This is a genomic window from Metabacillus malikii, from assembly GCF_030813355.1.
GTDB lineage: Bacteria > Bacillota > Bacilli > Bacillales > Bacillaceae > Metabacillus > Metabacillus malikii.
Map to the genome: position 1 here is coordinate 230,686 of NZ_JAUSUD010000002.1, position 57,671 is coordinate 288,356.

The 57,671-nt window shown below is 34.5% G+C and carries 54 protein-coding genes and 2 riboswitches (2 of these 56 only partly in view); of the genes, 36 read left to right on the forward strand and 18 right to left on the reverse strand.

The annotated features are described in order from the left end of the window. Positions 1-726, forward strand: the 3' portion of a protein-coding gene (gene pulA, locus J2S19_RS03305) for a type I pullulanase (protein ID WP_307337170.1). The gene continues 5,889 nt to the left of window position 1, outside the view; only the last 726 of its 6,615 coding nucleotides appear in the window; its start codon lies beyond the left edge, outside the window; its stop codon occupies positions 724-726. Between the two features lie 313 nt (positions 727-1,039). On the opposite strand, the gene ku is transcribed toward pulA, so the two are convergent. Both ku and J2S19_RS03315 read right to left on the reverse strand, forming a co-directional pair. After that, positions 1,040-1,942, reverse strand: a complete 903-nt coding sequence (gene ku, locus J2S19_RS03310) for a non-homologous end joining protein Ku (RefSeq protein ID WP_307337174.1) — start codon at positions 1,940-1,942, stop codon at positions 1,040-1,042. 95 nt (positions 1,943-2,037) lie between these two features. After that, complete coding sequence (locus J2S19_RS03315) at positions 2,038-2,808, reverse strand: undecaprenyl-diphosphate phosphatase (protein ID WP_307337179.1); 771 nt, start codon at positions 2,806-2,808, stop codon at positions 2,038-2,040. A 158-nt stretch (positions 2,809-2,966) separates the two neighbouring features. Here J2S19_RS03315 and J2S19_RS03320 point away from each other — a divergent pair, with 158 nt between their 5' ends. The 4 genes from J2S19_RS03320 to J2S19_RS03335 all read left to right on the forward strand — a co-directional run bounded on the left by J2S19_RS03320 (position 2,967) and on the right by J2S19_RS03335 (position 6,895). Beyond that, a complete protein-coding gene (locus tag J2S19_RS03320) occupies positions 2,967-3,500 on the forward strand; it encodes a DedA family protein (protein WP_307337529.1) in 534 nt (177 codons plus the stop codon). A 51-nt stretch (positions 3,501-3,551) separates the two neighbouring features. Beyond that, a riboswitch (yybP-ykoY riboswitch) is annotated at positions 3,552-3,662 on the forward strand. A 98-nt stretch (positions 3,663-3,760) separates the two neighbouring features. Further along, positions 3,761-4,552, forward strand: coding sequence for a TerC family protein (locus J2S19_RS03325; protein ID WP_307337183.1), 792 nt, complete (start codon positions 3,761-3,763; stop codon positions 4,550-4,552). 469 nt (positions 4,553-5,021) lie between these two features. Further along, positions 5,022-5,768 (forward strand): RNA polymerase sigma factor SigI, encoded by a 747-nt coding sequence (sigI, locus tag J2S19_RS03330; protein WP_307337531.1) that lies wholly within the window; start codon positions 5,022-5,024, stop codon positions 5,766-5,768. Then, positions 5,765-6,895 carry an anti-sigma factor domain-containing protein gene (locus J2S19_RS03335; protein WP_307337186.1) on the forward strand — a complete coding sequence of 377 codons (1,131 nt, stop codon included), beginning with the start codon at positions 5,765-5,767 and terminating at the stop codon, positions 6,893-6,895. The genes sigI and J2S19_RS03335 overlap by 4 nt, the downstream gene beginning before the upstream one ends. Before the next feature lie 36 nt (positions 6,896-6,931). Here the strand turns inward: J2S19_RS03335 and J2S19_RS03340 are convergent, their stop codons facing one another. After that, entirely contained in the window at positions 6,932-7,132 is a 201-nt protein-coding gene (locus J2S19_RS03340) for an alpha/beta-type small acid-soluble spore protein (RefSeq protein ID WP_307337189.1), read from the reverse strand. Between the two features lie 439 nt (positions 7,133-7,571). Next, positions 7,572-8,252: a DUF1836 domain-containing protein gene (locus J2S19_RS03345; protein ID WP_307337192.1), complete on the reverse strand. Its 681-nt coding sequence runs from the start codon at positions 8,250-8,252 to the stop codon at positions 7,572-7,574. A 470-nt stretch (positions 8,253-8,722) separates the two neighbouring features. Between J2S19_RS03345 and htpX the strand changes: the two genes are divergently transcribed. From htpX to ykzE, 5 genes are all read left to right on the forward strand, one after another. Then, positions 8,723-9,601 carry a protease HtpX gene (gene htpX / locus J2S19_RS03350; RefSeq protein WP_307337195.1) on the forward strand — a complete coding sequence of 293 codons (879 nt, stop codon included), beginning with the start codon at positions 8,723-8,725 and terminating at the stop codon, positions 9,599-9,601. 317 nt (positions 9,602-9,918) lie between these two features. Further along, entirely contained in the window at positions 9,919-11,265 is a 1,347-nt protein-coding gene (locus J2S19_RS03355) for a TrkH family potassium uptake protein (protein ID WP_370875033.1), read from the forward strand. A 149-nt stretch (positions 11,266-11,414) separates the two neighbouring features. Continuing rightward, positions 11,415-13,436: a penicillin-binding transpeptidase domain-containing protein gene (locus J2S19_RS03360; RefSeq protein WP_307337199.1), complete on the forward strand. Its 2,022-nt coding sequence runs from the start codon at positions 11,415-11,417 to the stop codon at positions 13,434-13,436. Between the two features lie 554 nt (positions 13,437-13,990). Then, positions 13,991-14,143 (forward strand): protein YkzP, encoded by a 153-nt coding sequence (ykzP, locus tag J2S19_RS03365; RefSeq protein ID WP_307337203.1) that lies wholly within the window; start codon positions 13,991-13,993, stop codon positions 14,141-14,143. 5 nt (positions 14,144-14,148) lie between these two features. After that, complete coding sequence (gene ykzE / locus J2S19_RS03370; protein ID WP_307337206.1) at positions 14,149-14,325, forward strand: protein YkzE; 177 nt, start codon at positions 14,149-14,151, stop codon at positions 14,323-14,325. Positions 14,326-14,368: 43 nt separating this feature from the next. Here ykzE and J2S19_RS03375 read toward each other — a convergent pair whose 3' ends face one another. Both J2S19_RS03375 and J2S19_RS03380 read right to left on the reverse strand, forming a co-directional pair. Then, positions 14,369-16,135, reverse strand: a complete 1,767-nt coding sequence (locus J2S19_RS03375) for a B12-binding domain-containing radical SAM protein (protein ID WP_307337209.1) — start codon at positions 16,133-16,135, stop codon at positions 14,369-14,371. Positions 16,136-16,435: 300 nt separating this feature from the next. Then, a complete protein-coding gene (locus J2S19_RS03380; RefSeq protein WP_307337213.1) occupies positions 16,436-17,443 on the reverse strand; it encodes an acyltransferase family protein in 1,008 nt (335 codons plus the stop codon). Between the two features lie 497 nt (positions 17,444-17,940). On the opposite strand from J2S19_RS03380, the gene J2S19_RS03385 reads away from it, so the two are divergent. Beyond that, the gene (locus tag J2S19_RS03385; protein ID WP_370875034.1) at positions 17,941-20,127 is read left to right on the forward strand and encodes a PAS domain-containing sensor histidine kinase; all 2,187 of its coding nucleotides are present in this window, start codon (positions 17,941-17,943) and stop codon (positions 20,125-20,127) included. A 399-nt stretch (positions 20,128-20,526) separates the two neighbouring features. Here J2S19_RS03385 and J2S19_RS03390 read toward each other — a convergent pair whose 3' ends face one another. Then, entirely contained in the window at positions 20,527-20,838 is a 312-nt protein-coding gene (locus J2S19_RS03390; protein ID WP_307337216.1) for a hypothetical protein, read from the reverse strand. Between the two features lie 114 nt (positions 20,839-20,952). Next, a riboswitch (SAM riboswitch) is annotated at positions 20,953-21,088 on the reverse strand. 726 nt (positions 21,089-21,814) lie between these two features. Between J2S19_RS03390 and cbpA the strand changes: the two genes are divergently transcribed. Both cbpA and J2S19_RS03400 read left to right on the forward strand, forming a co-directional pair. Then, positions 21,815-22,459 (forward strand): cyclic di-AMP binding protein CbpA, encoded by a 645-nt coding sequence (gene cbpA, locus J2S19_RS03395; protein WP_307337219.1) that lies wholly within the window; start codon positions 21,815-21,817, stop codon positions 22,457-22,459. 105 nt (positions 22,460-22,564) lie between these two features. Beyond that, positions 22,565-22,792: an aspartyl-phosphate phosphatase Spo0E family protein gene (locus J2S19_RS03400; RefSeq protein WP_307337223.1), complete on the forward strand. Its 228-nt coding sequence runs from the start codon at positions 22,565-22,567 to the stop codon at positions 22,790-22,792. Between the two features lie 128 nt (positions 22,793-22,920). Here the strand turns inward: J2S19_RS03400 and J2S19_RS03405 are convergent, their stop codons facing one another. Then, entirely contained in the window at positions 22,921-23,652 is a 732-nt protein-coding gene (locus J2S19_RS03405) for a ZIP family metal transporter (RefSeq protein WP_307337224.1), read from the reverse strand. A 479-nt stretch (positions 23,653-24,131) separates the two neighbouring features. On the opposite strand from J2S19_RS03405, the gene J2S19_RS03410 reads away from it, so the two are divergent. Continuing rightward, a complete protein-coding gene (locus J2S19_RS03410; protein WP_307337227.1) occupies positions 24,132-24,587 on the forward strand; it encodes a MarR family winged helix-turn-helix transcriptional regulator in 456 nt (151 codons plus the stop codon). Positions 24,588-24,781: 194 nt separating this feature from the next. Here the strand turns inward: J2S19_RS03410 and motB are convergent, their stop codons facing one another. The 4 genes from motB to J2S19_RS03430 form a co-directional block, all read right to left on the reverse strand. Further along, complete coding sequence (gene motB, locus J2S19_RS03415) at positions 24,782-25,540, reverse strand: flagellar motor protein MotB (protein ID WP_307337230.1); 759 nt, start codon at positions 25,538-25,540, stop codon at positions 24,782-24,784. Next, positions 25,533-26,333 (reverse strand): flagellar motor stator protein MotA, encoded by an 801-nt coding sequence (gene motA / locus J2S19_RS03420; RefSeq protein ID WP_307337232.1) that lies wholly within the window; start codon positions 26,331-26,333, stop codon positions 25,533-25,535. Before motA ends, motB begins: the two co-directional genes overlap by 8 nt. A 254-nt stretch (positions 26,334-26,587) precedes the next feature. Next, on the reverse strand, positions 26,588-26,866 hold the full coding sequence (locus tag J2S19_RS03425) for a hypothetical protein (protein WP_307337235.1): 279 nt from the start codon (positions 26,864-26,866) through the stop codon (positions 26,588-26,590). 219 nt (positions 26,867-27,085) lie between these two features. Beyond that, positions 27,086-29,212, reverse strand: coding sequence for an ATP-dependent Clp protease ATP-binding subunit (locus tag J2S19_RS03430; protein WP_307337238.1), 2,127 nt, complete (start codon positions 29,210-29,212; stop codon positions 27,086-27,088). Between the two features lie 800 nt (positions 29,213-30,012). On the opposite strand from J2S19_RS03430, the gene J2S19_RS03435 reads away from it, so the two are divergent. The 7 genes from J2S19_RS03435 to queF all read left to right on the forward strand — a co-directional run bounded on the left by J2S19_RS03435 (position 30,013) and on the right by queF (position 36,717). Beyond that, positions 30,013-31,047 carry a YkvI family membrane protein gene (locus J2S19_RS03435; protein WP_307337241.1) on the forward strand — a complete coding sequence of 345 codons (1,035 nt, stop codon included), beginning with the start codon at positions 30,013-30,015 and terminating at the stop codon, positions 31,045-31,047. 665 nt (positions 31,048-31,712) lie between these two features. Further along, the gene (locus tag J2S19_RS03440; RefSeq protein ID WP_307337244.1) at positions 31,713-33,059 is read left to right on the forward strand and encodes a hemolysin family protein; all 1,347 of its coding nucleotides are present in this window, start codon (positions 31,713-31,715) and stop codon (positions 33,057-33,059) included. Positions 33,060-33,255: 196 nt separating this feature from the next. Beyond that, a complete protein-coding gene (locus tag J2S19_RS03445) occupies positions 33,256-33,642 on the forward strand; it encodes an SET domain-containing protein (RefSeq protein ID WP_307337540.1) in 387 nt (128 codons plus the stop codon). Between the two features lie 551 nt (positions 33,643-34,193). Next, entirely contained in the window at positions 34,194-34,859 is a 666-nt protein-coding gene (gene queC, locus J2S19_RS03450; RefSeq protein WP_307337246.1) for a 7-cyano-7-deazaguanine synthase QueC, read from the forward strand. Beyond that, complete coding sequence (queD, locus tag J2S19_RS03455) at positions 34,856-35,299, forward strand: 6-carboxytetrahydropterin synthase QueD (RefSeq protein ID WP_307337249.1); 444 nt, start codon at positions 34,856-34,858, stop codon at positions 35,297-35,299. The genes queC and queD overlap by 4 nt, the downstream gene beginning before the upstream one ends. Further along, on the forward strand, positions 35,296-36,024 hold the full coding sequence (gene queE, locus J2S19_RS03460) for a 7-carboxy-7-deazaguanine synthase QueE (RefSeq protein ID WP_307337252.1): 729 nt from the start codon (positions 35,296-35,298) through the stop codon (positions 36,022-36,024). Before queD ends, queE begins: the two co-directional genes overlap by 4 nt. A 195-nt stretch (positions 36,025-36,219) precedes the next feature. After that, complete coding sequence (gene queF / locus J2S19_RS03465) at positions 36,220-36,717, forward strand: preQ(1) synthase (protein ID WP_307337255.1); 498 nt, start codon at positions 36,220-36,222, stop codon at positions 36,715-36,717. Between the two features lie 46 nt (positions 36,718-36,763). On the opposite strand, the gene J2S19_RS03470 is transcribed toward queF, so the two are convergent. Next, positions 36,764-36,952: a YkvS family protein gene (locus J2S19_RS03470; protein ID WP_307337256.1), complete on the reverse strand. Its 189-nt coding sequence runs from the start codon at positions 36,950-36,952 to the stop codon at positions 36,764-36,766. A gap of 491 nt (positions 36,953-37,443) precedes the next feature. On the opposite strand from J2S19_RS03470, the gene J2S19_RS03475 reads away from it, so the two are divergent. Both J2S19_RS03475 and ykzS read left to right on the forward strand, forming a co-directional pair. After that, a complete protein-coding gene (locus tag J2S19_RS03475; RefSeq protein WP_307337259.1) occupies positions 37,444-38,295 on the forward strand; it encodes a patatin-like phospholipase family protein in 852 nt (283 codons plus the stop codon). Positions 38,296-38,348: 53 nt separating this feature from the next. Next, complete coding sequence (gene ykzS, locus J2S19_RS03480) at positions 38,349-38,543, forward strand: protein YkzS (RefSeq protein ID WP_307337261.1); 195 nt, start codon at positions 38,349-38,351, stop codon at positions 38,541-38,543. Positions 38,544-38,682: 139 nt separating this feature from the next. Here the strand turns inward: ykzS and J2S19_RS03485 are convergent, their stop codons facing one another. Beyond that, complete coding sequence (locus J2S19_RS03485; RefSeq protein ID WP_307337264.1) at positions 38,683-39,183, reverse strand: sigma-70 family RNA polymerase sigma factor; 501 nt, start codon at positions 39,181-39,183, stop codon at positions 38,683-38,685. Positions 39,184-39,498: 315 nt separating this feature from the next. On the opposite strand from J2S19_RS03485, the gene J2S19_RS03490 reads away from it, so the two are divergent. The 5 genes from J2S19_RS03490 to J2S19_RS03510 all read left to right on the forward strand — a co-directional run bounded on the left by J2S19_RS03490 (position 39,499) and on the right by J2S19_RS03510 (position 45,112). Continuing rightward, on the forward strand, positions 39,499-40,101 hold the full coding sequence (locus J2S19_RS03490) for a cell wall hydrolase (protein ID WP_307337267.1): 603 nt from the start codon (positions 39,499-39,501) through the stop codon (positions 40,099-40,101). 303 nt (positions 40,102-40,404) lie between these two features. Then, on the forward strand, positions 40,405-40,842 hold the full coding sequence (locus tag J2S19_RS03495; RefSeq protein ID WP_307337271.1) for a VOC family protein: 438 nt from the start codon (positions 40,405-40,407) through the stop codon (positions 40,840-40,842). Between the two features lie 148 nt (positions 40,843-40,990). Beyond that, positions 40,991-42,316: a polysaccharide biosynthesis protein gene (locus tag J2S19_RS03500; RefSeq protein ID WP_307337274.1), complete on the forward strand. Its 1,326-nt coding sequence runs from the start codon at positions 40,991-40,993 to the stop codon at positions 42,314-42,316. Positions 42,317-42,535: 219 nt separating this feature from the next. Beyond that, the gene (locus J2S19_RS03505) at positions 42,536-42,991 is read left to right on the forward strand and encodes a TlpA disulfide reductase family protein (RefSeq protein ID WP_307337277.1); all 456 of its coding nucleotides are present in this window, start codon (positions 42,536-42,538) and stop codon (positions 42,989-42,991) included. 195 nt (positions 42,992-43,186) lie between these two features. Beyond that, positions 43,187-45,112: a heavy metal translocating P-type ATPase gene (locus J2S19_RS03510; RefSeq protein ID WP_370875035.1), complete on the forward strand. Its 1,926-nt coding sequence runs from the start codon at positions 43,187-43,189 to the stop codon at positions 45,110-45,112. Positions 45,113-45,260: 148 nt separating this feature from the next. On the opposite strand, the gene J2S19_RS03515 is transcribed toward J2S19_RS03510, so the two are convergent. Beyond that, positions 45,261-45,467 (reverse strand): hypothetical protein, encoded by a 207-nt coding sequence (locus tag J2S19_RS03515; RefSeq protein WP_307337279.1) that lies wholly within the window; start codon positions 45,465-45,467, stop codon positions 45,261-45,263. Positions 45,468-45,742: 275 nt separating this feature from the next. Between J2S19_RS03515 and J2S19_RS03520 the strand changes: the two genes are divergently transcribed. Next, positions 45,743-46,849 carry a M24 family metallopeptidase gene (locus J2S19_RS03520; RefSeq protein WP_307337282.1) on the forward strand — a complete coding sequence of 369 codons (1,107 nt, stop codon included), beginning with the start codon at positions 45,743-45,745 and terminating at the stop codon, positions 46,847-46,849. Positions 46,850-47,504: 655 nt separating this feature from the next. On the opposite strand, the gene J2S19_RS03525 is transcribed toward J2S19_RS03520, so the two are convergent. Continuing rightward, positions 47,505-47,717: a hypothetical protein gene (locus J2S19_RS03525; RefSeq protein WP_307337286.1), complete on the reverse strand. Its 213-nt coding sequence runs from the start codon at positions 47,715-47,717 to the stop codon at positions 47,505-47,507. Between the two features lie 206 nt (positions 47,718-47,923). On the opposite strand from J2S19_RS03525, the gene J2S19_RS03530 reads away from it, so the two are divergent. Continuing rightward, positions 47,924-48,205, forward strand: coding sequence for a hypothetical protein (locus tag J2S19_RS03530; RefSeq protein ID WP_307337289.1), 282 nt, complete (start codon positions 47,924-47,926; stop codon positions 48,203-48,205). Between the two features lie 4 nt (positions 48,206-48,209). Here the strand turns inward: J2S19_RS03530 and J2S19_RS03535 are convergent, their stop codons facing one another. Beyond that, positions 48,210-48,623, reverse strand: coding sequence for a hypothetical protein (locus tag J2S19_RS03535; protein ID WP_307337291.1), 414 nt, complete (start codon positions 48,621-48,623; stop codon positions 48,210-48,212). 164 nt (positions 48,624-48,787) lie between these two features. On the opposite strand from J2S19_RS03535, the gene glcT reads away from it, so the two are divergent. The 4 genes from glcT to ptsP all read left to right on the forward strand — a co-directional run bounded on the left by glcT (position 48,788) and on the right by ptsP (position 54,082). Next, positions 48,788-49,627 (forward strand): glucose PTS transporter transcription antiterminator GlcT, encoded by an 840-nt coding sequence (gene glcT, locus J2S19_RS03540; RefSeq protein WP_307337294.1) that lies wholly within the window; start codon positions 48,788-48,790, stop codon positions 49,625-49,627. Positions 49,628-49,861: 234 nt separating this feature from the next. Beyond that, positions 49,862-51,961 (forward strand): glucose-specific PTS transporter subunit IIBC, encoded by a 2,100-nt coding sequence (gene ptsG, locus J2S19_RS03545; RefSeq protein ID WP_307337297.1) that lies wholly within the window; start codon positions 49,862-49,864, stop codon positions 51,959-51,961. A gap of 136 nt (positions 51,962-52,097) precedes the next feature. Then, positions 52,098-52,364: a phosphocarrier protein HPr gene (locus J2S19_RS03550; protein WP_307337300.1), complete on the forward strand. Its 267-nt coding sequence runs from the start codon at positions 52,098-52,100 to the stop codon at positions 52,362-52,364. Further along, positions 52,364-54,082 (forward strand): phosphoenolpyruvate--protein phosphotransferase, encoded by a 1,719-nt coding sequence (ptsP, locus tag J2S19_RS03555; protein WP_307337303.1) that lies wholly within the window; start codon positions 52,364-52,366, stop codon positions 54,080-54,082. Before J2S19_RS03550 ends, ptsP begins: the two co-directional genes overlap by 1 nt. Before the next feature lie 73 nt (positions 54,083-54,155). Here the strand turns inward: ptsP and J2S19_RS03560 are convergent, their stop codons facing one another. Then, a complete protein-coding gene (locus J2S19_RS03560; RefSeq protein ID WP_307337306.1) occupies positions 54,156-54,461 on the reverse strand; it encodes a hypothetical protein in 306 nt (101 codons plus the stop codon). Between the two features lie 318 nt (positions 54,462-54,779). On the opposite strand from J2S19_RS03560, the gene J2S19_RS03565 reads away from it, so the two are divergent. Both J2S19_RS03565 and J2S19_RS03570 read left to right on the forward strand, forming a co-directional pair. Continuing rightward, the gene (locus tag J2S19_RS03565; RefSeq protein ID WP_307337309.1) at positions 54,780-55,649 is read left to right on the forward strand and encodes an NAD(P)-dependent oxidoreductase; all 870 of its coding nucleotides are present in this window, start codon (positions 54,780-54,782) and stop codon (positions 55,647-55,649) included. 438 nt (positions 55,650-56,087) lie between these two features. Then, positions 56,088-57,671 carry the 5' portion of a peptidoglycan D,D-transpeptidase FtsI family protein gene (locus J2S19_RS03570; protein WP_307337545.1) on the forward strand. Its footprint extends 465 nt past the window's final position, so the window shows 1,584 of its 2,049 coding nt (coding positions 1-1,584); the start codon lies at positions 56,088-56,090; its stop codon lies beyond the right edge, outside the window.

Genomic DNA, 57,671 nt, shown 5'->3' on the forward strand with positions numbered 1-57,671 from the left:
AAAGGTACTCGTGAGAAGATAGCAGGTGGAGATGAGGATGATTACTTAATCTTTGCAAGAGAATACGAGGAAGAAAAAGTGCTTGTGGGCATAAATACAACAAGCTCACAAAAGCAAGCAACTTTTAAAGTAGAGTATCCTGCAAATACGACCGTAACAGATGTATACAATCAAAAAGAATACACTGTAAATGCTAATCAAGAAATATCTGTTAGTCTTCCAGCCAGAGAGGATGGGGGTACAGTTGTACTAGTTGAGGAGAAGGCAAGTGAGCCAGAAAAACCTGGAACTGACCCAGGGGAAGAACCACAAAATCCGGGAACTGAACCAGGAGAAGAACCACAAAATCCGGGAACTGAACCAGGAGAAGAACCACAAAATCCGGGAACTGAACCAGGAGAAGAACCACAAGAACCGGGAACTGACTCAGGGGAAGAACCACAAGATCCAGGAGCTGATTCAGGAGAAAAGCCAGAGAAACCTGGTACTAATCCTGTTCAAGAACCGAATAGTAATGATGATCATCCAAACCGAGGTACCAAACCAGATGGAAATGAAGACGTATTTGAACCAATCGTTGAAACAGATAAAGATGAGGCAAAGAAGGCTGGAGAAAAACTTCCTTTAACCGCTTCTTCAGTTTATAACTGGTTAATAATCGGAGCAATGATTTTCGTGATAGGCTTTATCGCTTTAAAATTCCAAAATGTAAAACGAAATAACTAATTTTTGTGGGTGGCTCATGAATCTATGAGTCACCTTCGTTTTTGTGTAGTGATCAGAAATACAAATATATATCTAATTCTGTAGAAAGTTGTCGAATGGTAGATTATTTTAAAAAGTCGAGAGATTTTTGCTCAAAGTTGGGAGATTTTTGTTTATAGTTGACAGATTTTCATTACAAGTTTTCAGAATGAGGGTGTGTATGCGTTTACAAAATGTGGTACTTGTCTTTTTACTCCTAAAAGACAAAAGAGGCATCCAAATTTGATAATTTGAATACCTTATTTCCGAACTGTGTGTTTGCTCTTAAGAATTGCTACGCTTTTTTACGAACTGTTTTCGTTTTCTTACCCGTACCAGTAGTTTGCGTTTGCGCCGTATTGTTAGCACCAACAGCAACCTTTGTTGTTGCTTGCTGTGGTTGCGCTTTTTCTGCAGGCTGTTTTTTCGTTTTCTCGATACTGGCTTGAAGAGCACTCATTAAATCGACAACATTTTGCCTTGGTGCTGCATTTTCTGTAGGAGTTTTTCCTTCGTTTTGATTCACTTTTCTCTCGATTAATTCTTGTAATGCAAGACGATAATCATCTTTGTATTTTTCTGGGTCAAATGTTGTTGTTAATTGCTCAATTAACATGATGGCCGTTTCGAGTTCTTTGCTACCTACCTCAACTTGCTCTGGGACACTAGGTACTTCTTTCACATTTCTAACTTCATCTGGGTAATGAACAGTTTCCATGACAATACAGTTTTCATAAACTCGTACCATAGCGAGCTGCTGTTTAGATCGGATCGTAATTTCGGCAACTCCGATTTTTCCTGACTGCTTTAAAGCTTCACGAAGTAATCCATACGCCTTTGCACCATTTTCTCCAGGTCCAATGAAATAAGAACGGCTGAAATAAATTGGGTCGATATCCTCCATTTTGACAAAGTCAATAATTTCGACGGTCTTGTCTTCATGCTCTTCTTTTAGTTCTTGAAGCTCATCATCGGTCAACACGACATATTTTCCTTTCACATATTCATAACCCTTTACAATCTCGTCCTGCTTCACTTCTTCTTCACAATTTGGACATTTTTTTTCATATTGAATAGGTGAATGGCATTTTTTATGGAGAGTTCTTAATTTGATATCTTTGTCTTCGGTTGCTGCATATAGCTTAATCGGTATATTGACTAGTCCAAAGCTAATCGAGCCTTTCCACATTGTATGCATCGATGGCTTCCCTACTTTCTTTTGTTTTAAGATTAGCTTTTGTTTGATTCAAGTCATACATGTATGGGGAAGGCCACCAAATATTCCCTAGACGACTATATGTTCTGCATCACAAGAATTATGATACCTAATATCCATACGTATACAGCGAAGATTTTTAATGATTGCTTCTTAATAAAAGAAATCATAAACCGAACTGCTAAGTATCCAAAAAATGCTGAAGCAAGTGTTGCAACAAGCATGGATGCTAAACTAATTTGCGGAACATTCCCAGTCATCACGTCTTTCAGTTGAAAAATGACCCCCCCACAAATTGCAGGTATTGATAGTAAAAAGGAAAAATAAGCAGCAGCCTCTTTGTCCATTTTCCGAATAAGAGCACCTACAATGGTCATGCCCGAACGTGAAATGGCAGGAAATATTGCCAAAGCCTGAAAGCTACCGATAAAGAAAGAGTCAAATATCGAGATGTCTTCCATCTTTTTAGCACCATTTTTTATTGTGTCTGCAAACCATAAGAATAATCCAGTTATCAAAAACTCCCATCCAATTGTGACACCAGTTTTCGAAATTTCTTCAAAAAAATCATTAAATAATAAGCCTGCTATCACAGCTGGTATTGTTCCGATAACTAGTAAAAGAGTTATTCTACTAAAAGGTTTTTTTAACATTGAAATGATAATATCTTTATAAAAAACAACTAGAGCTATAAGTGTACCAATATGTAACATTGTATCTAGGAATAACCCAGCTTCTTCCAAACCAAAAAATGCTCTTCCAAGATAGAGATGACCTGTACTGCTAATCGGAATGAATTCTGTCAAACCTTGAATTATCCCTAAAATAAATGCTTGAAGCCAATCCATATTCATATACCTCCTAAAAAACAATGGTTGTCTGTATACATGAATATGTGTAATATATTAGATTGTAGAACTTTTTGAATGAAAATAGGTGATTAAATTTGGAAGAGTTTATTTTATCGATTGTTGAAAATTTTAAAGAATTGTCATACTTTGGTATTATGCTCGCATTAACGATTGAGTTTGTACCAGCCGAAGTTGTGTTGCCACTAGCAGGCTATTGGGTATATGAAGGTGACATGACATTGTGGGGGACTGTATTAGCAGGTACTGTCGGAGGAACTTTTGGCCCTTTAACACTTTATGCTTTAGGAAGATACGGTGGCAGACCATTCATTTTGAAATACGGTAAGTATTTTTTTATTAATGAAGAAAAGCTAAATAAAGCTGATGAATTTTTTGCGAAAAATGGAGGAATGGTTGCTTTTACTGCGAGATTTCTTCCTGGTGTACGGACATTGATTTCTATTCCTTGTGGGATGGCGAAGATGAATGTTTGGAGTTTTTCTATTTATACTTTTGCAGCGATGCTACCAATCACTTTTCTATATGTTTTTTTAGGATATAAGCTTGGTGACAGATGGAAGGATGTCGGCGAATTAGCGAATACATATTTGCTTCCGATTGGTATAGGAGTCCTAGTTATCTTTATTCTTTACAAATTAATCACTAAATCTAGAAAAAGACAAAAATAAATTTGTTGACAATGATGGAAGTAACACTATATCATTAAAGTAACTTCATATTCTTCTTTCAAAGGGGAGTAGCGTTCAAGGGAAACCTTGAAAACAAAGTCGTCATTTCATGGATTTACCTCCATCGGCTTTGTTGGCATGACGAACGGTTAAATCATGCTCAGCAAGACCTTTGCCATCGTAGGCAAAGGTCTATTTTTATTTTGTCCAACTGCTTGCGATGGTCTTGAAGGATGATGACAAGCATAGGAGGAGATAAAATGGATGTAACACTTTTGCTCGAGTATGGATGGGTATTATTAGTGCTAATCGGTCTTGAGGGGATTTTAGCAGCTGATAACGCGCTGGTTATGGCTGTTATGGTTAAGCACTTACCTGAGGAAAAACGGAAAAAGGCTTTATTCTATGGATTAGCAGGAGCGGTTATACTACGTCTAGGTGCGTTATTTATTATATCGTTCTTAGTAAATGTATGGCAGCTTCAGGCTATCGGTGCAATTTATCTGCTTTATATTTCAATAAATCATCTTCTGAAAAAATTTGTATTGAAGCAATCTGAACATACGAAAAAGGTAAAAAAAGAATCAGGTTTTTGGGTGACTGTATTAAAAGTAGAGGTAGCAGATTTAGCTTTTGCGGTTGATTCTATTCTAGCTGCAGTAGCGTTAGCAGTGACACTACCAGCAACAACTTTACCTACCATTGGTGGACTTGATGGAGGACAATTTCTTGTTATCCTTGCTGGTGGTATAATCGGTGTGATTATTATGAGATTTGCCGCAACTTATTTTGTAAAGCTATTAAAAAAGAAGCCGAACTTAGAAACGGCAGCATTTATGATTGTAGGTTGGGTTGGTGTAAAACTTGCCTTATATACGTTAGCACATCCTGATATTGACTTGATTTCTAAGCACTTCATTGAGTCAGCAACATGGAAATTAATTTTCTGGATCGTATTAGCGGCTATTGCAATAGGCGGATGGTTTTTATCAAAAGAAGAACAAGAGGTCGAGGAAGTGCCTACAGAGCTTAAAAAGGTAGAAAATCAATAAATAACTTGTGATGTTTCTAAAAATTAATATGCTATAGATTTGCTGCACACTAATGATTACTGCAATCATTAATGTGCAGTTTTTTTGTCATATGGATTTATATCAAATGTGTAACAAATGTTAGGTCAAATGAATCATCTTTATCATGTGCGAAAATTTTCAATAGAACACCCTTAAGAATTTGTGTTGAAACGTAATCATGTAATTGAATAAGAAAATAACTTCGTTAATTAGATAGGGGGCATGCGCTAACAATGAGTAAACAGGCTGGAATATGAAGGTAACTAGTTAGAGTTTGTCATCGTAATTTATTTCAAAAGTTATAGGACTTTGGTATGAATTTTTGTAACAATTGTCGTTATTTCGTAGAAAATAAGAAAGATTGCTACATAATTCTTCCTTTGCACTCCCTATTGTATATAGTCTATTATAGACAAGGTAATATGGGGAAACAGAGGTGAACCTAGCGATGCTTAGCCTTATGTTTAGACTAGGTAAGAAAAAGCAAACCCTAGAAGAGACTGTACTCTCAATTCAAAATGGGGATAAAAAATTACAAAACGATTTAATTGAACAATATAAACCATTTGTTGCAAAAACGGTATCATCTGTTTGTAAACGATATATAAGTGAAAATGATGATGAATTTAGCATTGGATTAATTGCATTTAATGATGCAATTGAAAAATACTCTCCTGATAAGGGTAGTTCGTTGTTTGCTTTTGCCGAGTTAGTTATTAAGCGCAAAGTAATTGACTTTATACGAAAAGAAGCAAGAACACCATATTCTGTCCGATTAGAACTACAGGAACATGAAGAAGGAGAATTTTCACAAAGTAAAATTGAAGCTGACCTATCATTAGATGAGTATCAAAAGAAGATTGACCAGGAACATCGAAGAGAAGAAATTGCATATTTAAATCACTGTTTAGAAAACTTTTCGATTACATTCTCGGAAATAATTGAACAATCACCGAAACATTATGATGCTAGACAAAATGCAATTAAAGTTGCACTCAAGCTAGTAGAAGATGATGGTTTAAAAGCATATCTATTTACTAAAAGACAGTTACCTGTAAAACAATTAGAAGAAAAAGTACAAGTAAGCCGAAAGACAATTGAAAGAAATAGAAAATACATCATAGCCATGGCTATCATTCTCTCAGGAGATTTCGTCTATTTAAAAGATTATATAAAAGGGGTGCTCCATCCATGAAAAAAGGGGTCGTCGTAGAATGTAATGATGACTTTGTAACGCTGCTCACCCCAGATGGGCAATTTTTAAAGACCCAAAATAAACAGGGTCAATATGAACTAGGGGAAGAAATTAGCTTCCTTCCTTATTTAGAGGAAAGTGAAGAGGCTGCCACAACATACCCTGATACAAGACTTGGGAAGTTTTTTAATATTAGAAAGAGAAAATCCAATATTCGATTTGGGATATTATCTATTGCAGTTATTGTATTTATTTTTACACTTTTACCATTTTTTCAAGAACAAAAAATTTATGCCTATATGTCAATCGATATAAACCCAAGTTTTGAAGTTGGTATTGATAGTGAGCTTCGGGTTATTTCCCTGGATCCATTAAATAATGAAGCTGAGCAGTTAGTTGAAAAACTTCCAGAATGGGAAGAAAAACATTTTCAATTCATTATCGATGCTATTGTTAAACAGTCAAAGAAGAATGGTTATGTAGAGCCCGAGAAAGAAATATTAATAACCACTGTCATGAATGAGGAAGATGAAAATGTGGAAAAAAAGCTTGAAGCCAATATCGATGAAATTCAAGATTCGTATAAAGCAGAAAAGCTGAATGTTCAAGCAATTGAAGCTGATCGTAAGACAAGGGAAAAAGCCCAAAAACAGGGAATATCGATGGGGAAATATATTAAATTAAAAGAAAAAGAACCTTTAAAAGAAGATACGAGTATAAAAAAACAGTTTAATCATAATGGCAATGAGCCTGAAAAGGATACAAAACAACAGTCGCATTCTGCAAATTATATAAGCCCAACAGAGCCTACCGACAAAAACGATATGAATAAAAAAGAAATGGATGCAACTGAAACAAAAAGGAAATTAAATGAAGCAAAAAATAAGGCGAAACAAAATGCGATGGCACAACAACATAAAATGAATAAGCAAGATAAGCACCAACAGAAACAACAACAAAAGCAAAAAAAGGAACAAGAGAAACAACGTGAAAAACAAAATAAACGTGAGAAACGCGAAAATCAAGTGAGTAATAATAAGACAGTAAACAAGGCTTATCAAAAGGATAAGCCTAATGATGTTGAACACAATAAAGGAAAACCTGATCGTAATAGTAATAAGAACTAAAAAAGCTGACCACAATCAGCTTTTTTAGTTTGGAAATTATTTACCTTGTTGTCCATTCAATTGTGATTGTGCTTGTGCAACAAGTCTCTTTGTAATTTCGCCACCTACTGAACCATTAGCACGTGAAACAGTGTCAGACCCTAATTGTACACCAAATTCTGAAGCAATTTCATATTTAATTTGATCCAGAGCTTCTTCGATCCCCGGTACAAGTAATTTATTACTACTTCTTGACATCTACAACACCCCTTAATCTTTATAAAGCTGACTGTTTATTTGAAGTAAAGTAGCTCAGCCTTAATGATAATTTTTCAAAATAAGCGATTATTTATACTGGTAATGATTAGTTAACATAATAATAGTATAGGTAAAGGCCCGTTTGTAAAAGATTATTGCTTTTAACACAAACTAAAACAGGGTTGGTTGAAAAGAAGTATGGTACTCCTGATGACCGTGGGAAAGTTAGACGTGGCGGGCTTTTACGTCGAAGAGCACGAAAACTGGAGGCTCCCATCGGATTTCTTGCCAAATCGATGAATGACTTAATGTGTACGACTTGAATTTTGCTAGTTCATGCCATCCAGGCTCACCCAACCCGAGGAAAGTGAATACTGCAAGAGGAAACCAACCTATAGCGTCATTTTATGTAAAAGCAACAATGTATACGAAAAGACTACTAAAAACATTCATTTAAATACTTATAGGCGCGTGACTGAATATGTGAAACGATAACTGATAAAACGGTCAATACTAATACATTTCGAATCGGCTCCCACTGGGTAACAGTTAAGTCCGAGAATCTTTCAGCATATTTCTCTACTTTATTAATGATGGATGTTTCTAGTGTTAGAATGGATATAGTATCGTTTCCCTCTAAAGTCTCTAAGACATGTGCATATAATTCATAAAAAGTAATCGGGCTGATTAAATCATCGCTACGATCAGATAAAGTATTGAATACAACAGTTAATAGTTGTCTTATTTTTTCAAAATCAAAGACTGACTTTAAGTCTTTTACAATTAATAGCATTGCAGTTTGTTCAATTGAATACTTTTTACCTAACTCCGGAGGGCCAATTAATTCTTTTACATCCCTCTTAATCCAATTCTGTATAGATGTAGATTTAAGGGAAGTAAGCTCACATAAATTAGCTAAGGAAACAATTTCATTCGTAGATAAGCCAAACTCTTGTGTCTGTTTCTTTTTTACCTTTGCAAGAATTTGTAAAACTCTCTCATCGTTATGATGATTCTCATCTAATAAGTTTTTAAAAATAATAAATGGATTGTGCTCTGATTCACCTTTTAATGCATATAATAAATGACTCATTTCGATCCTAGTTAATTGAAATGACATATTTCTATTACACCTCAGTTTCTTTTTCATTACTAATATATAGCGAGTTGCCAACTTTTTAAAGGAGCTTTTATACTGAACTTTGTAGAAATTGCATAACTAGGTCAGTCAAGATTTACAACCGCTGTAAAGTTTAAAAATCTTACATATTAGGTTATTTTACCATTGAATGACGTGTGGAGATAAACCGAAATTGGCTCCATAGTGAGGAGGTTCATCACCAAAACTCCTCACTTTTATTTAAGTACTCGTGCTGTACCCCAACACTAGGCAACAGCTATGAGAAAGCAACAATGTTAACAAAGATACTTAAAGTTAAACAGTTATCGTTTAGAAAAAAGTTTTTAATCAAGTATCATGATTCCTAATTGTAATAGAATATAAAAAAACATTGCTTTTTCTTGTAAAGCTTTTTATAATTTTTATTATAGTATAAGTTCATATGAACTTAAAATATTTTGGAGGTAATAATGGCGAAACGAATATTTCTTTTCCTTTTATCTAATATTCTTGTATTGACTACAATTGGGATTATTTTATCCTTATTAAATGTATCACCTTATCAATCATTAGATGGTAGTCTAAATTTAGTTAACTTACTAATTTTTAGTGCAGTAGTTGGTTTTACTGGCTCGTTTGTTTCACTTGCCATATCTCGATGGATGGCAAAAATGATGATGGGAGTTAAAATATTAAAACCATCTGATAGTTTATCTCAAGTTGAAAGAGAATTAGTTGAAAGGGTCCATCGATTATCAAGAGCAGCAGGCTTATCTGTTATGCCTGAAGTAGGAATTTACCAGTCACCAGAGGTTAATGCATTTGCAACAGGACCATCGAAACGACGCTCACTTGTCGCTGTATCAACAGGTTTACTTCAAGAGATGGATGATGATGCTATTGAAGGTGTCGTTGCTCATGAAGTAGCCCATATCGCAAATGGTGATATGGTGACAATGACATTATTACAAGGGATTGTTAATACATTCGTCGTGTTTTTTGCGAGAATTGCAGCTTGGATCGCAACAAGATTTGTACGTGAGGATATCGCGCCTATTGTACATTTTATTGCAGTAATTCTATTCCAAATTGTGTTTTCTATATTAGGTAGCCTAGTTGTATTCGCATTCTCACGCTACCGTGAATACCACGCAGACCGCGGTGGTGCAGACTTAGCCGGTAAAGATAAAATGATTCATGCACTTGAATCGTTAAAACACTATACCAATCGTGTGAGAGAAGAACAAACATCATTAGCTACTTTAAAGATAAACAGTAAAAAAGGAATGTCGTTATTCTCCACTCATCCAGATTTAGATGAACGTATTAAGCGATTGTATGCAAAATAATTTTGGGATGATGATTACAATGTGTGAGCACATTAGTAATTATCATCCTTTTTTATTCGAACCTATTATCGAGTGATTTACCTTCATAATAACAATGTTGTTTGAAATGGCTGTTTTCGTGAACATTGTTGTATTTTTCTTGATTTTCTCGTAATCAGCTCCCAACAAACTCTTTAAAAGGTTAGTGCAAAGCCACAATCTTTTAGAAAAGAGCATTAAAGAGAATAAACTTAAAAAAACACCTTTAATTTTGTCTGTTTTTTCTTTAAGATAGAGGGCGTGGAAAGTTCATAGACAATAGATTGGAATGAATCAAAATGAATAAATGGAAACTTCGTTTACAAACATTAACACCTGTACAGTTAATTGTTTCGTATTACTTCATTGCAGTAACAGTCTCAGTCATTTTGTTAAGCTTACCTGTCGCATATAAACCTGGAGTAGAATGGACGTTTATCGACAGGTTGTTTACAGCAGTAAGTGCAGTAAGCGTAACTGGCCTAACGACAGTACAAACGGCAGAGACGTTTAGCATACCTGGAATCTTTATTTTGGCGTTTATCCTTCAATTTGGAGGAATAGGCATTATGACGCTCGGTACGTTTGTTTGGCTAATCATGGGAAAAAAAATTGGCTTGAAGGAACGTCAACTTATTATGACTGACCAAAACCAGACTAACTTGTCGGGTACAGTTAACTTAATAAAACAAATTATTGTCCTAATACTATTAATAGAATGTTTAGGAGGGTTAATTTTAAGCCTTTACTTCTTAAATTATTACGATACTTGGCAGGAGGCTTTTCTTAACGGTTTTTTTACATCTGTTAGTGCAACTACAAATGGCGGTTTTGATATAACAGGTCAATCTTTAATACCGTTTAAAGATGATTACTTTGTTCAATTTATTGTCATGATTTTAATTGTTCTAGGAGCGATAGGGTTTCCTGTACTCATTGAGGTAAAGGATTTTTTATTTAATAAACATAAACGATTCCGTTTCACATTGTTTACAAAGATAACATCAATCACATTCTTTTTATTAGTTATCGTAGGAACAATATTAATTGCATGTCTGGAGATAGGAAAACATTATAAAGGGATGTCTTGGCATGAAACGCTATTTTATTCTTTATTTCAATCAACCGCAACAAGAAGTGGGGGTCTAGCTACACTTGATGTCAGTCTGTATTCAGAAACGACGCTCCTCATTATGTGCGCATTAATGTTTATCGGGGCCTCGCCGAGCTCTGTTGGTGGAGGGATTCGTACTACAACATTTGCCTTAAATCTTTTATTTCTATTTCATTTCGCTCGAGGAAATAAATCAATTAAAATCTTTAAGCGCGAATTACATGAAGAAGATTTAATGAAATCGGTTGTTGTAACAATGATGGCGGTGCTTATCTGTTTCTTTTCGGTTGTTATACTAACAATTACAGAACCGTTTACGTTTACTGAAATTTTATTTGAAGTTTGTTCTGCATTCGGTACAACTGGCCTATCGATGGGGATAACTCCTGACTTAAGTGTGATTGGAAAAATTGTGATAATGATTCTAATGTTTATCGGAAGAATTGGAATCTTAACATTCCTTTTCTTAATTGGCACAAAGGAACGGAAAGATAACTTCCACTTTCCTAAAGAGAGAGTCATTATTGGTTAATTAAAAAGGTTGACTCGAAAAATCTGACCCCCTCAAGCAAATTTTTAATCGAACAAGGTTTTGACTTTGAGGGGACAGACATTATTTAACTTAAACTTTATAGGAATGTGTTATAATTTTCATGGTACAAAATGTAAGGAGGGAGTAAAGTGAAAAAGTATCTATTTGGTCTTATAATTGTTATCTCTATCATTATTCTTAGTGCCTGTTCTAACAAACCAACCGCTTCAGAAAGATTTAGTGAATACATAGAATTATGGAATGATCAAAAATATGATGAGATGTATGAATTGTTATCATCAAATACGAAGGAATCAATTACGAAAGAGGATTTTATTGGTCGTTATCAAGCTATATATGATGGTATTTCTGCGAAAAACGTAAAAATAACATTTAAAAAGCCTGCAGAGGAAAAGGACCAAGATGATTTAAAAGAAGTTATCTACACGTTTTCTTTATCAATGGAAACTGTTGCTGGTGAAGTGAATTTTGAAGAGGAAACACAACTTGTCAAGGAAAATAGAGATGATGAGGAAAATTGGTATATCACATGGGAACCCTCAATGATTTTTCCACAACTTGAGGAAGACCAAGAAGTGAAGGTATCAAGTATACCGGCAATAAGGGGACAAATATTTGACCAAAATAATAAAGGGTTAGCAATAAATGGAACGGCATACGAAATTGGGATAGTACCACAAGATTTACCGGAGGATCGTGACGAGACATTAACTGAATTATCAAAACTACTTAATCTTAGTGTAGAGGAAATAGAAGGGGAATTATCTAGGTCATGGGTCAAGCCGGATTTATTTGTTCCTATTAAAAGAATTGACCCGACAAACATAGAATTGTATGAAAAAGTAATGGCACTACCTTCGATTCAGAAAAAGGATGTTGATGCTAGAGTTTATCCACTTGGCGAGGCAGCAGCACATTTAACAGGTTATATTGGAAGCATAACTGCAGAACAGCTAGAGGAACTAAAGGATAAAGGCTATCATACAAATTCATTGGTCGGAAAAGCGGGCCTTGAACAAGTATATGAAGAGAGATTAAAGGGCAAGGATGGCTATACGATTTATGTGGATGGCTCAAACGAAGTTATTGCACAAAAGGATCCAGTGAACGGTGAAGATATCAAAATAACAATAAATAGTGATATCCAAAAAGCGCTCTATGACCAGATTAACGGTGATGCTGGTACAGCTGTTGCGCTCCATCCAAAAACTGGTGAAACATTAGCAATGGTAAGCAGTCCATCATATAATCCTAATGATTTTATACTAGGTATGTCATCTGAAAAATACAATGATTTAGCAAATAATCCTCAAAGGCCGCTGATGGCAAGGTTTAATAAAACTTTCTCACCAGGATCATCGCTAAAACCACTAACAGCAGCGATAGGGTTGGAAACAGCCACAATATCTGCTGAAGATGTAAAAGTAATAAAAGGTAAAACATGGAAAAAAGATGATAGTTGGGGTAATTATTCAATCACTCGTGTTTCTGAAAGTGTTGAGAATGTCAATCTTCAAAATGCGCTGCTTTATTCAGACAATATCTATTTCGCTATGCTCGCCCTAGATATAGGTAATCAAAAGTTTCCAGACGGGTTAAAATCGTTTGGATTTGAGGAGGAAATTGATTTCCCATTTCCGATAAGCAAGTCGACTATTTCGAGTGAAGCATTAACAAACGAACAACTGTTGGCGGATTCTGGATATGGACAAGGACAAATACAAATGAGTCCATTCCATTTAGCAGCAACGTATACAACTTTTATTAATGAAGGGAACATGGTGAAACCTTTCTTAGAGTATACATCGGAGCAGAAAGACACACCAATCTGGAAAGAAAACATTATAGCTACAGAGCATGTTAACACAATTCTAGGAGATTTAGAACAAGTCGTTCACAACCCGAATGGAACAGGTTACGAACCAGTTGTTAAGGGGATACAATTAGCTGGTAAAACTGGTACGGCTGAACTAAAACAATCGAAAAGTGATGAGTCAGGCACGGAAAATGGGTGGTTTGTAGCCGTAAATACGAATGACCCATCCCTTTTAATCGCGATGATGGTTGAAGATGTAAAGGGTAGAGGTGGTAGTCATCATGTCGTTCCAAAAGTAAAACAAGTGTTTAAAACATTTACAGGAACTGAATAAATTTAAAGATGAGTGACTAAAAAGGGTAATTCCTCCAAAAGTTTGTATGTTGTGGTGGGGGAATACTTTTTTGTCATTCTTTTTTATGTGCATTGTATTTTTAAATTCTTTGTGATAGCATTTTCTCTCTTTAACGGTTAAATAGGCACATGTATTATCCTAAAGAACCGAATTTCCGTCTACAGCGGTAAAAAAGGATCCTTCTATATTACCGTAGATAGCATTTTCAGTCAGCACCGGTTCATTAAACTCAATCTATTTCTCCATAAAACTGAATTTCCGTTTACAGCGGTAAAAAGGACACTTCTATTTAACCTTAGTTAGCATTTTCAGTCACCATCGGTTAAATAAACTCAATGTATTTCCCCATAAAACTGAATTTCCGTTTACAGTGGTAAAAAAGACCCTTCTATATTACCGTAGATAGCATTTTCAGTCAGCACCGGTTAAATAAAATCGATGTATTTCCGACTTCCTAAACCTACCTCGAATTAATGGGTATTCAAATGGGGAAATTAATTTTGTATCAAATGAAAAAGTTAGGGGGACACCAGATGAAAAGAAAAGCAGCTAGAAACCAAGCGATTAAACATAATTTCACACCAACTGAAAGTCTTCCTGAAAGTGAAGCATATGAAATTAATGATGACCAAGACCCAATGAAGGGTGCTAATCGTAACTCTAAAAAAGGAAAGCAAGGGAAGTAATGACAATGGCGAAAAAAAATAAGAAAAGTAAAGAGATGCAAAATCATAAAAAACCAATGCCAAAGGAAATATTACAGGAAGAATTTGGACAGGAAATGGGCGATGTAAATGCAGCCCAAATTTATGATGTGTTAGAATCTAACAAATCTAAACAGAAACAAGAAAAGAAGAAACGTAAGTAACATAATATAAATAACATAAAAAAGAGGGTGATCCTTCACCCTCTTAACCCACTTTATTTTTTACATCTTTTGTAAGTGCTGTGAAAACAGAAGTTTCTGCCTTTATCTGATTATAGTATACAAGGATAATTGAATCCTCCTCAATCATTTGGCCCGAGTCTAAATAATGACCCACTTGGAATGGTATTTTTTCTATTACAGTATGTTTAAATAAGTCTTTCTCGGTAAGTCCCAACTTGGCAAAATCCTTACCTAAAATCAATGGATTTTGTAAAAGTGTATGATAGACCGTACTGCGTTCTTCTTTTGATAGTGAGTCATCCCACCAAGGCTTTCGTGGTTTATATTTTTGATTGCGTAAATAATCATATTTCATAAAGCCACTAACAACACGTAAATCATCATTTCGTTCTTCTTGTAAAAACTCGTAAAGATGTTTATATAGGTCTTCGAGCTGATGCCCGATTCTTGTCCAACCTTTCTCATCCCAATATGTCCCAAAGTCTTGGAAAAAGTCAAACGGTGTTGCAAAAACATGTGAAACTAAATATTCAATTGTTGCATCCATGCGATGGTCATTCCAGTATTTTTCGAGAACATCTTCTACTTGTTTAATTTTTATCATATCCTCAAAGGAAAGTACGTCATTTTTTAATATTTCGTATGGTGAATGATCCATAAATACGTAACCATGATCTTCAGCACGTAAACGAAGTCCGGTCCCTCTTAGCATTTTTAGAAATCCTAATTGAAGTTCTTCGGGACGTAACTCGAAGACGTCATTAAACGTTTTCTTAAATGAGTGATAATCCTCCTCAGGTAATCCGGCAATTAAGTCCAGATGCTGGTCAATCTTGTTTCCTTCTTTTACCATCGTTACCGTTCTCGTTAGTTTGCTAAAATTTTGTCTCCGCATCACGAGCTCATTTGTCGTATCATTCGTTGATTGAACGCCAATCTCAAAACGGAATAGCCCTTTAGGTGCATGATCATTTAAAAATTGGATGACTTCAGGCCGCATAATATCTGCAGTAATTTCAAATTGAAAAACGACACCTGGTTTATGCTCGTCTATGAGGAATTGAAACATCTCCATCGCATAGCTACGACTAATATTAAACGTTCGATCCACAAATTTTATCGTTTTTGCGCCATTTTCCATTAAATATCGGATATCATCTTTAATTTTTTCACGGTCAAAATAGCGTACGCCGACTTCAATAGACGAAAGGCAAAATTGACAGCTAAATGGGCAGCCGCGACTCGTTTCAATATAGGTAACTCGTTTAGAAAGATGTGGAATATCTTCCTCAAACCGAAATGGGGAAGGCAAAGTTTTTAAATCAAGCTTATTCTGTTGCAAATTAATTTTAATACGGTCGTTTTCACGGTACGCGATACCAGCAATGTCACGAAAATTATTCTCTCCGTGTAACTCATCTAGCAATTGTTTAAATGATTGCTCGCCTTCACCGATAATGATAAAATCTACCTCTGGAATTTTTTCCATCCATTCCTTTGTATCATAAGTAACCTCTGGCCCCCCTAAAACAATTTGGATCGAAGGGTTTATTTTTTTTAGCATTTTAATTACTTTAATCGTTTCTTCAATGTTCCATATATAACAGCTAAAGCCGATGATTTCGGGTTTTTTTGTATATAAATCTGTTACGATATTCATTGATGGGTCCTTAATTGTATACTCTGCAAGCTCTATCATATATTCTGGAGCTGCATAAGCCTTTAAATATCGAATTGAAAGGCTTGTATGAATGTATTTAGCATTTAATGTTGATAAAACTGTTTTCATGTCTTGTACACCACTTCTAATAGATTTTTGTCAGACTTAAAGTTGTAATCAATTATTTATTTTACCATATTTCATTACGTATCGTCTTTTCAATAGTATAGATGTTTTAACGAGTGTTAAAACTGGTTTTAGTTATTTCTTGTGATACCAACTATTAATAGTACTCATTGTTTAATTTTAGGCTGATACCCACTCCTAATATCCCACTTCGTTAGGTTCATGTATGGGAAAGTCATTTTGAAGACAAATAATGAAAAGGGCCTATCTAAAGAAATATATTCTTGGATAGACCCTTTTACTTTATGATTTTGAAACACTTTTCAAATAGTGATGAATAGTTGACGTTCGAAGCTCAATGAGTGGCTGTGTAAGGGCCTTAACTACTGTAGTAGAAAGAATGGCCGTCATAAAAATAGATAAGATTATTAATAATGTCATGCTTTGATAATCTTTCATAAAGTCTAGCCATTCACTATTTCGTAAATATTGAATGATAAAGCCATGTAATAAATAGACATAGAATGTTCTCGTACCCCATTCAGTGAAGAAACGATATGATTTTGGTATGAGAGATAAAAAGCTTAATGATGTAATGAGCGTTATACTATAAAATCCTAAACGTATGATTGAACTCATAATCGTAACATGACCGAAGTGCGAATATGGTTTCGAACCAAAAAGCCACTCATATTGAAAATCTATATAAAAATAAGAGATAAATGTTATGACAAATAGTGAGATAGCCAGGCCTTTCATTTTAGGTTTTTGTAACGCTTGAAAATGATCACGAGATAAATAATAGCCGATTAAAAAAATTGGAAAAAATACAAAGGTTCTCGATAGACTTAAATAGTTACTAATTACCTCGAAGTAACCAGCTATTAGTCCAATTGCAAACGCAAGAGATATTGCCCATACGGGATGCAATTTGGTGAAGAAGAATAATAAAATATTCCAACAAAATAAACTGACTAAAAACCATAATGACCAATGCGGGTCGAAAGGATTTAATAGAAGTGTTTGCTGATCTCGAATGATATAGTAATAGACTGAGTAGATACCTTGAAAAATTAAATAAGGTAAAATCAACTTCTTCGAAATTTTTTCCAAGTACCCTTTTTTTCTAAACCCTTTTGCAAAATAGCCTGAAATTAATATGAAGGCTGGCATATGAAAAGTGTAGACAAATTTATATACATTCATTATAAAATCATTGTCATCGATATAGGATCGAATCAAATGTCCAAAGACAACTAAAAGAATTAAAAAAAACTTTGCATTATCAAAATAACTATCACGATTTTTCATGGTCTCACCTTTCTCGTAGAAGTAATAAAATCAGAAAGATAGTATGGATATACCTTTTTACTGTTGTTACTAAACATTATTCGGATAAAATTATTTATTTGTAAGGGACGACACTTAAATGTAACAAGCTTGTAAGTTTTGTTATTAGGCTGTTTTTGCAATTATTGTTGCTTTAATAATTAGTTGGTTTTACGGGTTGGTCTTTTCTTGTAGTACTCGCTTTTTGCGGGCTCTCACCTTTCCCTCACATCTTTCGCAGAATTCTCTCATTTACGATCCAACCTACCCTTGATAAAGTTTGCTTAAATCAACAATTGAAAAGATCCTATTATTAAAATTTGTAGATGTGTCGTAAGTTTTGCATGACACTAGGACTTTCGTAGTGAATTTCGATACAATGACGTATTTTTCGAAACAATTTGTAGATTGGTGAAGGACAATGACTAGTCTTGAGAGAATATGAGAGAGAGCATATTAGGTTAGTAGGGGTGAAAGGTTTGAAGGAAACGATGGAGGAAAACGAAATCGTACCGTTAAAAGATAAAATCGCATTATTAGAAGAAGAGAATAAATTCTTAAAATCAAAATTAATGCAACATGAATATATCATTGAAGATGCACTTGATGCTGTTGCTATATTCGACCAAAAGTTTAATTTTATTGAAGTAAATTCTGCTGCATGTAAAATGTTTCAATTAACGAAATCAGATTTATGTAATCGCAACTTAATTGATTTTCTGTCTTTAAAACCGGAAAATGATCTTCAACTTGTCCTAACAGAAGAGCCAAATCAAAAGACGTATCGTAAAGAATTTGTGATCCAATTAGACAATGGGCAAGTAAAGTATATGGAAATGTCACTACGACGTCATGTAGTTAAGGAATATAATCTTGCAATGATAAAAGATATTTCATTTCGAAAGATGCTTGAAAGGGAACGGTCGATTAATGAGCAGCTTTTTAAAGATTTATTTCATCGTGCAGTTGATGGTATCGTTATTTTCGACCAGCATGGTCTATTTATTGATGCGAATGAATCGTTTTGTGTAAGCTTTGAAATCGACAAATCACGATTAAATACATATGTCCTTGGTGATTTTGTAGAATGCCAAGAAAAACATAAGCTTGAAAAACTATGGACTGCCTTGAGTATGCATGGAAATGCGACAGGTGAATTGCCGGTTCAATTGAAAAATGGCTCAAAGAAAATATTCGAATTTACGACAACCTCAAATATTCTGAACGGATTTTACATGGCGATTATGAGAGATATTACCGAAAAACGTTCGATGGAAATAAAACTATTTAAAAGTGAAGAAAGATTTCGAGAAGTATTTGAAAATGCAATTGATGCCATTGTCATTTGGGGAAAAGATGGACAAATTTTAAAGGCAAATCAGGCTGCTAGTAGAACGTTTGAGCTTTCTGAGGAAGAATTAGTAAATCAAAATATATTAGACTTTATCGACCGGAAGTCAGATATCTACAAAATAGTAAAAACCGAATATATGAAAACAGGAGCAATAAGGGCAGAACTTTTGTTTCATATGCCAAATGGTCAAAATAAAGAACTTGAATTCACTTCAAAAATGGACATATTAGATGGACAACATTTGACAATCTTTCGCAATGTGAGTGAGAGAAAACGCATGGAGAAAGTACTTAGAGAAAGTGAGCAAAGGTTTAGAAAAGTATTTAATGGGGCTATGGATGGAATCGTTTTATTTAATAATGAGTACGAAATTATTGATGCAAATCCAACAGCTCAACAAATCTTTCATATTGAATCGAGTAATTTAGCAACGTTTAATCTCTATGATTTACTGCATGCACAGTGTCGGGAGAATGGGAGTACAGAAGCTAAAAATGACCGTGATATTCAAGAAATTACTTACACATTCCAAAATAATGAAGAAAAAATACTTGAATTTACAGTGAAAAATAATATCAATGAAAATATGAATTTGGCCATTTTTCGAGATGTGACCGAAAAAAGGGAATTAGAAGAACAACTTAGAAAATCCGATACACTAAATGTAGTTGGGGAGCTAGCAGCTGGAATTGCACATGAAATACGTAATCCAATGACATCTTTAAAAGGTTTTATTCAATTACTAGAAGACAGTATTAAGACAGATTATTCAATGTATTTTAATGTCATTACTTCTGAATTAAGCAGAATTGAATCAATCATTACAGAATTTTTAATTCTCGCCCGTCCGCAAGCAATTGAATATTTAAAAATTGATATTAGTAAAGTGATGAGTGATACAATTGATTTACTAAGTGCACAAGCTATTTTAGTAAATGTACAAATTGAACTACAAGTCGAACAAAGCTTACCGTTAATTTTCTGTGAGCCAAATCAATTAAAACAAGTATTCATAAACGTATTAAAAAATGCAATCGAAGTCATGCCTAATGGTGGTAAAGTAAACGTTCATATATACCAAAAGGATGCTGAATATGTGACAGTTTCAATTAAGGATAGGGGGACAGGTATATCAGAGGATAAAATAAAAAGACTTGGACAGCCTTTCTATACGACTAAGGAAAGAGGTACAGGCTTAGGGTTGATGGTGAGCTATAAAATAATTGAAGAGCATAGAGGCATAGTTGAAGTTGAAAGTGAAGAAGGTGTAGGAACGACCTTCCATATATCGCTACCGATATATCAACAATAGTCTAATAAAGATTTCGAATAGGGTAGCAGTACTTTATTTGACGTACATCTATGTGTCAAATTTATATTATTTGAAAAATTGTAAAATCAGCTATTAGTTAAGACACAGCTAATGCCTTGTCACATACTTGACTTAACTACATATAATTTGAGTAAGGAAAGAAAGTTGAGTCTGGTAAAGAAGGGGGCAAGCATATATGTGCGTTAAAAAAAGACCGAAAAAACTTTATTTTTATACTTCCTTATTTTCCAAGCTTCAGATTATTTCTGAAAAGGAAAAGCAAAGTATACTTGAAAAATGGAAGTGAAGATTATGGATTGAGGGTAATTCGTTAGGTATGGTTCTAAAGCCTCCTGAGTTACCCTCGTTATTATTTTGTACGGAAAACACTCATATAGATTAAACGAAGTGCAGTATTGGAGTATTCTCAATCACAGTAATACCTTGTACTTCATCATAGTAGAATATTTTTGGAAATTGCTCGAAAAAGAATTGAGCACTTTTCTTATGGTCTTTATTGTATGTTTGTTGAACTATGATTGAAGTATCAGAAATAGTATCATTGAGTTTAAAGACGATATGTATGTTGTTTTCTTCAATTTTCACACAGCTTAATTGACAATTTTCCTCAAAAAATTGTAGCCGTCTCGCTAATGTAATGACTTCAGTTTCTGTTAGTCTTGAATAGTTTTGTTTTCTTTTTGTAGTCATTATAACCCTCCAAAATGAATATGTTAGCTGCATAATATTGACGATAAATGATAAAGATAAAGTAATAAAAAGCCTCTTTCGATTTGAAAGAGGCTTGAAGTCGTCGCTTCTAACCTCTCATCTTTCAGAAAGAAAATCTTCTGATGGAATTAGCACCGTGCTCATTAAACTGTGAGTCCGTACGGAACACAATATAGTCGGTTGCTGCGGCATCATCGGGCCAAGTCCCTCTGCCAACTCTTGATAAGAGATAATAATTATAAAATTAATTAGTTATGTATTTTTTTAATAGATTACTTGTTTAGCATAATACCAATGAATCGAGTAAACTGTCAATATCAAGTGTAAAACTTTTTTAGTATGATACCTCCATTCCAACGTTCCTCAAATCATTTATACTCTCTAGACACAATAGAATATAACCCAATATATCCTGAACATTTCTGGCCTTTCGTAGGTTGAAACTGTTAATTAGATTAGGCTCTTTTCTAAAATAAAAGAATTGTGGCTTTTTGCACTAACCTTTTTTAAGGGTTTGTTGTAGCATAAGTGCGAGACTCCTGCCGGATACGTGGGAGAGGTGATACCCTGCAGGCATTTACGCCGAGGAAATCGAAAAGCGTAGGCGGCTTGCCCATCGACGTACAAACTAGAGACGGGCATCGACTAAGACCAAAGGAATCACGATGAGCCGTATGGGGAATCGATGATTAGTTATCATAGGGAGATGACCTGAAGTTTGCTTGTTCGTGCCGTTTGGAGCTATGAAGCTCACCACCCACCCGCTACCCGTGATTACTGCAAGAGGAGACAAACCCTAAACTACAACTCAGTTAAAAGCAACACTGTTTACGAAATCAGCCTAAGATTATTGTACTCATATCAATACTTAAAAATAAGCTCTATAAATACGATACATGAATCGTTCGTTTCTTCCATACCCTAACAATATTGTATTAGATAGGAGGATATCAGGATGAAAGTTAGATACCACTTTGTGAAGAAGAAGGACGTTAAATACTGTGACAGTCAATTTACTGTTAAACAGGCATATGATTTTTTAAATACAACCGGCTATCGCTCGGTGCCAGTACTTGAAAACGATGGCACAAAATTTATTGGACTAATTTATAAAGTACACCTCCTTGAACACTATTTTGAAAATAAGGGACAAGACAATGATTCGATAAAACCACTTATCACCAATCATGATGCGTTTATATATGAAAATGATTCATTTTTTAAAACGTTTATTAGTATCAGACGTTTACCATTTTTAGCAGTACTAAATGATAAGCAGGAATTTTCCGGGATTATTACACATGCAAATGTAATGGATGTCCTTGAAGACTCATTTGGAATGAGGACAGGAGGATACGTTTTAACAATCGGAACAAAGGAGCATAAAGGTGCCTTGAAAGATTTGGTAACAGCAGTGAAGGATGTGAATATTGAAGGTTTATTAACACTAGACAACGGGGATAAATATTTAAGGAGAATTATCCTTAATATATCTAGTGATGTTACAGAAAGTAAATTGGCGCAGATTGTTGAAAAATTAGAAAGTAGGGAATTTAGGGTCGCTGCTATTGAAAAAATTGATCACTTAGTAAAAGAGTGAAATGTTTTGTTTCTGATTATTGGGGAAAACATTAATTAACAAGCAGTGATGGATTTTTTGGAAGTTGCAATTATTCTCTATGATCGATTGAGAGGAGGAAACCCGATGAAAAACGAGCGATTAAGTAGTAAGCTTTTCGAGTTAATCCAGGTCAAGAGACAAGAAATGATTGAAACAGCTAGAAAGGAAGGTCTAACAAGCCAAATAACAGTAAAAGTAAGTCAAGACTTAGATTATTTATTAAATATATACGAAAAACTTTTAAAAGAAGAAGAATGTAAGGATGGACTTTATGATTTTTTTCTTAAAAGATGGACAACCTGCTACGGTTAATAATTTTACTATTTTCCCTCTAGGATAATGTCCATCACTAGAGGGAGAAGTTATTGCAAATTTCTCACTAGAATTGACTAAAGACAACTAATAGATGAAAACAATCATGTTTATTTAAACAGCCTTTATTAAAAACTGTTGATTAAAATAACCATAAACAAAATACCGATAATAAAGGAATAAGTAGCATTCCTTTCATTACCGTCACCATGGCTTTCAGGTATAAGTTCTTTATAAATGATAAACAACATCGCTCCAGCTGCGAACGCTAATCCGTAAGGTACTAAAAATTCAATAAAGCTTGTTAAATAAAATCCGAGTAATGAAGCAACGATTTCTACGGCACCAGTAGCAGTTGCAATAATAAAAGCTTTCCATTTACTAATGCTTTGATTGATGAGAAAAAGTGCAACTAAAAAACCTTCTGGTGCATTTTGGAGTCCTATTGCAAAGGCAATTAAATTACCTGTATCACTTATCGTTGATGCATAACTTACACCAACTGATAAACCTTCAGGAATGTTATGCAATGTAATTGCTGCAATAATTAACAACGCTTTCTCATCGAATTTAATACCGCTTTTAGAATGCTCTAAATCTATATGTGGAATCGCCTTTTCGAGTGTCGTTAAAATAAGCACACCTAAAAATAAACCGATAGATACTTCAACAATCCCTCCGTATTTTAAAGATTCTGGTATTAGACCTAACATGGCAGCAGTCATCATAATACCAGCTGTAAAAGCAAGTAATATATCCCTCCACCTATGGGTGATGGAACCTTGAAGGAAAAGAATAGGAAGGGCTCCTAAACCTGTTGATAATGCCGATAAAATACTCCCTATTAAAACTTCAGACATGTAATATGGCTCCTTTTTAAATAAAAAATAAGCTTAGAAAAAAACTAGGTGCTATTATAGTATATCTGAATGAACAAAATTGTACTATGTCCATTCATTATGGGGACAGTCCCCCGTCACTTTAATGTGATAAAGTGTAGTGTGTCGGTGTAGTGTTCAATGCACACCTCACAATGCGATAGCTAAAAGGACTAGATTTGACAATATCTAAAACGATAACTTTATAATGGTGAATATTCACATAAATAATCCTAAATAAAGGTTAGGTAAAATCATGTAAGAAACAATGTAGTTATAAATAGGATAAACTAATTATATGATAGTAAACGCCCATTCTAGAAGTATTGTTTCAGATGAAAACATTGTGTAAAATATTAGCAGTAGGTGTATCTCACTTGACGAATATACATCGATCTACTATTATATATTGTATTAAAATTATTTTGAATTCAAGATATTTCTTCAAAGGGCTGAGTGAAATGGAAAAAGAGAAACATATAGAAGAATCATTGAAATTGTTTATCGTCTTATCAAGGGCACATCGTGCAGTATCAGATGTGGTTAATAAACATATTTCTACGTTTAAGCTGAATCCGACAGAATTTGCTGTATTGGAGTTACTATACCATAAGGGTGACCAACCCCTCCAACAAATTGGTGAAAAAATATTGCTTGCTAGTGGTAGTATTACGTACGTAGTAGACAAGCTTGAGCAAAAGGGGTTACTAGCAAGACGAGCATGTCCAAAAGACCGTAGAGTGACACATGCTCAAATAACTGAGCAAGGCAAAGCGTTAATTGAGGAAATCTTCCCACCGCATGGGGAACGTATCAACGAGATTGTTGGCATATTATCAGATGATGAAAAAAAAGAAGCAATACACTTACTTAAAAAAATTGGATATCATGCTAGTGATCTCTTAGAAAAAAAGTAAGAACGTGAATGAGTGTAAACAACCGTGACGGAACCTGAGTAACAACAGACAGTTAGTTGAACACCTCACACTAAACAAAGTTAAAGTTGAGCATAGGGACAACATAAGTAAGTAACGATTAAACGCACAAGGTTTATACATTAAAAACAATATAAAAAACTCTTCCATTAACACATTCATGGAAGAGTTTTTTGTTACTTCAGTTCATTAGGTAGAATTAATACCTCTACACGTCGATTTTTTTGTCTGCCTTCTTTTGAGTCATTAGAAGCGACTGGTTTAAATTCACCATATCCTTTAGCACTAAAGGCTTTTGCATCTAGTGAACCATTTTCTGATAAGATTTTCATAAAGTTAACTGCACGCATGACACTAAGATGCCAGTTGGAGTCATAAGATGAATTATTGATTGGAATATTGTCCGTATGACCGCTAACGATAATATTCCGAGGTGGTTTCATTACAAGTAATTCTGACATTTCTCTTGCAAGTTGTTTATCCTTCTCACGTATTTCAGCACTACCTGAGTCAAAAAAGATATCATTTAAGATTGTTACGAGCAAACCTTCATCAGTTAACGTTGTTTTTAATTCAGATCCGAGATTATTAGCAACGATATAGTCATTAATTTTTTCTTGAATTTGTTCTAATTTTTCTTGTTCCATTTTTCTTTGTTCTTCTTCTTTTTCTTCATTGGACTTTTCCTTCTGTACATCAAGCTGTTCCATTTCTCCACTAGGTGTTGGACTAGGGAATTCTAGTACGCCTGTTCCACCGGTAAAGCTTTGATTAAATGCTTGAGCAATCGCTTGGAATTTTTGTGCATCAACATTACTTGCCGCAAATAACACAATAAATAATGCAAGGAGAAGTGTTAAAATATCTGCATAAGGAACTAACCATGATTCATCCATGTGCTCCTCATGGTGTTGTTTCTTCTTCTTTCTAGCCATTTACATTCTCTCCTTCAGTAACGGAAGATTCTATTTTCATTCGTTCACTGACAGGAAGATATGTTGCTAGTTTTTGTTCAATTGCTTTCGGTGCTTGTCCTTCTAATACTGATAAGACACCTTCAATCATTACTTCTTTTACTTTCACTTCTTGCTTTGATTTACGTTTTAACTTATTTGCAAATGGATGCCATATAACATAGCCTGTAAAAATCCCCATCATTGTCGCGATAAATGCTGCAGCAATGGCCTCACCTAAGGCAGCAGTATCATCCATATGTGATAGTGCTGCAATTAATCCAACTACTGCACCCAAAACTCCAAGTGTTGGAGCATACGTTCCAGCCTGTGAGAAAATAGTCGCGTTAGCTTGGTGTCGTTCTTCCATTGCTTCAATCTCTTCACTCATGACGTCACGAATGAAATCAGCATTTTGGCCATCTACAGCCATAAGTAAACCGTTCTTTAAAAAAGGATCATCGATGTCTGTAAGTTTTGCTTCAAGTGCTAACAAGCCTTCCTTACGTGCAACTTGTGCCCAATCTGAGAAAAGTGGGATGAGCTCCTGAATCGTAGGGATTTTTTTATCTTTAAATAAAATCCCGAAAAGCTTCGGTACCTTTTTTATCTCATTTGTAGGGAAGGCAATTGTTACAGCTGCAATTGTCCCGAGTATAATGATGAGTAGGGCTGGTGCGTTAAGAAGGTTCGAAGGATGCACACCTTTTAATGTCATACCAACTCCAACTGCAATAATTGCAAGTATTAATCCTATTACTGACGTTTTATCCATATAAATCACCATATTTCTTATATATTTTCTTATTTCTTATATCGGAATGATTTTTAATTTGTTAAGAGGTTTAGGTGAAGTTCTTTGTAATTTTATCTGTTTACATTTACGGTTTCGGAAAATATTGTTTGGGGAAGGTGTGACATTTTTGGAAAGGTGTGCCTATACGGATATCAACTATATTACCAACAAGTGGTAGTGTTCTAATAGATCTAAAAGTAAAAAAGGCCTCTTATGATTTAGAGACCTTCATGCTAAAATGTATAGCTGATAAATGATGACACTGATAAATAATACAGTGGGAGAAGTAAAACAATCAAATTGCCTAAGAAAAAAAATCGCGAGTAATAGGTGCTCGTATTTTCGTAAGCGATTGAAGCAAGTAGAGCTGCAAATAAACTTGTCCCATAAAATAAAATGATACCAAATATTGCACCTAAACGTTCCTGATAAAAAATAAATCCTAATGAAGAACCGTTGAATATAAGAAACACGAAAGAAATAGCTAACAGCATTTTTTGGTATTTTATCATGACATACACCTCAATACATGTATATGAGTCAGATAAAATACAATGACAAAAAGCTACACCTAACGTTGTTGTGTCGTTGATGTTTTCAGAAAAAAAGAGGAAGACTCAACGTGTCTCCCCAAAAAACAAGTTCCATAAATATAATGCAAACAAACATTATATTTTGTTTGTTGGTTCTGAAGTTTTAAGTCATCCTCGGGCGTATTTCTATTTAGTAAATCAATTATTCTTCACAATGATTTCGTTATTTTCGACATCTATAATAATAGAGTCAATCTGTTCATTGTCTAACAGTAAATCAGTGATTTTATCTTCAACGTGCTCTTGAATTACTCGACGAAGCGGTCTGGCCCCATATTCTGGATGGTAGCCTAATTGAGTTAACTTTTCTTTCGCTATATCTGTCACTGATAAGTCAATCATTTGTTCATGAAGAGTACTTGCTAATTCAGCTAACATCAATGTAACAATTTTTAATAATGCCTCATTATTTAAGGTTGTGAATTCAATAATATTATCAAAACGGTTCAAAAACTCTGGTTTAAAGAAAGAACCTAATGATTGAAGTAATTCACTTTCTCTAACAGCTGTATTTTCATCTGTATTGAAGCCGACTTTTATCGTTTTTTCGCTAACCCCTGCATTACTTGTCATAATAATGACGGTGTCCTTAAAGCTGACAGTTCGACCTTGGCTATCTGTTAGTCGACCATCTTCAAGGATTTGTAAAAACATATGTTGTACATCTGGATGAGCTTTTTCTATTTCATCTAATAAAATGATGCTATAAGGATTTCGGCGAACCTTTTCGGTCAATTGACCGGCTTCATCGTGTCCAACATAGCCTGGTGGAGAACCAATAATTTTTGATACTGTATGTTTCTCCATATATTCACTCATATCTAAGCGAATCATCGCCTCTTTAGATCCGAATAGTTCCTCTGCGAGTGTTTTCGTTAATTCGGTTTTCCCGACCCCGGTAGGACCGACAAACAAGAATGAGCCAATCGGTCTTGTTTTTGGTTTTAACCCTGCTCGACTTCTTCTTATCGCTTTTGCAACCTTTTGAACTGCATCATGTTGACCGATAACTTTTTGTGAAAGGTTCCGGACTAAATGCTTCATCTTTATTTGTTCATTTTCTTGAAGCTTACCAACAGGTATTCCCGTTTTTCTTTCAATAATTTCTTGGATATCTTCAACAGTTACTTCAAGTTTATCAATTTTATCCTCATGTTGTAATTGGGACTCTAAGTGACTTTCTTCATCTCTTAGTTTGGCAGCTAGTTCGTAGTCCTCAGCTTCAGTAGCCTTTTGTTTTTGTTTTACGATGTTTGCAAGGCGGTTTTGAAGCTCTTTTTCATTATAAAGAGGAAGAGATAGGTTCTTCTTTGCCCCAGCTTCATCCAATAAATCAATCGCTTTATCCGGTAGGAAGCGATCTTGAATGTATCGTTGCGATAATTTTACACAAGCTTCTATCGCTTCATCTGTATATCGTACATGATGATACGTCTCATATTTATCTTGAATACCTTTAATAATGTTAATTGCTTGTTCGGTGTCAGGTTCTAAAACCGTGACGGGTTGGAAGCGACGTTCAAGTGCAGCATCCTTTTCGATTGAACGGTATTCTTTTAATGTCGTTGCCCCGATTACTTGAAGTTCTCCTCTTGCTAGGGCAGGCTTTAAAATATTCCCTGCATCCATAGATCCTTCTGCAGATCCGGCTCCAACTAGCTGATGAATTTCATCAATGAATAGGATGATATTTTTTTTCTGTTGTAGTTCTTGAATAACTTGTTTCATACGTTCCTCAAATTGTCCTCTAATACCTGTGCTTGCGACGAGTGATGCAACATCTAAAAGATATACTTCCTTATTCTTTAGTTTTGCAGGAACAGTACCATTCGCAATCATTAATGCTAAACCTTCAACAATCGCAGTTTTTCCGACACCTGGTTCACCAATTAATACCGGATTGTTCTTATTTCTGCGATTTAAAATTTCAATCACTCGTTTTACTTCCTTATCGCGTCCAATAACAGGGTCAATAAGTCCTGCACGAGAAGCATTGGTTATATTTCGCCCAAGCTCGTCTAGAATTCCACCACCATTACGTAGTTGCTCTTTCTGATTAAGAGCTGATGGTTGTTGCTGTTGTGATATTCCTTTAAATAGGTCCTCAAAAGGAAAAGAGGAATATGGGCTAGAGATATTATTAGGTAATGATTGTTTTGTTTTCATATAGCAATCATTGCATAACTTCATTTGCTTATGTTGGTTATTAAATTGAATGTTAAAATAAACAGATGCTTGATTAGATTGACATTTTTCACACATCATACTTATACATTCCTTTCATTTTTTTAGTTGTGTTACTACAACATTAACAATCATGTGACATGGAGCATTGTTAATGTTTGGAAACGACTCTATGTCAATTAATGAATGAAAAGTTTGAGAAACTTTGACTAAATGTCTAAATAGGAGGAGATGTCTGTTTGACCATCTCTGACTATAGTATAGTTTGACCTTTTTTGACTTTCAAGTAATACGATTTGAAAATTAAAATGTAATATTTCCCATAATTTTATAACCTATTACGAGTTATTTGCTGTTTTGCAATGAGGAATGGTTAATTACTCATGCCAAAGATATGCTTTTTTCGTATACACTGTTGCTTTTTACTGAGTAATCGTTTAGGGGGGGGTTCTCTATACAGTACACAGCAACAGCGGGGTGGGTGGAAAGCTTATCTAGCTCCTCAGCGTAAACGCCTACTCACGTCTCAACTCTCCCACACATCCGCAGAAGTCTCGCAATCAGCTCCAACAAACCCTTAAAATAGTTCGTACAAAAACCACAATCTTTTAGAAGTGAGCCTAATGATAAAACTAACGATAATGTTTTATATTGAATGTATAAGCTTTATTGACCATAGTTATTTTTTGCATAAAGAATTTTCTGCTGGAGAGTTTTTCTTATAAAAGATTATAGAGTGAGAGCCCTAGGGAAAGTTCTTAATAAGTAATATTGCTTCAACCTCCTATGAAAAATGAATTTCAAGTCATAAGTGGGGCGCATGTTCTTCATTCTTGTACATATAATGAAACAAGCTTTCTTACTTGTGAGGTGTTCAAATAATGAAACAATCATGGCTCTCGTCTTTTCAAGTTGCTGCTGTTTATGTAGGGACAGTTGTTGGAGCAGGCTTTGCAACTGGAAGGGAGATAGTGGAGTTTTTCACTAAGTACGGTATTTTTGGTTTTGCAGGTATTTTGGTAGTTGGGTTATTATTTATCACAATCGGAACAAAAATGCTCATTATTTCAAATAGATTGAAAGCGAAATCTTATCAAGATCTAATGACGTTTTTATTTGGGAGAAAAATCGGACGACTTATTAATTTTTTTATGTTGCTTATTTTATTTGGATTAACGTCAATTATGCTTTCTGGTGCGGGAGCGATCTTTAAAGAACAATTAGGGTTATCAGTCAGAATTGGTGTCATTATCACAATCTTATTGACGATAGGTGTAATGGTATTTGGGATTAAAGGGTTATATAGTGTCAATAGTTTAGTCGTTCCAATGTTGATTTTATTTAGTGTGATATTGGCTGTAGAGTCATTTTCAAAAGAGACGCTCTATCATATGACGGAGGAAGCTTCCATGTCGTTTAAGTGGGTTTTGTCTGCTGTTTCTTATGCCGCTTTTAATTTAACGATGGCTTCAGCAGTGCTTGTTCCGCTTGCAAGTGAAATAAATGATGAAAAAGTATTGAAAAGAGGCGGCATAATTGGTGGTGCAATATTGACACTAATTCTCATAAGTAGTCATATCGCATTATCGAGCTTACCAAATTTGACAGCCTATGATATTCCAATGGCAGAAGTAATGAAAACAACCCTTTACTCGATATATTTTATTTACATAGCGGTCATCTATGGTGAAGTATTTACATCGGTTATTGGCAATTTATATGGATTAGAAAAACAGATACTATCATTTGTAACCATTCCGAGGATGGTTATTATATGTTGTATTTTATGTATCGCTGCTTTCATAAGTAAAATTGGTTACAGCCAACTGATTACTTCGCTCTACCCAATATTCGGTTATGTTTGCTTAGGAATGTTAGTATTATTAATCTTTAAGAAAGTACCAAATCATTCATGATTCAGCAGGGATTTTTAAAAGAGAAACGACAAACTTTTAATCAACATTTTCATGATGTATTTCTAATAGGTGGCTATGTTTCAGATTAATGTTAAAAGAACAACATTTTTATATCGTACTAAAACTGATCATTTAATATTTCCATACTATTTTCAACTGGGGGACAAGGATTTTTTGCTCCCCCTTCCTCATTGATTTATTTGCCCTCAAAAAATTTTCCACAGTGATTGTATGATTATCAATTCTTATCAGTTCTACTGAAATCAACCGAAGAGAAAAATATTAAAACATCAATTTTTATGGGCACAGTCTAAAGAAAAGAGTCTTATTTCTGAATTGTAGACGAGAAATACGCATTTAAGGTCATAAAAAGCGATTTTTCATTAAAAAGGGTATTTTTAATCGTGTTATCACATAATTATTTAAGAAATCGAGTAAGTGTAACGTTTGACGGTAATCTTTCTTTCATATTATGATTGTCATAATACTATCTGTGGGGTGATAATATGGGGCAGAGTTAAAATTTAATAGACTAGTAGCATCCCTTATTGTACTCCAAGCGGACGCTCAATTTTATATAATTAAATAATCAAATATGTTTATGAATTGATTTAACTCTCAGGAGGTGACTCCTTTTCCGTTAATGACGGAGAAAGGAAGCTTATTTGGACATAGTAAATTTGTTGCTTGTTGCAATTTTAATCGCTCTTACGGGTTTTTTCGTTGCTTCTGAATTTGCGATTGTTAAGATTAGAAGCTCTCGTATTGACCAATTAATTGCAGAAGGAAACAAAAAGGCAAGCGCGGCGAAGAACGTCATTAATAATCTTGATGAATATTTGTCTGCCTGTCAGCTAGGGATTACAATTACAGCACTAGGACTAGGTTGGCTTGGTGAACCGACTATTGAACATTTATTATCACCATTATTTGATAAAATGAATGTTTCAGGTTCTATCGCGACAATTTTATCATTTGTAATTGCTTTTTCAACAATAACGTTTCTACACGTTGTTGTCGGAGAATTAGCACCAAAAACAGTAGCTATTCAAAAAGCAGAAGCTATTAGTATTTGGGTGTCAAAGCCATTGATGGCCTTCTATCGTATTATGTACCCGTTTATCTGGGCTTTAAACGGATCTGCACGATTTATTACAGGAATTTTTGGATTTAAGCCTGTTTCTGAACATGAGTTGGCACATAGTGAAGAAGAACTTAGAATTATACTATCTGAAAGCTATAAAAGTGGCGAGATAAATCAATCTGAATTTAAATATGTAAATAAAATCTTTGAATTTGATAATCGAATTGCGAAAGAAATAATGGTTCCGCGGACAGAAATTGTTTCATTATCGATTGATGCCCCGATTCAAGAGCAATTGGAAATTATCAAAGATGAAAAGTATACACGATATCCTATCGTAGATGGTGATAAAGACCATATTGTAGGAATCGTAAATATAAAAGAAATTTTTACTGACTTAATCCATTTTGACTCTCAGCAGCCATTTTCGATAAAACAATATATTAGGCCTATAATCCAAGTGATTGAATCCATCCCTATTCATGAATTATTAGTGAAAATGCAAAAGGAACGAATCCATATGGCAGTGCTAATTGATGAATATGGAGGAACTGCAGGACTTGTTACAGTCGAAGATATACTAGAAGAAATCGTCGGTGAAATTCGTGATGAATTTGACGCAGATGAAGTTCCACTCATCCAAAAAGTGAACGATTCTAAATATATTGTAGATGGGAAAGTGCTCGTAACAGAAATTAATGATCTTTTTAAGTTATCAATTGATGACACTGATGTAGACACGATAGGTGGATGGGTATTAACAGAGCAATATGATATTAAAACAGGTGATTGTGTTGAATTCGGACCCCTCACCTTTAAAGTAACTAAAATGGATAATCATCATATTAAATATTTAGAAATAACAAAGACACAAATTGAAGCAATTCCAAATCCAGCCTTATTAGAAAAGAAAATTGCAACATCATAGTTAACTTATTAGAACTTACAAATCTGTAAGTTCTTTTTCTATGGAGTTATGCCATTTTGCATTTGTCCGGTTTTAACTCATCACGTTTTATAGATATAAATACAGATAATATGGAAAATAATAAAAATGTTGCTTTCAAATGAATTAACCGTCACAATAAAGTACATAAACAAATTTTAATCTGTAGGTGATGATAATTATTGAAGTAAAAACGTCTCCAGTTAGTGATGGAGAATTTAATCGTGGTGTATTTGCAACAGTTGATATAAAAAAAGGAGTGCTTTTCCATGAAGCTCCTGTTATTCCTTACCCAAATGAAGATCATGAGCATATAAAAAATACGATTCTTGATGATTATGCTTTTGAATACGGTATTAATCACACGGCAATTGTATTAGGTTACGGTGCGCTTTTTAATCATTCGTACAAACCTAATGCTACTTACGATATTAACTTCGAGAAACATGTGTTTGAATTCTACGCATATAAGGATATTCAAGCAGGTGAAGAGATTTTAATTAATTATAATGGTGAAGTGGATGACGATGAACCGTTATGGTTTAACAAACAAGAAGAGAAGTAACCATGTTATTTTGGTAAGAAAGTACAAAGGATTTACCTTGTTGTAGTGTTCAGATTCATGCTCTAGCTCCTCGAGGTCATATGCTATGCCATAACTGAATGGAAGACAGTGAATGTCTCTATTCAGTTGCGTCCTATACTTTTGGGGCTGTTATAGGCGCTTATACTTTTCTTAAAAACTTTCTCATTGCAAATCAAATTGTTTCATGATATATTTTTTTAGTTGAAATTTCATGATTCTTTAATGATGTAATATTATTCGAATAATTGAGTAGGACTAAACATATTGTATATAAGTAACTAATTTAATAAAAAATCCATTATTTTTGTAATTTAATGGGAGAGGTTATAGCAAAACCCTCTATAAAAAACTAATATTAAAACAAGTAGTTTTATAGAGAAGATGTAGTTGCTAGCACCTCGGAATGTCGTTTCCGGGTGCTTTTTATTTTTTTCTTATAAAAAAAACAGGTTCCAGACTGAAATAACATCATATACTGGGTAATTTTGTCTCAATCTGTATTTCAAGAGAGTTTTCTGGAGGAGATAGTTTTGTTAAAAGATGAAAAAGCGATCGTTGTATTTAGTGGTGGACAGGATAGTACAACATGCTTATTTTGGGCATTAAAGCAGTTTAAAGAAGTAGTAGCTGTGACATTTGATTACAACCAAAGACATAGCTTAGAAATAGACGTAGCAAAATCAATTGCAAATGAAATAGGTGTAGATCATCATATATTAGATATGTCATTACTCAATCAACTTGCACCAAATGCGTTAACTAGGACAGATATCGACATTGAACATTCGGATGGAGAATTGCCATCTACATTCGTCCCAGGCAGAAACTTGGTTTTCTTAACGTTTGCGACGATTTTAGGATATCAAATTGGTGCAAGGCATATTGTAACAGGGGTATGTGAAACGGACTTTAGCGGTTATCCAGATTGCCGTGATGAATTCGTAAAATCATGTAACGTAACACTAAATTTAGCATTAGATAAACCTATTGTCCTTCATACTCCTTTAATGTGGATTAATAAAGAGGAAACTTGGAAAATGGCCGATGAACTGGGTGTGTTAGATTTTGTCAGAGAGAAAACGTTAACTTGTTATAACGGCATTATTGCAGAAGGTTGTGGCGAGTGTCCAGCTTGTCTTTTAAGACAAAAAGGACTCGATAATTATCTTTTAAGTAAAGGTGTTGAAAATATATGATTCAACAAATATATCCGCAAGTTCAACATAATTATGTTTTTGAACTTAATAAGGACATGCACATCGCTGCTGCGCATTTCATTCCACATGAGGATGCAGGGAAATGTCAACAAGTTCATGGACATACTTATTTTGTTAACATAACAATTGCTGGTGATGAATTAGATGAGTCAGGGTTTTTAGTGAATTTTGCTAGTATTAAAAAGCTTATTCATAAACGGTTTGACCACACACTTCTAAATGATCACCATGATTTGTTTTCTTCAACAGATTCAAATTATTTTCCTACATCAGAAGGGGTAGCAAAGGTGATTTGGGAAATTGTTCAAGGAGAGCTTGATAAAAAAATGAACAAGCCTAATTGTGTACAAGTATTTGTAAGAGAAACTCCGACAAGCTATGTTGTGTACAGACCTAAACATAAGGAAGGTGCACAATGAAAAAGGTACCCGTTTTAGAAATCTTTGGGCCTACCATCCAAGGTGAAGGGATGGTAATCGGTCAAAAAACAATGTTTGTACGGACGGCTGGTTGTGATTATTCTTGTAGTTGGTGTGATTCTGCCTTTACATGGGATGGATCAGCTAAGCAAGATATAAAACAGCTCACCGCTGAGGAAATATGGACAGAGCTAGTAGAGTTAGGTGAAGACCGCTTTTCACACGTCACGATTTCCGGAGGTAACCCTGCACTTCTAGCAAACTTACAAGAATTCGTGACGTTATTAAAAAATAAGGGGAAAAAGATAGCAATAGAGACACAAGGGAGTAAATATCAAGAATGGTTAAAGGAAATAGATGACCTAACAATTTCTCCAAAGCCTCCAAGTTCAGGAATGATTACAGATTTTGAAAAACTTGATGATATTATTAACAAAGTAACAGAAGCGAATGTTAATGAAAAGGTTAGTTTGAAAGTTGTAGTCTTTAATGATGAAGATATTTCTTACGCAAGAAAGGTTCATCAGCGATATCCAACGTTACCGTTTTATTTACAAGTTGGTAATGAAGACATCAACGAATCAAATAATGAAAAGCTTATCCAAACACTCTTAGAAAAATATGAATCGCTAATTGAGAAGGTCATTGATGATCGTGAATTAAATGATGTTCGTGTACTTCCTCAACTTCATACGTTAGTTTGGGGCAATAAACGTGGAGTGTAGTATTTTTCTTTTTATTCGATATGCTGGAAGCTCAAATTAAGAGTGTTTATTACACTTCTTAGATTGATGAGTAGACAAATGTTAAGGTCATACAAAAAATGTTTAACCACTAAGAATTCAAGAGGAAATGAATAATATCAATGCTATCCAACAACTTTGTTTATAAAAACAGTATTAAGAAAAGAGGATTTAAAAATGACAGGAAGAAAACAAGAAGAATTGAAAGATATCTCATTATTGGGTAATCAAGGGGTAGATTATTTATTTGAATATGCTCCACAAATATTAGAAACTTTTGATAATAAACATCCAAATCGTGACTATTTTGTAAAATTTAATTGCCCAGAATTTACGTCACTTTGCCCTATTACAGGTCAACCGGATTTTGCAACAATTTATATTAGCTATATTCCAGATGTGAAAATGGTAGAAAGTAAATCGTTAAAATTATATTTATTTAGTTTCCGTAATCATGGTGATTTTCATGAAGATTGTATGAACATCATCATGAATGATTTAATCGAGCTTATGGATCCACGTTACATTGAGGTTTGGGGTAAATTTACGCCTCGTGGTGGAATTTCAATTGACCCGTATACAAACTACGGAAAACCAGGGACAAAATATGAGGAAATTGCTAATTATCGCTTAATGAACCATGATTTATACCCTGAGAAAGTAGATAATCGGTAATTAAATATATAATAAAAAGCGCGAGTATATCGCGCTTTTTATTATATTAAGAGAAAGAGTCTTTTATAATTTTATAGTTTTTATGGTTAACAACGGTACGACGGTCAATTTCAAGTTCACTGAAATTTTCCATGTATGTTAAGTCAACAATAACAGAATTTTCATTAACTTTCTCTACAACACCAGTCAATCCTTCTTTGAATTCAATTATACTTCCAACTTTAGCGATTTTCATTGCCTCGCTCCTTTACATATTCTTAAGACGATTAGAATTCATAGCTCGTAACACTACTAATCGGTTAAGGATTTGTTGGCGCTCTCATCCATATAATAAAGCATTCTAATCTTCTATTAGAACTATTTAACACTATTTCTACGATGAAGTAAAGCATTTTCAAACAATTAAAATGGAAACACTTACAAAAATGTAGGAGGAGTATAAAGTATAAATCGGAAAAACTTCATGAATGGACGAGCAAAGTAAGCCGTTGTTCGTTTCGTTTCATGGTATATTATTATAAGACTTTAACCATGTAATTGTTAGTTCTTGTTTAGTGAGACAGGTGTCGTAAATTAGTTATACTATGCAAAGAGACTACAACCACACTTATTTAGTGTTTATGTATTATAAGTTAATGAATGATGTACTTTTTTGCTAATATTTTAAAATAATGGTCACATCAATAAACTGAAATAAACTAGTAAGTTAAGGGAGAGCATTTAATAATGATGTATGAATCAGGATTAATACTAGAAGGCGGTGGTATGAGGGGAATTTATACTGCTGGTGTTTTAGAATATTTTATGGAACAAAACTTTTATGCACCGTATGTCATTGGCGTCTCGGCAGGTGCGTGTTTTGGTGCCTCATATTTATCAAGGCAAAAGGGACGAAATCGTCAGGTTAACATAGGTTATGTAAAGGACCCTAAGTATCTTTCTTTTCGAAACTATGTAAAGCATCGTCAACTTTTGGGGATGGATTTTATCTTTGACGAGTTGCCCAATAAGCTAGTACCATACGACTTTCAGGCATTTAACGAAAGTAAGGAAGAGTTTGTAATCGTCACAACAGATTGTCATACAGGTAAACCGATTTATTTTAGTAAGAAGGATTATGATGCAGACCTGTTAACTGTATTACGAGCTTCTAGCTCTTTGCCTTTTATTGCACCAGTCATTGAATTTAAAGGGAATCATTTACTTGACGGTGGAATTGTAGATTCTATACCTCTAAAAAAAGCACAACGAGATGGTGTTAAAAAGAATATTGTCATTCTTACGAGAGACCGTTTGTATCGAAAAAAGAAATCAAATATGAAATGGTTACTAGAGCGTACATATAAAGGATATCCGGAACTTGTTAACGCAATCTTATCTAGATATGAAATGTATAATGAGACATTAGATTATATAGACGAGTTAGAGAATAATGGAGAAATTTTTGTTATTCGTCCTAGCGAACCAGTAAATGTTAGCCGAATTGAGAAGAACCAGCAAAAGCTAGAACAATTATATAAGCTCGGTATGGATGATGCGCGGCTGCAATTTACGCGCTTAAAACAATGGCTTGAATAGACATTCTGGAAAAAGAAATGTAAACTTTTAGAGTAATCTTGGGAGGGATGATGATGGACGAGCAATTGATTCATGACATATTAGAAAAGCTAAAAACCGGTGAATTAAATGAATATCATGTCGAAAAGGAACAATTTTTAGATTTTCGCAAAATACTTGTCGCAAGAGATGATTTTAAACACTTTCGAGGTATTGCAAAACAAGGTGGGAGTATTCTTTTTCGCTATTTAGAAGAGCCAAGAAGTTAAGAAAATGCTTCAAGGCTCTCTTTTTTTCGATGGTACTATATTAGTAATTTGGAGCTGCATGCCTTTTTTGATGAAGATTTCGGATAAAGACGTACTAATTTATTGTGTAAGTGTACACGCTGAGATAAAATCCATCACGTTACGATAATAACCTTTTGTTATATCCTCTTAATTTGTTTAGTGTATCTCTACGCCATGATTTTACTGCAGAAATCGATACTCCTTCTTCGTTAGCTATCTCACTCGGTGATTTTCCGTATAAATAATAAGCTTCAAACCATTTCTTTTGATTAGTCGATAGAAGCAAAGAGACTTGCTCAATGATAGACTTTGAGATGATATTAGCGAAATCTTCATGATAATAAGTTTCCTCTACATAATTGAAATCATCTAGTGGTAAAGATTTTTCAATGTTTTTTCGTTCCTTCGTAAGTGCTGATTTAATTCGTCCTAAGATAAAAGCATATGCATATGATTGAAATTTACCTTTTCTTTCATCGAATCGCTGTGAAGCTTCCCATAATGCAATTCGGCCAATTTGGCGAAATTCCTCTTTGTTTTTGTAAATAGATAATTTACTTAGGATATGGTTTATCATCGGCATGTATTTTTCGTATAAGTCGTTAAAATCTTCCTTCATGAATGAATCCTTACTAAGAATGCATTCTTATATATTCCGCGGTACTAAAAAGATAACAGGCCCCTATATGAGGTGAAAAATGCAAAAAACGCTTTGGAAAGTTAGATTTTCTATAGTGAAACATGCATTTTCACTATAGAAAGTAATTATATGATTAGATGGAAATGTAAGAAATTAACTATATTATATTGATTGAAAATTTAGAAGATATGAATGGAAGTTATACCAATTTTTGAGGGGTGTAATGCATGTATAATCCTGTTAGGCTTGTACATGTAGCAAAAACAGCTAGGAAATCTTAGGAGGTTTTAATTGATGAATAAATTAATCTTAAAACTTGTTGCTGTTTCAACATTAGTTTTATCGTTTATGACGATGTCTGTGTTACCTACAAAAACTAGTGCTGCAACAACACATCAAGTTCAATCAGGAGAAACATTCTGGTTAATTGGTAAACAACACGGTGTACCGGCAGAAAAGTTAATGGAAATGAATAAAAAGGCAACACCTTTATTATATGTTGGTGAAAGATTAACGATCCCAAATTCAATTACACCCGCAGAAAAGGATTTATTAGCACGTCTAGTTCATGCAGAAGCAAAGGGTGAACCATATGCAGGTAAGGTAGCTGTTGCAACAGTTGTGTTAAACCGAGTAGATAGTAAGCTTTTCCCTAATAATGTGAAAGATGTTATTTATCAAAAGGATCAAGGTTATTATGCATTCACACCTGTTCAAAACGGGACAATTAATCAAAAAGCTGATGCATTAGCAAAGGAAGCAGTTCAAGAAGCATTAGCATATCGAGGTATGGGTAACGGTTCATTATACTTCTACAATCCAAAAACAGCTAAAAGTACATGGATTACTTCACGTGAAACGACAGTGACAATTGGAAATCATCGTTTTGCAAAATAACCTAAAAATGAGAGTGGTTCAATTTAATTTGAACCACTCTTTTGTTATTTTCTATATTAATAAGATGATAAAATGGGTTTTTATAACAAACAATGCTCTGAAAAACGATAGAAGGCCGGTTATTAAATTCCTTTGGTTATATATATGATAGATTCTATTCTTTTACTACCTAAATGAACAATGGAATCCATGGATGCATTACATTGATTAACCTCTATGCATGGGAGAGTTAAGGAGATGTTTAGCAGGAAAATACTGTATGTCAGGAGAATTATATAATGAAAATCTCTAGAGGTGATTAAATTGAATAGTTTAACTGGAAAAGGAAAACTAGGGAAAACAATTCAAGTACGACTTGTTTCTGATTTTCAAGCTGCAAAAAGATACTACCAAGAAGTATTTGGCTGTCAAGTGGATGGTTGGGGTCATGTTGAGAGGGATGAAATGATTTTTATTTTACAACAAGCTAATTCTCCAGCAGATGTACAACCTAATACAAGATCAAAGAAAAGAAACGACTATCCGACCGAATGGGAAGGGCCAGACTTTGGATGGGATTCGTTTATACATGTTGAATGGACTGATTTTGATTTGTTAGTTAATGAATTTCAAAACAATGGAGCCATTGTTGCAGTAGAACCGTTTACAGGTTCTCATGGAGAATACGAATTTAAAAATGTCATCTTTCATGACCTTGATAAATATTCAATCGTTCTAGGGGCAATGCGTAAAAGTATATGATCGAGCAGTTTTTTTCTTAACTGTATAGAAGTATATGTGAAAAGATATCAATTCCAGTATTTATGGAATTGATTTTTTTATACTATTTAAAGGTCTTGTCTCATAAAGTTAAATTATGTACGAGTTTATAAATAAGGGGACATACATCATGAATTCATTTATTAAAGGGACATTATTACTTGTGATAGCAGCCTTTTTTGGGGAATGCCTGGAATTTTTCGTGAATATGATTTTGGCTAGAGAGCTTGGCGAAGAAGGAATGGGAATGTATATGACCATACTTCCAATCATTTTTTTAATCGTCATCATTGCAAGTCTTGAATTACCTATATCAATCTCAAAATTTATAGCTGAGAAAGGAAGAGAAACTCATTACCATATGCTGAAGCATACGGTAAGAATTACAATAGTATTTACGATAGGGTTTCTATTCATTGCTGCTTTAATACTTCCATTCTTACCAATTTTTCAAAACTACCATCCGAACGTAAAGTGGTTAGTATTAATCCTCGTCCCCATTGTATCATTTTCTTCGATTGCTAGAGGTTATTTTATGGGTGTACAACATATGGGGAAAATTGCATTTACTAACTTTGCTAAAAAGGTAGTTCAATTGGTATTGTTATTTTGGGTCTATCAAACATTTCAATTTGATATTCAAATGGCATTACTTATTGCACTTGCAACGTTAGTAGTTAGTGAACTTCTTGTATGTGCCTATTTAGTAGCAGCATATTCGATACATTATCACCTATTAGGAAAGGAGCCAAAACAAAAGGTTAATCGTAAAGACTTAAGAAAAGCCCTATTTTCTGTCTCTATTCCTACTACAGGTTTGCGGCTCTTTCATTCGCTTACACATGCGATTCAACCATTTCTTGTTAAAGTGGCTTTAATTAGCGCTGGGTTTACTAGTGTAATGGCTACTGAACATTATGGCATGCTTGCAGGAGTCGCAATGTCAATCGGCTTTTTTCCAGCTTTCATCGGACATTCATTAATGGTAATGCTTATCCCGAATGTCTCAGAAGCATTTGCAGAAAGAGACGCCTATCGGTTAATAAAGCTACTAAGGCAAGCATTAATGATTACAGCTATATATGGAACAATTTCAATGGTTGTGATGTATATCTTTGCAGAACCGTTGACACATTTGTTTTTCGACTCATCCTCTGCTGCAATTTATTTAAAGCTATTATGGCCGTATTTTCTATTTCACTTTTTCATCATCCCAATGCAAGCTTACTTAATAGGTCTAGGACTTGTAAAAGATGCATTATTTCATAATATATGGTCACATGTCATTTCCTTTGCACTCATGTATTTGTTAGGTTCGATGAAAATGTTAAATATGGAAGGAATCATTATAGGGATGAACACAGGGGCCGTACTTCTCATGCTCATGCACTATGTCACGATATGTAATAAGCTTGGAATAAGTGTTTACTTTATGGTGAGAAGAGTCACTTATTAGAATCAATATTATAATCTCAATTGGGTAAAAACTTAAAGGAGCGAAATGCTCTTTTTTTTTGCATTCTTTTGTAAATATATAATAGTAAATTGTTTAAAGTTTTGATTACTTACCTGAACTGTAAGTATGTATCTATATTTTTTACAAAAGCTATTAGTAATAAATATCGTACAGGAGGTAATTGAAATTAGAAGTCTAATCATATTGGTTGTCATAGTCATGTTACAGTTTTCGGTCATATCAACTGCAGAGGGTTCAGGTTTACAAAAGGCAACAGATTTTACAACAGAAACATTTACAGGACAGACGATTACATTATCAGATTATGAAGGTGAGATTATCGTTCTAAACTTTTGGACAACTTGGTGTCAGTATTGTCAAGAGGAGATGGAGGAACTCATTAGGTTTGCAGGTGCTAAAGAGCCGAATGTCCATATCATTGCGATAAACGTAACTTCAGAGGAATCGAGTGAAAATGCAGTCAAACATTTCGTAAATCAAATAAAGCTGCCATTTCAGATAGGTCTTGATAAAAATGGAGCAATTGCTCAGAAGTATCAAGTGATTGGAATTCCTACGACTTTTATTATTAACAAACGTGGTGAGATTAGTAAAAAAATTTTTGGACCTATTCATGCAGACTTGCTTTTCAATGAGATTGAAAGAATAAATTAATATCTAGTTGAGAATGAGTATCTCTATTATTAATAATAATTATTAATTAGTAATTATTTTATTGTAATAGCGACAGATTCTGTTATAATAATGCTATACCAATAAATATAGGGTTTCTCGTCATTAATGAATAGAAATAAACAAGCGGTACATTGATGATGATGAATCTTATTCTCAATTAGAGGAGTGAGAGCTTTGGAACTTAACACGATAGAAAATAATTGTCAGCAAAATGTAACGGACAAAAGTGCACTTCCTAAAAAATGGAGTGAACATATAGAACTTATTAATGCACTCCTTGCAGGTTTATTTATTGTATTTGCATGGATTCTCAAGGGACATTATGAACAATTTGCAATTCCATTATTTATACTCGCATTTGTAATAGGTGGCTATGCAAAGGCAAAAGAAGGCATAGAGGAAACAATTGCTGAAAAGACGCTTAATGTTGAGTTGTTAATGATTTTTGCAGCATTAGGAGCAGCAATTATCGGATATTGGACTGAAGGAGCTATTTTAATTTTTATCTTCGCTATAAGTGGTGCACTTGAAACATATACGATGAATAAAAGTCAGCGTGAAATATCGGCACTGATGAGTCTACAGCCAGAAGAAGCATTATTGCTAGAGGATGGCAGGGAACGACGTGTCCATGTTTCATCATTAAATGTAGGTGAAACGATTTTAGTGAAGCCTGGTGAACGAATTCCAACAGATGGCATAATTAAGACAGGAAAAACGAATATTGACCAGTCAGCAATTACAGGTGAATCAATGCCGGTTGAAAAAAATATCAATGATGAAGTATTTGCAGGAACAGTAAATGGTAACGGTTCCGTTACAGTTAAAGTAACCAAGAAGAGTACGGAAACTATGTTTCATAAAATTTTAGAGCTTGTTCAATCTGCGCAATCAGAAAAATCACCTTCACAACAATTTATTGAAAAATTTGAAGGAACTTATGTCAAGGCTGTGTTAATTACAGTAGCGATTATGATGTTTCTTCCCCACTATGTTCTCGGCTGGGGCTGGAATGAAACTATCTATCGTGCTCTCGTCTTAATGGTTGTAGCATCTCCATGTGCGCTCGTTGCATCGATAATGCCAGCTACTCTTGCTGCAATATCGAATGGTGCGAAAAATGGACTTTTGTTTAAAGGTGGGGTGCATTTAGAACAATTGAGTAAAACAAATGTGGTTGTTTTTGATAAAACTGGTACGCTAACAAAAGGTGAACCAACTGTAACAGACATAGTAGTGTCTGAACAGGTGGATAAAGATACCTTTTATAACGTAGTACTTGCGATTGAAAAACAATCAAACCATCCTTTAGCAAAAGCAATTGTTACAAAACTTCAACAAGGCACACATTCACGTAATAATGAATTAGTTGTCGTTGATGAAAAATCTGGATATGGAGTCTCTGCAGTTATTAACGGTGAGGAATGGCGAATTGGAAAAGCGGATTTTGTAGGTCGCGAGCAGGCGCTAGCATATCATAATAAATTAAGTGGAAAATTAGCTATCGAAGGTAAATCAGTTGTATTTGTTATGAGGAAGGGCGAGGTTGTAGGTCTACTCGCTTTAAAGGACGTTGTCCGCAATGAGGCTAAGCAAGCCATCGAGGCTTTACAAGCTGCTGGGATAAAAACAGTGATGCTTACAGGGGATAGTAAAGAAACAGCAGCTGCAATAGCTAATGAGTTAAAGCTAGATGTCTATAGAGGAGAATGCCTACCGGCTGATAAAGTGAGTGAAATAAAAGCATTAAAAGAAAAATATGGAATTGTCACAATGATTGGTGACGGAATTAATGATGCCCCTGCCTTAGCTATTTCAGATGTTGGGGTTGCAATGGGGGAAGGAACCGATGTTGCCCTTGAAACAGCAGATATCATTTTAATGAAAAATGAATTATCAAAATTAACAAAAGCAGTCAAATTATCAAACAAGATGAATCGAATTGTGAAACAAAATATTGTGTTTTCAATGTCAGTTATTGCTATCTTAATTTGCACTAATTTTATTCAAGTTTTAGATCTTCCATTGGGCGTTATCGGTCATGAAGGAAGTACTATACTAGTCATCTTAAATGGGCTTCGTCTTTTAAGTGGGAAGTGAATAAGTGAAGAGGGGTGACTCATAAGGGGCCTGACTTATCCAAAACACCGTAATATCGAATATTTCACATCGTTTATTCGACTTCCATTGTTAGGAGAGAAGAATTAGCTCTTTATTATAGGTCATCCTCTTCCATTTGAGGTAAGCCTTAAATTTCAGTATATGTCGCTGACTCGTCTTTGTCAGGTCTTTTCGTAATAATGATATAGGCTGTCATGATACAGCAAAAACCAATCGCCCAACCGATAACAGTACTATAATAATAAAGCTCAATTAATAGCATTCCGACAATAGGCGCAACTGCTGCAAGTGTGCACAATATGGGAATAATATGTTGTTTGATTTTTTGAATCACAAAAAAACAACTCCTTCTAAACTTAACAGAAAGGTGAAAAAAATAAACGTAAGATTATGTAAAAGGTTATATTTATAGTAAACAGTATACAGGAAAAATGTGAATGAAAGTACCATTGGAATATTAAATACATGTTACAAATGACCTTATAAATTGTAAATATATCGGAATGGATAGTTTGTATATTATTATACTATTTGGTTGACCTTATACATATCATGCCTGAGTGTCTATGTTATGATGATATGTAAAAAGTATGTTAGGTTGTGAAATTCATGGAGAAGCGTCAACATAAATTAACCACATGGCAAAGTGAAAACAATATTGATATGTGTTTTATACAGTCAAAAGAAAATATTTTTTATTTATCTAATGTATACTCAGACCCCCATGAAAGATTAACAGGGTTATTCTTTTTTAAAAATACTGAACCAATTTTCATATGTCCCAAAATGGAAGTTGAACAAGTGAAGGATGCAGGTTGGGAAAATGAAATAATTGGTTATGGCGATGAACAAAACCCGTGGGAGCTCATTCAAAAACACATTGCAACTAATCAAAAGGTAGATAAAATTGAGAAAATTGCAATTGAAAAAGAAGTTACTACATATAGCAGATACGAAAGCCTGCTGCAAATATCTTCCGCTCATTGTGAAATTGTTGAAGTTGACCAATTAATGAATGAACTTAGAGTAATTAAGGATGAGCACGAAATATATATAATGCAGCATGCTGCTGAACTAGCGGACTATGGTGTAGAAGTTGGAATTTCCTGCTTACGTGAAGGTATTACGGAAATGGAAGTATTAGCGAAAATAGAATATGAATTAAAGAAAAAGGGAATCCGTGAAATGTCATTTTCCACGATGGTTTTATTTGGTGAAAATTCCGGACAACCACACGGTAACCCAGGTTTAAGAAAGCTAAAAAAAGGTGATTTTGTCCTTTTTGACCTTGGTGTAATAGTAGATGGTTATTGTTCAGATATTACCCGGACAGTTGTCTATAAATCGTATACTGAAAAGCAAAAAGAGATTTATGACATTGTGCTTAAGGCACAGATGGCAGCATTATCAAATAGTCAACCTGGAACTAGAATTGGTGATTTAGATATAATAGCTAGACAAATAATTACTGAAGCAGGTTTTGGTAACTATTATCCACATCGTTTAGGACATGGGCTTGGAATCAATGTACATGAATTCCCTTCAATGAATGAAAACAATAATCATACGCTTAAAAAGGGTATGGTTTATACGATTGAACCTGGAGTTTATTTACCTGATATTGGAGGAGTGAGAATAGAAGATGATGTTCTTATAACGGATGAAGGATATAGAACATTAACTCAGTTTACAAAGGAATTTACCGTCATATCTTAACTGATATCTCCTATGAGGTGGACCACTAATAAAACGTGTTCTTTATTGACTAGTTTTCCTACTCAATAAATCGCTATATATTCACATTAAGATTTGATAAGGCTGACATCAATTTTACGATGTCAGCCTTTGTGTGTTTAGGTTAGTGGAACAGTTATCAAATCGAAGTCACTCTTCGTTCCAATAACTGATATCTCCAACTATGTAAAATGAGGTATACTTGTTATTTGAAATTGTGCTCCTGATAGCTATCTCTCGACGCATATGATATAAGCCCTGCCTCTCTTATATCGTTACGGCTCCTTGGCCGCTCCACATTTTTTTGCGTCACGTTAGGATATTCATCTTTTCGTAGCGCGCTACTTATGTATTACCCTTTTTTCAATCAGTGAAACCTGTGGACAACTAATGTTATTTTAGAATAAGAAACTCAGAAATGAATAATATGTATGTCTATTTTTTTGTTATTATAGTAGATTTTTTTCATGATGTGTTTTTCGTTAGTCTCAGTACGAGGACAACGTGGGGAGGAGGTGTGATGGTCACCTCCGTATAGTTCATCATCGATACTGAACAAGACCAATCATGATTCCTATAAAACAGACAGATTACCCTCAAATCAAGGAATGAGATTATCGACGACACAATTTAATATTTATGCAATTTTGCTAAATAGACGACGTGCTGAAAGAATTTGTTCTAATGTGAAACTTCTAATTTGATGACGTTTGAAACAGTAAGCAATAACCTGTTTATTTACAAATTGTTTAACTAAAATTTTTCTTTGAGAAATCACTCCTTTTTTTGATAAATAAATAATTTCTATCGGTTTCTGCTCATCTAAACTGAATTGTACAAATTGTCTCATAAGTACACCTCGATAATGTTTGTATAATCTATGAAGGTTGGGAAATGAAATTATATATAAATTATATATACTTATTATATACGAATATACGTTCGCTATTCAAGGGAAAAACGAACATATATTCGTTATATATTTTGTAACTGTTAGCAATAATTTCTATATATTTCTCATAGAATGTAAGAAAGTATAGGAGGGAGATTTTAAATATGACTGAGATGGATAAAGTTCGACTCATTCAAGGGATAGTAAATGAAATCATTCAACTATCTGTCGAGGATCGAAAAAATAAGCCTATAAATGAACAGGAGAAAGCGATTGAATTACTAGCAAGAGCATTATATGATTTTACTGTTTTGCAGCAATCCCCACATGTATCACATAATGAAGCACTTAAAGGAACGGTTGCGAAAGTGAAGATTGCTTATAATACAATTGAAAGGATTAAGAGTACGAATATTATTATGACAAGAATACCTAATGAGTCATAAAAACCTAGAGATTCAATTCCTTCATAAGTTTTGAGAATGTATAATCTGTGTCAAAGAAAACCGGTGAATTTTCATCATTATAAATAATGATACGATTCTGCTTTGTGGATGGATTATAGACAACAATAACCTCACTTACGATATCATTCATCCATTGATTCTTCACTTTAAGTGACTCCATAAGTGGAATTTTTATTAAATATCCGTTGTTAGGTAGTGGATTTGCTTGAATAGTAATACCTGTAATTGAATGGATGCCACATTCAACCTCTTGATCGGTATTTTTTGATGATTCTATTGTCTTTATCAGTTCATTTGATTCAATATCCAGTACTTTAACAGATGTAGAAGCTGTTAAAGGCTGTTGTGGAATCAAAAAAAATATTAAAATGAAAAAATTGATGATTTTAACTTTCATTGTTTATCACCTCGGAAATAGTATTCCCTAACTTTATTAAAGATAATTTTGTAATTCTTAGGAGGTTAAGTCGTAAGTTCTACAAAATGCGACAAATTCATTGACGACTTTCCATAACTCTTGTAAGATATGAAAGATTGGCATGGAAAGGAGTTGAGGATTTCATGAACGACACCTTCATCATTAAGAAAGCACTTAATAACAATGTGTTAATTGTAAAACACCCATCATATGGAGAAGTGGTTTTAATCGGTAAAGGTATCGGATTTGGTAAAAAACATGGCGATATCGTTGAAGAGGATAATTACGAAAAAATGTTTGTTTTAACAAATAGAAAAGAACAAGAGCAGTATAAAATGTTATTAACGACAATAGATGAAGACATACTCGATATACTTCAGGGTGAAATCCAATATATTTCCGAACGGGTAAACAGGCCGCTTAATGAACATATTCATATTGCTTTAACAGATCATATTACGTTTGCATTAAAGCGTTTGCAACAAGGGATGGATATTAAGAATCCTTTTTTATTAGAAACAAAATCTCTCTATCCATTCGAATATCAATTAGGTTCTGAGGTTATCGAACGAATAAATAAAAAACTAAATGTAAAGTTACCTGAAGGAGAAATAGGTTTTATTGCCCTTCATATTCACAGTTCATTATCAAACCGGTCGCTTTCAGAAGTAAATCAATACTCACAGTTAATAAGTCAATTAACAGAATTAATTGAGGATTCCTTAAAGGTGAAAATTGATCGTGAAAGTGTAAATTACCTTAGGCTTATTAGGCATTTGCGCTATACGATTGAGAGGGTAAATTCTGGAGAAACAGTAGAAGAACCAGAAAAATTATCTTATCTGTTGAAAAAGGAATACCCTCTGTGCTACAATACTTCATGGAAAATGATTAAAGTCATGCAACAAGTTTTAAAGAAACCTGTCTATGAAGCAGAAGCAGTCTATTTAACAATGCACTTATACCGTTTAACAAATAAATAAATGTAACCACTATCTTCACGTGTTACTGATTCGATCAGGCATGAGTGAACAAGCTGTGTTTTATATTGCTAATTTGGGGAAGTATACCTTATAGCAGGAAAACTAGCTTTTGTTCACCCATGCCTTTTTTGTTTGTACTAATGGTGGCATGGTAATCGTTTATGAAAACCATTCCAATTAGCATGCGTGACCAGGTTTCTATTAGTTGCCAAAAATAAAAGGAGGGATTTAATCATGTTTAAAAGTGCTTTTGGTGTTTTGCAAAAAGTAGGACGAGCACTTATGTTACCAGTAGCGCTACTTCCTGCTGCAGGTTTATTGCTAGCATTAGGGAATGCTTTGCAAAACGAAACACTTACAAATTTAGCACCATTTTTAACGAGCGATTGGGTTATATTACTATCAACAGTAATGGAGAATGCCGGTCAAATCGTTTTTGATAACTTACCTGTCTTATTTGCGATAGGTGTTGCAATAGGATTAGCAAATGGTGATGGGGTAGCAGGTATTGCAGCATTAATCGGTTATCTAATCATGAATGTAACGATGAGCAGTATCTTAAAAGGGTTAGGAACATTCCCAGAGGAAGGACTAGAGCAATTTGTTGCCGCAGATCCGGCTTATGGCTATGTTCTGGGAATACCGACATTAGTGACCGGGGTTTTTGGAGGAATCATTGTCGGTATATTAGCCGCTTCGATGTATAATAAATTTTTCACAATTGAACTTCCGCAATATTTAGGATTCTTTGCAGGTAAACGTTTTGTTCCAATTATTACTGCTGCACTAGCAGTCGTTCTTGGTGTTCTCATGTATTTCATATGGCCACCAATCCAAAGTGGTTTAAATGCATTTTCAACTAACTTGCTTGATGCAAATCGAACGTTAGCAGCATTTATATTCGGTGTGATCGAACGTTCTTTAATACCGTTCGGCTTACATCATATCTTCTATTCACCATTCTGGTTTGAATTTGGTTCTTATACTAATGCAGCTGGTGATATCGTTCGTGGTGACCAGGCAATCTTTATGTCACAAGTTAAAGATGGAGTCGATAATTTAACAGCGGGTACATTTATGACTGGTAAATATCCATTTATGATGTTCGGTTTACCTGCTGCAGCATTAGCGATTTACCATGAAGCAAAACCTGAAAACAAAAAAATTGTTGCAGGATTAATGGGTTCTGCTGCTTTAACATCATTTTTAACAGGGATTACTGAACCACTTGAATTTTCATTCTTATTCGTAGCACCTGTATTATTTGGAATTCACGCGATTTTCGCTGGTCTATCATTTATGACGATGCATCTATTAGACGTAAAAATTGGGATGACGTTCTCAGGTGGGTTAATTGACTTCTTATTATTTGGAGTATTAAACTCACAAACAAATTGGTGGCTTGTCATACCAGTCGGTTTAGTGCTTGCCGTTATCTATTACTTTGGTTTCCGTTTTGCAATTCGAAAGTGGAATTTAATGACACCAGGTCGTGAAGATGAAAGTGTTGAAACGTCAGACGATAATAGCTCACAAACAACTAGTGCTGGCGAATTACCGGTTCAAATTCTCGAGTCACTAGGTGGTCAAGAAAATATTAAACATCTTGATGCATGTATTACGCGTCTACGTGTTACTGTAAATGATGCGAAAAATGTAGATAAAAATCGTCTTAAAAAACTTGGTGCATCAGGAGTGCTTGAAGTTGGGAATAATATTCAAGCAATCTTCGGTCCTAAGTCAGATAACTTGAAAACACAAATTCAGGACGTTATAGCAGGTAAAAAGCCAAGAGTAACAAAAACACATTCACAACAACAAGAAGTTCAAGAGCAAGTTGAAGAAATTGTTCCTGATGGGTTGCAAAATGAAGTCGTAAATGAAACGATTGTCGCTCCATTAACAGGTGAAATCAAACCTATTACAGAAGTGCCGGACCAAGTATTCTCTGGAAAAATGATGGGCGATGGATTTGCGATTTTACCTACAAATGGAACTGTTGTATCACCTGTTAACGGGAAAATATTAAATGTGTTCCCAACAAAACATGCGATCGGTATTCAATCTGATGGTGGAAAAGAAATTTTAATCCACTTTGGTATCGATACTGTGAATTTAAAAGGTGAAGGCTTTACGACGTTCGTTGCTGAAGGGGATATTATCGAACAAGGACAAAAATTACTTGAAGTCGATATTGAGTATGTAAAAGAACATGCGCCTTCAATTATGACACCAATTGTCTTCACGAATTTAAAAGAAGGTCAATCAGTTAAACTACAAGCTTCAGGTAGTGTCTCTGCTAACGATGAAAATATCATCAAAATTGAAAATTAAATGACATTTGCGCCTTGGCTTATACAAGGCGCAAGAAATAAATTGGTTTCTCATTTGTTGCTTGTCATATGATTCAAGCGACTGTTAAAATAAATATCTATATAAAATGACTGATTTTAAAGGAGAATGATTAAAAATGGCAGAAAAAACATTTAAAGTAACAGCAAGTACAGGAATTCATGCACGTCCAGCAACAGTATTGGTGCAAACGGCTAGTAAATTTGATGCAGATGTAAACTTAGAATATAACGGTAAAACTGTTAACTTAAAATCAATTATGGGTGTTATGTCACTTGGAATTCCTCAAGGAGCTGAAATTAAAATCATTACAGCTGGTTCAGATGAGAATGATGCGCTAGCAGCAATTGGAGATACATTGACAAAAGAAGGGCTTGGCGAATAATGACGAATAACCTAAAAGGGATCGGAGCTTCAGCTGGTATCGCAATTGCAAAAGCATACCGTTTAGAAGAGCCTGAGCTTACGGTTGAAAAACGTGAAATTTCTGATAAAGAAGCAGAAAAACAACGATTTGAGCAAGCAATTGCAAAATCAAAATCAGAGTTAGAGAAAATTAAGGAACACGCTGACCGCGAGTTAGGTGCAGATAAAGCGGAAATATTTGCGGCACATTTACTCGTCCTAAGTGATCCTGAATTGCTAAATCCAGTAACAGATAAAATCAATACTGAGTCAGTTAATGCTGAATTTGCGATGAAAGAAACAGCAGACATGTTCGTTTCCATGTTCGAATCTATGGATAATGAATATATGAAAGAACGTGCTGCTGATATACGCGACGTTACAAAGCGTGTTATTGCACATTTGTTAGGTGTGCAAATACCAAATCCTAGTCTTATTTCAGAGGAAGTCATCATTATTGCTGAAGATTTAACACCTTCTGATACAGCTCAGTTAAACCGTCAATATGTGAAAGGATTTACTACTAATATTGGTGGACGTACATCACATTCAGCGATTATGGCGCGTTCGATGGAAATTCCAGCTGTAGTTGGAACGAAACAAGCAACGACTAGCATTGAAAATGATACAATCGTTATTGTTGATGGACTTGATGGCGATGTCATTATTAATCCATCTTCAGAAGTCATTTCACAATACGAAGAGAAAAAGGCCAAATATGAGCAGCAAAAAGCAGAATGGGCAAAACTTGTCAATGAACCAACTGTGACTAAAGACGGTCAACATGTTGAATTAGCTGCAAATATTGGTACACCTAACGATGTGAAAGGTGTTCTCGAAAATGGCGGAGAAGCTGTTGGCTTATACCGTACTGAATTTTTATACATGGGCCGTGACCAACTGCCAACAGAAGAGGAACAATTCGATGCATACAAAGCAGTTCTAGAACGAATGGAAGGTAAACCAGTCGTTGTCAGAACACTTGACATCGGTGGAGACAAAGAACTACCGTATTTACATCTTCCGAAAGAAATGAATCCATTCTTAGGCTTTAGAGCGATTCGTTTATGTTTAGAGGAACAAGATATATTCCGTACACAATTACGTGCATTATTGCGTGCGAGCACATACGGTAACTTACGCATCATGTTCCCAATGATTGCAACAGTTACTGAGTTTAGAGAAGCAAAAGCAATTCTTTTAGAAGAAAAAGAAAAATTAGTTGCAAATGGTGTACAAGTCTCAGACGCGATCGAAATTGGTATCATGGTTGAAATTCCGTCGACTGCTGTTATGGCGGACCAATTCGCGAAAGAAGTTGATTTCTTTAGTATTGGGACAAATGATTTAATCCAATATACAATGGCAGCTGATCGCATGAACGAACGTGTTTCATATTTATATCAACCATACAACCCAGCAATTTTACGACTAGTATCAATGGTTATTGATGCAGCACATAAAGAAGGGAAATGGGCTGGTATGTGTGGAGAGATGGCAGGCGACCCAATAGCTATTCCATTGTTATTAGGACTAGGGCTTGATGAGTTCTCAATGAGTGCTACATCAATCTTACCTGCTCGTACTCAAATCAAAGGGCTTTCGAAAGCAGAAGCACAAAGCTTTAAAGAAAAAGTTCTTGCAATGACGACAACTGAAGAAGTTGTAGCATTTGTAAAGGAAACATATCAAGTATAATGAAAAAAAGACAGGTCTTCAGCCTGTCTTTTTCTTGTTCTTTTTTATATATGGTTTTATTCAAGTTGTATTGTTATACAACTTGCTTGTCCTGCAGATATAAAACGTTAATTATATTTTCAATTGGTAAGGAATCAATTGTCATATCAACCATCGTGAATCTGTCGTTTACAATTCGAATAAAATCCTTTAATGAGAGTTTATCTGTATCTAATTCGAGTTCAGTTTCATAAGGGGTTAGCTGCTTAACAATTTTTATCCCATGTACATCATGCCAATAATTTGGTATTTCGGATCGTATAAATACGATTTTTTTTGCACATAGCAAACCATCAATGTGTCTTCCTAGCAAGGCTGTAGCTGGTAAAAAACCAATCATCGCAATTGGACTTATTAGTCTGCCAAAATCATTTAATTCAATGACATAATTATGGAAGAAATAACGTTGAACGTGGCTTTAATAATCATTCATCAAAAGTACCCTCATGTACATGGTTAAGCGTAAATGAAACTATACCAAAGCAAAATGGAAAGGCTACACCTTTTGCTAGCAAAAATACCCCTTGTATGAGTAAGAACAAAACATCCATAATTGCAATGAAATAACGTCCTATAGTCAAATATAATAAAAGACTTATAATTAATACAATTTATAGTTTAGAATATGTTAAAGGATAATTATTAAGGAGGATAAAATATGAAACAACATATCGGATTTATTGGACTAGGAGTCATGGGTCAAAGTATGGCCAAGAATCTTATTAACTCAGGATATTCTTTGCATATTTACACACGGACGAAAGAGAAAGCGGCGAACCTAATGCAACTAGGTGCTGTATGGCACGATTCTGTGGAAGACGTGGTGAAACATAGTGAAATCATTATTACGATGATAGGCTATCCAAAAGATGTCGAAGAAGTTTATTTAGGTGAAAAAGGGATTATAAATTCAGCACATCCAGACACTGTATTAATAGATATGACGACATCACAACCGGCACTTGCAAAGAAAATTTATGACGATGCGAAGCAGAAAAAATTATATGCACTAGATGCCCCTGTTTCAGGTGGCGATATTGGAGCAAGGGAAGCTAGATTAGCAATTATGGTCGGTGGTGATATCGAAGTATATCAAAAAAGCCTACCGATCTTTGAGGTGCTCGGAGAAAATATTGTTTATCAAGGTGAAGCAGGTTCAGGACAGCATACGAAAATGTGTAATCAAATAGCGATAGCTTCTGGAATGATTGGTGTTTGTGAAGCCATTTCATACGCAGAAAAGTCGGGATTGGATCCTGCAAATGTACTAAAAAGTATTTCCTCAGGAGCGGCCGGAAGTTGGTCGCTAAGCAATCTTGCACCACGGATGCTAAAGGAAGATTTTGAACCAGGTTTTTTTGTTAAGCACTTCCTAAAAGATATGGGAATTGCATTAGATGAAGCGAATGACATGGAGATGATGACGCCTGGTTTAAAGCTTGCTTATGAGCTTTATAACCAATTAGCACAATACGGTGAAGAAAATAGTGGGACGCAAGCACTTATTAAATTATGGAGAGATAAATAAATGACATAGAGCTAATTTAAGGCTCTTTCGGATACTTGAGAAAGGTGAGATGTAAGTTAATATCACTCGGCCACCCACCTTAAGGAAAACAAGTGCTGTAACAGGGAACCAATTTATAATGGTAGCCATGTAACAAGTAATAACCTCTAAATAGTAAAAATATAGGAAAAATTTAAAAATGTGTAACAAATTGCAAAATATTCCGTTTATAATTATAGAAGAGTATGACTCAATAGGGTCTACCCCCTCAAACAAACACCATTGTTTGATAGTAGTGTTCGTGGGGTCTGACCCTATTGTTTGTCTGTTCGAAATGTTATGAAGTACTATGCCGATACCTCATAACTTATAATCGTTAAATGGAGGATTATGTAATTGAAAGTTCAAGAGACTACCCAAAGTTATACAAAGAAATTAAAAAAGTCTAGATATATCCGTATGAATATTTTTTTCTTTATCGTATTCATATTATTTGTAGCGCTTGTCGTTAGATTAGGGATTGTGCAAATTGTTCAAGGAGAAGAATTTGCTGAAGTGGTTTCCAGAACAGACACAGATTACGCAAGGTTACCAGCACCTCGCGGAAAAATGTTTGACCGGTATCAAAGAGTTGTTGTTGATAATATTAGAGTACCTGCTATTACATATACAGTCGATAAAACGACAAAAGCAAGTGATAAAATTGCTACTGCCAAGAAGCTCTCAAAATATATTCAATATGATCAGAAATTTTTAGAAAGCGAGCTAAAACCAATTGATTTAAAAGATTATTGGCTTGCTGCAAATCCAAAAAAAGCAATAAAGCTCTTAAATAAAGATGAACTAAAGCTGAAAGGCAATGAAACATATCGAATCCAAATAGACCGTGTACCGGAAGAAGAGACTAATAAAATAGCAGCAAATTATGAGCAATTGGAATTAGCTTATTTATATAAACGATTTTCTTCTGGCTACCAATATGAACCACAAGTTGTTAAATCAAAAAATGTAACAGGTGAAGAATTAGCATCGAACTTAACAGATGAAGAACTGTCCACCGTCTCGGAACGCCTTGAGGAATTACCAGGTGTTGATGTCATAACCGATTGGGGCCGAGAGTACCCATATGAGCAATTACAAAATCTATTTGGCGGTTTGACTTCACCTGAACAAGGCATTTTACAGGAGCGAGAAGAATTCTACTTATCTAGAGATTATTCTCGGAATGAACGAGTAGGGAAAAGTTACTTAGAATATGAATATGAAGATTATTTAAACCCCAGGAAAGCAAAAGTAAAATATACATCTGATAAAAGTGGTAATGTTGTTTCTACAGAAGTTGTCGATGAAGGACGTAGAGGATATGATTTAAAGCTATCCTTCGATATAGAGTTACAAAAGGAAGTCGATAAAATTGTCGAAGAAGAATTGCGGAATGCAAGAAGTCTTGGCGCAAATTATTTAATGGACCGAGCATTTGTAGTGATAATGGAACCGTACAATGGTGATGTCTTAGCGATGAGTGGTAAATTGGTTAATGAAAAGGGAGAAATCAACGATTATTCGTATGGAGCCTTTACAACCCAGTATGAAATCGGCTCAACGATTAAAGGAGCAACAGTACTTGCTGGTTTTCAAAACGAAATTCCGCACTCTCAAACGTACTATGATGCTCCAATAAAATTTAAGGGTACACCGTGGAAAAAGTCATATATGCAGATGAATAATACAGGTGTATTAAAAGCTTTACAAAAGTCATCGAATGTATATATGTTTTATGTAGCGATGGATATAGCAGGAATACGATATGTCAAAGATGGTCCTTTTTCTGCAACAAAGGAAGATTTTCAAAAACTTCGCAATTATTTTGCGCAATTCGGCTTAGGCGTACCGACCGGTATTGACTTACCAAATGAGTCACCTGGTTTAGTTGTTGAAGAGCCTGATAGTGTGGGGAAATTACTTGATATTGTCATTGGACAATATGATACGTATACTCCTTTGCAAATGGCTCAATACGTATCTGCGATCGCCAATGGTGGA

Bases quoted from the DNA above. Each gene is read 5' to 3' on its own strand.
- J2S19_RS03410 (WP_307337227.1), top strand. From the start codon at position 24,132: ATGGAAAAAGAGAAACATATAGAAGAATCATTGAAATTGTTTATCGTC.
- J2S19_RS03335 (WP_307337186.1), top strand. From the start codon at position 5,765: ATGAAAAAAGGGGTCGTCGTAGAATGTAATGATGACTTTGTAACGCTG.
- J2S19_RS03520 (WP_307337282.1), top strand. From the start codon at position 45,743: ATGGAGAAGCGTCAACATAAATTAACCACATGGCAAAGTGAAAACAAT.
- J2S19_RS03315 (WP_307337179.1), bottom strand. From the start codon at position 2,808: ATGGATTGGCTTCAAGCATTTATTTTAGGGATAATTCAAGGTTTGACA.
- J2S19_RS03320 (WP_307337529.1), top strand. From the start codon at position 2,967: ATGCTCGCATTAACGATTGAGTTTGTACCAGCCGAAGTTGTGTTGCCA.
- J2S19_RS03500 (WP_307337274.1), top strand. From the start codon at position 40,991: ATGAATTCATTTATTAAAGGGACATTATTACTTGTGATAGCAGCCTTT.
- ykzE (WP_307337206.1), top strand. From the start codon at position 14,149: ATGGCGAAAAAAAATAAGAAAAGTAAAGAGATGCAAAATCATAAAAAA.
- J2S19_RS03475 (WP_307337259.1), top strand. From the start codon at position 37,444: ATGATGTATGAATCAGGATTAATACTAGAAGGCGGTGGTATGAGGGGA.
- J2S19_RS03345 (WP_307337192.1), bottom strand. From the start codon at position 8,252: ATGTCATTTCAATTAACTAGGATCGAAATGAGTCATTTATTATATGCA.
- htpX (WP_307337195.1), top strand. From the start codon at position 8,723: ATGGCGAAACGAATATTTCTTTTCCTTTTATCTAATATTCTTGTATTG.
- motB (WP_307337230.1), bottom strand. From the start codon at position 25,540: ATGGCTAGAAAGAAGAAGAAACAACACCATGAGGAGCACATGGATGAA.
- J2S19_RS03550 (WP_307337300.1), top strand. From the start codon at position 52,098: ATGGCAGAAAAAACATTTAAAGTAACAGCAAGTACAGGAATTCATGCA.
- J2S19_RS03430 (WP_307337238.1), bottom strand. From the start codon at position 29,212: ATGATGTGTGAAAAATGTCAATCTAATCAAGCATCTGTTTATTTTAAC.
- J2S19_RS03435 (WP_307337241.1), top strand. From the start codon at position 30,013: ATGAAACAATCATGGCTCTCGTCTTTTCAAGTTGCTGCTGTTTATGTA.
- J2S19_RS03525 (WP_307337286.1), bottom strand. From the start codon at position 47,717: ATGAGACAATTTGTACAATTCAGTTTAGATGAGCAGAAACCGATAGAA.
- J2S19_RS03530 (WP_307337289.1), top strand. From the start codon at position 47,924: ATGACTGAGATGGATAAAGTTCGACTCATTCAAGGGATAGTAAATGAA.
- glcT (WP_307337294.1), top strand. From the start codon at position 48,788: ATGAACGACACCTTCATCATTAAGAAAGCACTTAATAACAATGTGTTA.
- J2S19_RS03405 (WP_307337224.1), bottom strand. From the start codon at position 23,652: ATGTCTGAAGTTTTAATAGGGAGTATTTTATCGGCATTATCAACAGGT.
- J2S19_RS03400 (WP_307337223.1), top strand. From the start codon at position 22,565: ATGAAAAACGAGCGATTAAGTAGTAAGCTTTTCGAGTTAATCCAGGTC.
- J2S19_RS03490 (WP_307337267.1), top strand. From the start codon at position 39,499: ATGAATAAATTAATCTTAAAACTTGTTGCTGTTTCAACATTAGTTTTA.
- J2S19_RS03560 (WP_307337306.1), bottom strand. From the start codon at position 54,461: ATGATTGGTTTTTTACCAGCTACAGCCTTGCTAGGAAGACACATTGAT.
- J2S19_RS03390 (WP_307337216.1), bottom strand. From the start codon at position 20,838: ATGACTACAAAAAGAAAACAAAACTATTCAAGACTAACAGAAACTGAA.
- J2S19_RS03470 (WP_307337256.1), bottom strand. From the start codon at position 36,952: ATGAAAATCGCTAAAGTTGGAAGTATAATTGAATTCAAAGAAGGATTG.
- ykzP (WP_307337203.1), top strand. From the start codon at position 13,991: ATGAAAAGAAAAGCAGCTAGAAACCAAGCGATTAAACATAATTTCACA.
- J2S19_RS03340 (WP_307337189.1), bottom strand. From the start codon at position 7,132: ATGTCAAGAAGTAGTAATAAATTACTTGTACCGGGGATCGAAGAAGCT.
- ptsP (WP_307337303.1), top strand. From the start codon at position 52,364: ATGACGAATAACCTAAAAGGGATCGGAGCTTCAGCTGGTATCGCAATT.
- J2S19_RS03565 (WP_307337309.1), top strand. From the start codon at position 54,780: ATGAAACAACATATCGGATTTATTGGACTAGGAGTCATGGGTCAAAGT.
- queE (WP_307337252.1), top strand. From the start codon at position 35,296: ATGAAAAAGGTACCCGTTTTAGAAATCTTTGGGCCTACCATCCAAGGT.
- queD (WP_307337249.1), top strand. From the start codon at position 34,856: ATGATTCAACAAATATATCCGCAAGTTCAACATAATTATGTTTTTGAA.
- ykzS (WP_307337261.1), top strand. From the start codon at position 38,349: ATGGACGAGCAATTGATTCATGACATATTAGAAAAGCTAAAAACCGGT.
- ptsG (WP_307337297.1), top strand. From the start codon at position 49,862: ATGTTTAAAAGTGCTTTTGGTGTTTTGCAAAAAGTAGGACGAGCACTT.
- motA (WP_307337232.1), bottom strand. From the start codon at position 26,333: ATGGATAAAACGTCAGTAATAGGATTAATACTTGCAATTATTGCAGTT.
- J2S19_RS03355 (WP_370875033.1), top strand. From the start codon at position 9,919: ATGAATAAATGGAAACTTCGTTTACAAACATTAACACCTGTACAGTTA.
- J2S19_RS03425 (WP_307337235.1), bottom strand. From the start codon at position 26,866: ATGATAAAATACCAAAAAATGCTGTTAGCTATTTCTTTCGTGTTTCTT.
- J2S19_RS03325 (WP_307337183.1), top strand. From the start codon at position 3,761: ATGGATGTAACACTTTTGCTCGAGTATGGATGGGTATTATTAGTGCTA.
- J2S19_RS03380 (WP_307337213.1), bottom strand. From the start codon at position 17,443: ATGAAAAATCGTGATAGTTATTTTGATAATGCAAAGTTTTTTTTAATT.
- cbpA (WP_307337219.1), top strand. From the start codon at position 21,815: ATGAAAGTTAGATACCACTTTGTGAAGAAGAAGGACGTTAAATACTGT.
- J2S19_RS03505 (WP_307337277.1), top strand. From the start codon at position 42,536: ATGTTACAGTTTTCGGTCATATCAACTGCAGAGGGTTCAGGTTTACAA.
- J2S19_RS03485 (WP_307337264.1), bottom strand. From the start codon at position 39,183: ATGAAGGAAGATTTTAACGACTTATACGAAAAATACATGCCGATGATA.
- ku (WP_307337174.1), bottom strand. From the start codon at position 1,942: ATGCATACAATGTGGAAAGGCTCGATTAGCTTTGGACTAGTCAATATA.
- J2S19_RS03375 (WP_307337209.1), bottom strand. From the start codon at position 16,135: ATGAAAACAGTTTTATCAACATTAAATGCTAAATACATTCATACAAGC.
- queF (WP_307337255.1), top strand. From the start codon at position 36,220: ATGACAGGAAGAAAACAAGAAGAATTGAAAGATATCTCATTATTGGGT.
- sigI (WP_307337531.1), top strand. From the start codon at position 5,022: ATGCTTAGCCTTATGTTTAGACTAGGTAAGAAAAAGCAAACCCTAGAA.
- J2S19_RS03535 (WP_307337291.1), bottom strand. From the start codon at position 48,623: ATGAAAGTTAAAATCATCAATTTTTTCATTTTAATATTTTTTTTGATT.